Genomic DNA, 55,608 nt, shown 5'->3' on the forward strand with positions numbered 1-55,608 from the left:
GGCACGGGCAGTATTGGCTACTGGCTGGGAGAGCGCTTTGGCGGGCAGGGCATCATGACCCGCGCGGTTCAGCAACTGGTGGCGGAGGGCTTCGAGACGTGGGGAATGCGCCGTATTGAGATCGCCTGTGCCGTGGAGAATTACAAAAGTCGCGCGATTCCGGAGCGGCTGGGCTTCATGTATGAAGGGGTCATACCCGAGCGCGAATGGCTTAATGGCCGGTACGTGGATCACGCAATGTACTCGCTGCTGGCGTCTGAGTCACAACCCGATCATAAGGTGTACAGCCATGATGGTTAAAACAGGGTCTCAATGTTCTGCGTTGAGAGCGGCAGGTTTGGGCTGGATGTTGTCACTGGCGGCGTGCGTGATGCCAGAGAACGATACACATTCGTTGTCACCGTTGGTGGTGGCCGATTTGTTTGATAAAGCGCAGCCAGACACCATGGGTTTATCGCCCGCACCACGCGCGGAGACGTTCACGGTGTTTCAGCCTGGCGAGCAGGATTACGCCTACAACCATGGCGCGGTAGTGATAGGCTTCAAAGGACAATTGTACGCCCAGTGGCAGAGTTCCTATCGTGATGAAGATGCACCCGAAACGGAAGTGCGTTTCGCCGTCAGCACGGACGAGGGCGAATCCTGGGGACCGGTTAAGACTCTGGTCCCGAAGCGGGAAGGTACGGTGGTCACCAATGGTGGCTGGTGGACAGACGGTGATACGCTGGTGGCGTATGTCAATGTGTGGCCCGAAACACTGGAGCCGCGAGGTGGTTATGCCGAGTACGTCACCTCTACGGATGGTCGGCATTGGAGCGAGCCGAAGCCGGTGCTTAACGCACACGATGAGCCATTGAAGGGCGTGCTGGAGCAAGACGTGCGTGAGCTTCCGGACGGTCGTCTGTTGACAGCGGTGCATCGTCAGCCGGGTCTGATCGCCAAACCTTATTACACGGATGACCCCTTGGGCGTTCGTGGCTGGACCGAGGGCACGATGGACAACCTGGACTACAAAGAGGAAATCAGTCGTGAACTGGAGCCCTCCTGGTATACGCGCGCTGATGGTTCCATCGTGATGATTTTTCGTGATCAGGGCGGCAGTCATCGCATTATCGCGGCGAGTAGTACTGATAACGGGGAGTCCTGGAGCCGTCCGGTGTTGACCAACTTTCCCGATTCCAGAGCCAAGCAAAGTGCGGGCAATCTTCCCGATGGAACGGCCTTTGTCGTTAATAACCCCAGCGGCAACAAAACCCGGATTCCGCTCACGCTAACGCTCAGCGATAACGGTCATTACTTTGATCAGGCGTACTGGTTGCGTTCCGGGGGCAACAATTTGCAGAAGCAGCGTTTTGAAGGACGTTACAAGCGCGCCGGGTACAGCTATCCAAAAAGCTATCGCGATGACAAATACCTGTACGTTGCCTACGCCACCAACAAAGAGGATATCGAAATCACTCGGGTGCCACTGTCGGCTCTGAGAGCTGATTGATACCCGGGCAAACCCTACCTTGGAGTAAAACAATGGATCAACAGACACAAACCGAAGTGGAAGCGGCGGCGTTTCGCCGGCTTCTTGCACATCTGGATTCGCGCAAGGATGTACAAAACATTGACCTGATGGAGCTGGCCGGTTTTTGCCGCAACTGTTTGAGTCGCTGGTACCAGGAGGCGGCAGAAGAGCGGGGCGTCGCCATGGACAAAATGACCGCCCGCGAAGTGGTTTACAAAATGCCCTACGAGGAATGGAAAACTCACTACCAGACGGAGCGATAATTAATGCCTCAGTAAAAACGCCCGAAGAGCACTCCGGGCGTTTTTACGGCAAAGCGTTTCGAGTGAAAACAACAGCTTAGTTATTCCACAGCCGCTGCAACAAATTCCACTTCTCTTGCTCGAAACCCTCCCAGGTGCCCCAGCCGCTTTCGTTGGAGACCGGATCGTAGGAGTGTTCATACAGTCCACCAGTATCCTCGGACTCGGGGTTTGTGGACCAGTAGCAACCTTGGATGTCATTGTCGATCATATAATCGACCAACGCATCCTGCCACTCCAGATCAATACCCGGTTGAATATGGTCCCAGATCTCACGGTGCCGCGGCGGTCCGTCAGCAGGCCAGTTTGCATGGCCACCGAACTCGCCGATAATCATGGCGTAACCCTGATCCCGCAAATAACCGAAGTGCTCGTCCCAACCGGCTTCCAACACCGCTGGGCGAATCACAATATTACAATCCTGCTCAGCTGCTTCAGTGTCTTCCAGCCCCTGGCACTCGGGTTGATTCGGGTCCATGAACTGTTGCTGAACGAAAACGGAAGGGCCATAGGTGTGCGGTGACAGAATCAGCCGCTCCTTGGGAATATCCAGAGGCGCATTGGCGAACGGATAAAAGTTCTCGCCCCAGTTAGGGTTGGAATCCAGGCTGCCGTGTGGAATCTGGGTGTCATCCGACGTCACTGAACCAATACCCTCCACCATAATGAGCACATCGTCGTTCACCGCACTGATCGCCTGATACGCATTTTCGGACAGACGTTTCCACTCGGCCCAAGTATAGTCCCAGGGTTCGTTGAAAATATCGATGGCCATAATATTATCCACGCCAAGCTGCGCAGACAAACCCGCGATCTCTGCGAGATCATCGAGCCACAACTGCTCGTTGTAAGCATGGACGGTCACACTCGGGTCTCCCACCGGGCCGCAGGAATAGCCCTCGCGGGTAAACTCGTAATTCTCCCGGGTGGCATCCACATAAGGCGGAGTCGCATCGAGGCGACCGGCACGCCAGCCCACGTAATTGGAGCAGGAATGAATGTCGATAATGACATTAATGCCATTCTGATCTGCCTGGACAATAAAGTCCTCCAGCGCCTGCCGCGCATTCTGCTGGCGAACCGACGCATGGTTTTTAAGCACACCACCCTGGCGGATATCGCCGATGCCCTGCGGATCGGTAGCGTCCAGTGTTTGGGGCGCAATGGGTAACCGAATGGTATTGATGCCCTGCGCCGTAATCTCATCCATGGTCTGTTGAATGGTGCGGCCTGTGTCAGCCCACCACATATTGCCCACGTAAAGCTCCATTGGCGCGCCGTCGGCATTGTTTTCCGCATCCGATGGTTCGTGCTGGCCTTCCAGCCCGAACCAGGCCGAGCACTGCACCGGATACACATCGCCGTTCTGGGTGATGTTGCCGGACTCGTCCACGCGGAAGCGACCGCCAGCACCCGGATTACTGGAAGAACTTGAAGAGCTGGAAGAACTGGATGAAGAAGAGCTTTCGCTGGACGACGAACTGGAAGAAGAGGATGAGCTCGAGGAGCTGGCCCCCTCACAGACGTCGCCCGTTACGGCGGGCGTCTCAATACTGCCGCCGTTGGCGTCTAACTGCATGCCAAACTCTACCGTGTCGCCGGGCTGTATCGTACCGTTCCAACCGAGATTACTTGCCGAGTACGGATTGCTGCCAGACAGCGTGGCATTCCACAGGTTGGTAACGCGATTGGCGGTGTACTGCCAATCCACATTCCACCCCGTGATGGCACTGCTGCCGGTATTCGTAATCCGAATAGCGGCCGTCGCGCCGCTGCCCCACTGATTGGTCACCACATAATCGCAGTTGGCAGACTGCGCCGTGGCGGATTGTCCCGCAGCGATCAGCCCAAGGCCGAGCATTGCCGCGTACAAGCCATTGCCTTTGAATGTTCCAATCCTCATTTTGATTATCTCCTGGCATTTCTGAACATGAAGGCGGGCGATTCCTGTGTTATTAGGATGGATTTCCCGCCATCGTTTACGCCGCCACGGGTTATCTAGCGGCGACAATAAGCGTAGTTCAGAGAGATAAGGTTAAAAGGACTGTATGGTAAAAATTTGATCTGCTACTTTTTTTAATGCGTTAGCGAAGTTAACGGGTTATTGTTTTATTCTGAAAAATAAAAATTGTCATTGAATGCTTCACGCTGGCGGTGCCAGAATGAAATTTCCTCTACGGCTTGTTAATCTTAGTTTTGACTTACCGTTGACTGGACTTCCCAGATACTAAGAACACTTCGACTAAAGCTCTGCCTAGCCCTTATACAAGCTCCAAGGCGCTAGAAATTGTCCGGCTTGCACGGATTCAGTGTTTGAAATTGCTAATGAGATGTACAAACAATAGAGGGACAAAAGAACAATGTTGGAATTTATCAGGATACTTCTCTTTGGGTCCTCAGTGCTTCTAACTCCAGATCCTATAGAGATCGTTAATGAGCCCTTTGAACTCCAGTTCGAAGAGCCCATTTCAGCAGTGACGGCTGGAGCGGCGTTCTATATTGATGTTACCGCCATGGTCCCTTACGAGGTGCAAAACATCTTTCAAGCAAGAGCATGGGCAGAGAAGGCGTTTGGCAAGGAGTCAATATCAATTGTTCTGATTAACGATGCGACGGAAAGAGAGTTGACTTTGTTGTATAAAGGCGGTTTTGGTTGGTCGGAGACGACGGCTGATCTCACTATTGGGGCGGAGGGTGGTTTTCCAAAGACGGTGGAGTACGATCGGTTGGTTCTAACGAGCGACACAGATTTATATGGCGTTCGAATAGTGTGGAAGAATTATAGATACTAATTTGATGAGTGCGATCTATGAACAAGGTCCAGAGCAAGGCAGCGCCCCTGGACTTGGTGTCGCAGCCCGCGCGTAGCGTATAATACTGCCTCTTGGTGTAGTGCAATGGGTGTATGCCGATCAGCGGGATGCGCTACGTGTACCGAACCGCTGTTTAAGTGAGGCGAAAGAGCGTTAATGAGTGATCTACCGAATTGTCCGAGTTGTGATTCCGGCTACACCTATGAAGACGGCGCCATGCTGGTGTGCCCGGAGTGTGGATTTGAGTGGAACAAGAACGAGCCTGCGCAGCAGGAGAGCGATAGTGGTGTTAAAGACGCTCACGGCAACCCGTTGAGCGATGGTGACTCGGTGGTGGTGATTAAGGACTTGAAGGTGAAAGGTTCGTCGTCGGTGGTGAAGGTCGGCACGAAAGTGAAGAACATTCGCCTCGTGGATGGGGATCACGATATTGACTGTAAAATCGATGGTATCGGCGCCATGAAGCTGAAATCGGAGTTTGTTAAAAAGGCTTAGCGTCGATCCCGTTTCGGGCGTGTTGATCGCCTTGCGGGTTTGTTGGCAGCTTTTGATGCCATTCGGAGCTTCGATTCAATGAAACGCGGCTATTTTTCAATGCCTGCTTGAAAACTTTCGGTGCACCCTCCTACACTGATTAAACGAGCGTGCTTCGCGCGGCGGCAGCCGTTTCTGTGCACGCTCGCTTAATCCGTTACTAAGGAGAAGCCCCGTGACTGTCAATGATGATCGAATCCTTCAAAGAAGGCTGCACCCGCTTCATGCGGTGTTGCTGGCCGGCACCCTTCCCTTGTTTTTAGGGGGACTATTAAGTGATTTTGCTTACTCGTCCAGTTATCACATACAGTGGAGCAACTTCGCTTCCTGGTTGATCGCCGGTGGCCTCGTTTTCGGCGGTTTTGCGTTGTTGTGGGCCATTGTTGATCTGGTTCGCGCGAGTCGTCGTGTCGGATGTTCCTTACTTTATGTCTTTCTCCTGTTTGTGATGTGGATCCTGGGCTTTATCAATTCGTTGATCCACGCGAAGGATGCCTGGGCCAGTATGCCTATGGGCCTTATTCTCTCAGTGATTGTTTTTGTGCTCGCTTGTGCGGCCACATGGATCGGTTTCGCCAGGGGTGAACGGGGAGGTGAACGATGAACGTTGCACGCCTAGGAGTAACCGTTGCTTTGACGGCCTTGCTGGTGGCTTGTGGCAACAAAGCGCCAGACCAGGAGCAGTATGGACCCGACCCGGTGCTCCCGGAGCCGCAACGCGGGTTGCTACCGGATATGAGTGTGGCAGAGCCCGCGCCTTGGGGGGATACGCTGCCAACGGTGCCGCCCGGTTATACCATTTCGGCGATCGCCACGGACCTTAAAATTCCGCGCCAAACGTTGCTTCTCCCGAACGGTGACATTCTGGTCGCTGAGGGGCGGGGAGGCAGCGCACCGGCATTGAAACCGAAAGATGTGATCGCCGGTTATATTAAAGGAAAAGGTACCACTTCCGTTGAGAGCGGCAACCGGTTGACCTTGCTTAGGGATGCGGACGGCGACGGCACTTATGAGTTACAAACGGTCTTTGCCAACGACCTTAACGCTCCTTACGGACTCGCACTGGTGAATAACACGTTGTATGTCGCCAACCAGGACGCGCTGGTGCGTTTCGATTATCGCGAAGGGCAGACGCAGGCGAATGGCGCACCGGAGAAAGTGACCGATTTACCCTCGGCGATCAATCATCACTGGACCAAATCCCTGGCCGCGAGTCCCGACGGACGTTTTCTCTACGTGGGCATTGGCTCGAACAGCAATATTACCGAGCGCGGCATGAGCGCTGAGGTTGACCGGGCGATGGTGTGGGAAATCGATGCGGAAACGGGCGCTCACCGCCCTTACGCCACAGGGTTGAGAAATCCTACGGCATTAACTTTCCAGCCGGGAACGGATCAGTTGTGGACCGCTGTGAACGAGCGTGACGAACTCGGCCCCAACCTTGTTCCCGACTATATTACGGCTGTACAAGAAGGCGGGTTTTACGGTTGGCCCTACAGTTACTGGGGCCAACATGTGGATGACCGTGTACGGCCCCAGGACCCGGATAAAGTCGCGTCGGCGATTACGCCGGATTATGCGTTGGGCTCGCATGTGGCGGCACTGGGCATTGATTTTTCAGGGCCCGCCATGGGGATGGCGTTCGCGGAGGGTATGTTTGTCGGTGAGCACGGTAGTTGGAACCGCAGTACTCCCGTCGGCTACAAAGTGATTTTCGTGCCTTTCGAGGGGGGGCGTCCTGCTGGCCCGCCGGTGGATTTTATGACGGGCTTTCTCTCGGAGGACGGTAAAACACGCGGGCGTCCCGTAGGGGTCACCGTCGATCCGAACGGTGCCCTCATCGTGGCCGATGATCTTTCTAACGTCATTTGGCGGGTGACTCCAAATGACGAGGGGTAACCACTAAGGGTTAACGGGCGCCTAATTGCTGCATCAATCGCTCTGTCGCCAGCGCCCGGTGACTGATGGCGGCTTTTTCCTGTTTGCTCAGTTCGGCGGCGCTGCATTCGCGCTCGGGCACTTGAAACAGCGGGTCGTAGCCGAAGCCACCATGACCGGCGGGAGCGGTTCGAATCCGGCCGCGCCATTCACCCTGGGCAATTAACGGCGTTGGGTCGTCGGCGTGCCGCACCAGAACCAGTACGCAGTGATAACAGGCGCCGCGCTCTGCATCGGGAATGCCTTCGAGTTCGCGTAGAAGCTTGGTGTTGTTGTCCGCATCGCTGGCGTCGGGGCCCGCGTAACGGGCGGAATAAATGCCGGGGCGACCATCCAGTGCATCGACGGCCAATCCGGAATCGTCGGCGAGGGCGGGGTAACCGGTGGCGGCACTGGCGTGACGGGCTTTGAGTATGGCGTTTTCCACAAAGGTCAGCCCGGTTTCTTCGGCACTGGTTACGTCGAAATCGCTCTGGGCTTGCACGTTAAAACCGCAGTCAACCAGCAGTTGTTGAAATTCCCGAAGCTTGCCGGCATTGCCGCTGGCGAGTACCAGAGTTTGCATAAAAAACCTCTTGCGTGGCCGCTCATCGTTCCTGATACAGCGTTTGGGTAAATTGCAGCGTAAAGGCCTGCTCGCTGTCTTCGGGCTGTAGGCTGATGCGAAAGTGGTATCGCTCTTCGTTGAGGTGTCGCATGGGTGCGATGTAGTAGGTGGTATCACCTTCACTGATTTCCTGGAATTCCAGGGTTTGAGCCTGCTGTAACAGGTTGGTGGCTGTGCCGGTAAGGGTCGCGGGCACGCCCAGTCCGCCGTCGACGCGGGAGACGCTGATATTGACCAGGGCACGGTCATTGCCCCGCACCAGCCCATGAATACTGGCGACGTCCGGCAGAACGAACGTGCTGTTGAACACGCTGTAGTACACCTGATAGTCACCGAAACGCTCGGATCCGGTCTGGGCCTGGCCGGGTGAGGCCATAAAGAGGGCCAGAAGGGTGAACAAGGGCAGTAAACGTGTCATCGCTGTCTCCGTCCGTCATCAAGTGCGCCGCGTGGCACGGAAGTGTATCGCATTCGAAACGGCTTGGGCAGGAGGCTTCGGTATAGTAGCTGGGGAGAGCGAAAAACGGGAAACTGGCTGAATGAGACTGGCAGAGTAAAACAGTCACCTCGTCCTTGAGGTGTGGATCGTGTGATCCAGTGAAAGTCCGGTTGAGAGTCCGTTCGCTTAAGAGTCTTGGCTTTCGATGCGCTCGGTCAGAGCCGATTCGATTTGATTGCGAAGCTCTTCATCCTGACCAGCCTGGTTGGCGATCTGCTGATACTCGGAGATGGACAAGCCTGAGTTGCTGACCGCTTCCTGCATTTCGGTCTGCGCTTCCTGTTGCAACTCAGTGGCCTCTTCGGGGTCTTCGACCGCCTGAAGTTTCTGGGTGTATTCCTGATTAATACCCTGAACGGCCATATAGGCGTCCACAAAGCTTTCAACCTGCTCTTCACTCACATCCATCTGGGCGGCTTCGGTCTGGGGTGCTGCAGGCTGCTGAGGCTGCCCTTGCGGTGTGCTTTGTGCCGATACGGCGCCAGCACCAAACATCAGAACAGAACCTGCAATCAGGGCCAGTACGGGGTTGTGATTCTTACGCATAATGTCTCTCCTTACTGTGAGTCGGAATCGGACCGGAGCCCGGTTACTTGCGTATTGAAACTTGCACAGTAGATATTGCAGAGGTCGTGCCAGCTTTTAAAATTTTTATAACTCATTGATAAGTAAGGAGAAAATATTTTTCTCGGCTGTAAGGTGTGGCGGCGATCACTGTGCGTTTTCGCTCATGTGCCAATATGACTCACTCATCGGTGTGCCGTATTGACAATCAGTCGTCAGTTTCCAGCCAGCGGTAGAGCGTACGTCGCCCGATATTGAGAATATCCGCAGCCTGTTTTTTGTTGCCTTCCACCTGGTTGAGCACGTATTGGATATAGCTGCGCTCTACGGCTTCCAGTGACACCAGGGTGTCGTCTTCGGTGGGTGGTTGCCAGCGGTTTCCCGAAGCGGCCGGTGGCGAGACGGGTAGCTGGTGGACCCGGTCGGGCAGGTGTTCCGGGCCGATCAGGCGCCCGGTGCAAAATGTTACGGCGCGTTCGACGATGTTTCCGAGTTCGCGCACATTACCGGGAAAGGGGTAGCGTTTGAGCAGGTTGAGCGCTTCGGTGCTCAGCCCGTCGACCGGCTGCTGGCGGCGGCCATTGAACTGATGGATCAGGTGGGCGATCAGCCGCTCGATATCGTCGCCCCGCTGGCGCAGCGGTGGCACGTCCAGCGCAAAGGTTTCCAGTCGATAAAAAAGGTCTTCGCGGAAGCGGCCCTCGGCGACCTCGTCGGGCAGTTCGCGGTGCGTGGCGGCAATGATGCGCACATCGAGGCTTTGCTCGGCGTTGCTGCCGACGGGGCGAACCTTGCCGTCCTGCAGGATGCGCAACAGGCTGGACTGCATTTCCATCGGCATTTCACCGATTTCATCCAGCATCAGTGTGCCCCCGTCGGCGGCGGCGAACAGGCCGCGCCGGGCCTTGGTCGCGCCTGTGAATGCGCCAGCGGCGTGCCCGAACAGCTCACTCTCCAACAGGTTGGCGGCGATGCCCCCACAGTTCAGGGCGATAAACGGGCCGTTGCGGCGGTCGCTTTCGCGATGAATGGCCCGCGCCACCAGTTCCTTGCCGACGCCACTTTCGCCGGTGACCAGCACGGGGCCGTCCGCCTGGGCCACTTGCCGAATTTGAGTGAACAGCTGGCGCATCGCCGGGCTGCGCCCGATCATGCCGTGAAATTCACCCTGGTCGAGCAAACGCCGGTAGTAACCCAGCTCCTGCTCCAGCTGTTGGCGCTGAAGGGTACGGGTGACCGAAAGGGAAAAGTGGTCCAGATCCAGCGGTTTGGTAAGAAAGTCGTCCGCTCCGCGCTTGAGGGCATCCACTGCCTGGTCAATGGTGCCGAAGGCGGTGATGGCGATAAAGGCTGGGCGCACGGGCAGGCGATGCAGCTCTTCCAGTAAATCCAGGCCATTGCCATCGGGCAGGTGCAGGTCACTGATCACCAGTTGTGGCGCTTCCTCGGCCAGCCACTGCCGCGCCGAACTCAGATCGCCTTTGCCTGCACAGCGATGGTCGGCGTCGGTCAGCTCATCCAGCAGGAGTTGGCGCAGGTCGGGATCGTCTTCGATGACCAGAATGTCGATGGGGCCGCTGGGCGCCGAATCAGTCATTGGGGTTGTCCTCGCGCAAGGGTGTGGCGGTGGGCGCGTCTGCGGGTGGCTGGAAAGGGATGGTTAGCTCGAAACGGGCTCCGCCGAGTTCGCTATCGCCGATTTCGATATGGCCGCCGTGTTCGGTCACTACTGCGTTGACGACCGCCAGGCCGAGGCCAGTGCCGACACCGACCGGCTTGGTGGTCACGAAAGGTTCAAGCAATCGGGGTTGAATGGCTGGATCGATACCGGGGCCATCGTCTTCGACCGTAAGGTGCAACTGCCCTGAGCCGCAGTGCCAGCTCAGTTGCACCTGGCCGTTCGGGGTAGCCTGAATGGCGTTGCGCAGCAGGTTGATAATGGCTTGTTCCAACCGCAAACGATCTGCCACCAGCGGTGGGCAAGATGTTTCCGGCGGTTGCACCGAAAGGGTGACCTGCTGGCGTTCGCGCTCGCCCTCCACCTGTTGCACGGAGGATTGCACCAGCTCCTGAAAGCGCAGTGAACGGCGCTCCGGTTTGACCGGGCGGGCAAAGTCCATCAATTGCCGGATGATGCGTTCCATGCGTTGCAGTTGTTGGCGGATATCGTGCAGAGGCTCCGCATTTTCCGCCGCCACTTTGCGCAACGCGCGCTGGGCTTTGCCGTCCGCCACGCTGAGCGGTGTACCCAGCTCGTGAGCCACACCCGCGGCAAAACGGCCAATAGCGGCCAGTTTTTCAGCCTGATGCAATTGGTGCTTGAGTTGGTATTCGCGTTCGCGCCGGGTGCTGATTTCCCGCTCCGAGTCGGCAATGCTGTCCAGCATGCGATTGATGCTGCCGGACAAAAACCGCAATTCCATCGGGCCTGCGGTGGCCAGTCGATGCTCGCGATCGCCACCCGCCACCGTAGTCAGGCTATCGCCCATAAACTGAATATGGCGACCGATGGCGCGCCGGTAACCCACCCAGACCAGCACCAGAACGAGCAGTGCAAAGCCGGCCAGCAAACCAATGGCCCGCGCCCGAAAAGCGTGGATTTGCTGCACAAAATCACTGCCTCGGCGGGTAACCTGAAGCAGGCCGTTGATGCGGCCGCCGCTGTCGGTCAAGGGCATAAAATAGGAAAATACGGCTTCGCCACCGACTTGCTCGAAGGCGCTTTGTTCACTGCCCCGGGTGGCGAGGCTGGCGGCTTCGATATCCTGGACCTGCACATTGCTGGGGCCTTGTGCGGTAATGCGTTGGCCTTCTCGGTCATAGACGTACACCCCGTATACCCGCCCGATGTCGCCGGCGGAGGTGACGGTGCGACGCAGCGTTTCTTCGTGACCGTTTTCCAGGGCGTAGCTCAGGGGGCGACGAATGGAGCGGGCAATCAGCTCGATTTCCTCTTCCATGCCTTCTTCGGCGGCCTGTTCCAACTGGCGCAGACTGAAGCCTGCCGTAATGATCATGACCAGTAAAAACGGAGCGAGCACGAACGCCAGCAGTGCCGTGCGAATATTGTAAAGGCCGAAAGGTTGTCGCCGTCCCATCAGCGTGGCTCCGGTGGGCCGCTGGTGCGTTTGCTCAGCAAGCACTACCGCGGCATAAATGATAAATAGCGGTTTCCCCGAACAGGTTGGGCGAGAAATCCTTCAAAAAGTTCGGTGACTGTTCGTTCACCACCAGCCGATGCAGCACGGTAATGTTTTTTTCCCGGCACAGCACCTCGAAGTCGCGAAAGGTACAGAAGTGAATATTGGGTGTGTTGTACCACTCATAGGGCAGCAGGTCGGAAACCGGCATGCGGCCACGCACGGCCAGGTGCCACCGCGCTTTCCAGTGCGCGAAGTTGGGGAAGGTGACGATGCACTCTTTACCCACGCGCAGCATCTCGTCCAGCACTTTGTGGGGATAGTGCATGGTCTGAATAGCCTGTGCCATGACCACGGTATCGAAGCTGCCGTCGGCAAAGTTGCCGAGGCCGTCATCCAGATTCTGTTCGAGAACGCTGAGCCCTTTGTCGATACAGGCATTGATCTGGTCCGGGTCAATCTCCAGCCCGTACCCAGTCGCCTGCTTGGTGTCGCGCAGGTATTGCAGCAGAGTGCCATCGCCGCAACCCAGGTCCAGAACCCGGCTGCCGTTGGCAATCCAGCTTTGAATTTCGGTTTGATCCAGGCGCATGGGTTGTCCGTTCATGAGTGTACCTCCCCGGCCACACCCGCCATGTAGCGGGTGAACACCTGCCGATAACGTTCGTTGGGCAGCAGGAACGCATCGTGTCCGTAAGGAGAATCGATGTTGGTGTAGCTCACGGCCCGCCCGGCGCCGGTCAGTGCGTCCACGATTTCCCGCGAGCGCTGTGGAGAGAATCGCCAGTCCGAACTGAACGACACGACGAGGAACTTGCAGCGTGCCAGCCGAAACGCTTCTACGGCATCGTCGTTGTATTCGCGGGCGAGATCAAAATAATCCAATGCGCGGGTGATTAAAATATAGCTATTGGCATCGAAGTTGTTCGCGAAGCTGTCCCCTTGATAATGCAGATAGCTTTCCACCTGAAACTCCACGGGGTCATACTGGCCGCGCAGGAAGCTGCCGCTGCGCAGTTCTCGGCCAAATTTCTCTCCCATGGCGTGATCGGACAGATAGGTGATGTGTCCGATCATGCGGGCCACGGCCAAGCCGTCTCGCGGCACGGTGTCGTGCTCAAGGTAGTGACCGTTGTGGAAATTCGGGTCCGACATGATCGCCTGCCGGGCGGTTTCGTTGAACGCAATGTTCTGGGCGCTGAGTTTCATCGCCGCGGCGATTACTACGGCATGGCGCAGCTTGTCCGGGTATTCCAGTGCCCAGCGCATGACCTGCATACCGCCCAGGCTGCCCCCGACAATCGCGGCCCAGCAGTCAATACCCAAGGCTTCGCCCAGGCGCTTCTGACTCTCTACCCAGTCGCGTACTCGCAACATGGGAAAATCCGCACCCCACGGCTTGCCGGTGGCTGGGTTGGTGGAACGCGGACCGGTAGAGCCACTGCATCCGCCCAGGTTGTTGGGGCACACGACGAAAAAGCGATTGGTGTCGATGGCTTTACCCGGGCCGATGTAGTTATCCCACCAGCCGGGTTTGCGGTCTTCCAGGCTGTGGTAGCCGGCAGCGTGATGGTTGCCGGACAGGGCGTGGCAAATAAGCACCGCGTTGGAGCGATCCGCATTCAGGGTGCCATAGGTCTCATACACCAGCTCGTAATGATCGAGCGTAGTGCCGCAGGCCAGCGTGAGCGGCTCGGTGAAGACGTGAGTCTGGGGGGTGACCAGACCGACGGAGTCGTCGGGCAGAGTGTCGGGCATGGGTGATCTCGGTCTCGGGCTTGGCGTAAGCTCGCCAGTCTAAGGGGGCCTCAGAGGGCCTGCAAGTGTCTGGGGCGGCCCGGCTCAATGTCGGGCCTGTCATCGGGTCTGTCATCGGGTCTGGGCGGTAGCGGCGCGCCCGATGCCTACATTCCCAGCACCAGCCCACCGGGCATTCCCACGCTTTGTCCCAGGGCGGGCACCAGGTAGCGGTTGAGAATGTGCAGCACCATAAAGGCGAAAATGGGGGTGATGTCGATTCCGCCCATCGGTGGGATCAGTTTTTGGAAAGGTGCCATCACGGGCGCCACGAGCTGGCGCACCAGCAATAATGCCGGATGCTGGCTGAACGGCGCCACCCAACTGGCGATGATGGAAATAATCAGGCACCAGAAGTAGATGGACAGGATGACCGACAGCAAACCGATGGCGGACCAGGCAATAGCCACCAACGGGTTTAGGATGCCGAGCCCGGCAATTAATAGCACCAGTTGGATCAATAACCATTGAATGATCAAGGCCAGTACCAGCGCCGCCATATCCACTCCGAACACGCCCGGAATCACTTTGCGCAAAGGCAGCAGCAATGGGTTGGTGGCCTTGGCAACAAACTGTGAAATGGGGTTGTAGAAATCCGCCCGCACCAGTTGGAACAAAAAGCGCAGTAATACCAGCAGCAGGTACAGTGAACCCAGGGTGCGGATGACATAAATGGCAATTTCAGCCGAAGTGGACATGCGTGTTCCTCTCGTTGAACAATCTGGTTGGGCCGTCGTAGTGAGCGGTCATCAGCCCGTCTTTATTGGTCCAGCGCCCGGGCCAGTTCGCCAGCACGGGCGGCACAGGCTTTCATGGCCCGCTCGAATACGGCGCGCAACTGGTCGTGCTCGAAGGACTTGATGGCCGCTTCGGTGGTGCCGCCGGGTGACATGACCCGCCGCCTCAGTTCAGCGACATCCACATCACTTTGGCGGGCGAGTGTCGCTGCGCCCAGTGCCGTTTGCAGGGTCAGCTCAGTGGCGGCCTCGCGGTCCAGTCCGAGCCTCTGACCGGCATCGATCATCGCTTCCATTACCAGGAAAAAGTACGCAGGCCCGGAACCCGAGACGGCGGTTACCGCATCGATGAGTGCCTCGTCGTCCAGCCATTGTACCGTACCGACGGCGGACAGGATCTGTTCGGCCTGCTGACGCCGGGTATCACTTGTGTTGCGATTGGCGTAAAGGCCGCTGGCTCCGGTTTTGACCAGCGATGGTGTGTTCGGCATGCAACGGACAATGGCGTGGTGTTCTCCCAGCCAGCGTTCCAGCGCATCGACGTTGATGCCCGCCGCAATGGAAATGAGCAGGGGGTTGTGGTTCAGCGCGGGTCGCAGGTCTTCGGCCACTGCCTTGAGACCCTGGGGTTTCACCGCCAGGACGACCACATCCGCCTGTTCGGCCACATCGTGGTTGCTGCCGGTAGTGATCCCGAAGTCAGTCGCTAATGCAGTGAGTTTGTCCTTACTTCGGCCGCTGGCTAGGATACGGTCAGCTGGGTAGCCTTCCTGTACCAGGCCGCCAAGAATGCTGCGTGCCATATTGCCAGCGCCGACAAAGGCGAGGGTGGGGTAGGGGGTATTGCTCATAATGTGTCCTGTCCGGTTTCTCGGGCACCGAAAATATCCGTGCCGACTCGCACCATTGTAGCGCCTTCGGCGATGGCTGCCTCCAGATCGGCCGACATCCCCATCGACAGCGTGTCCAGCGGGGGCGGTTGCCCTTGATCGTCGGCCAGCTTGAGAGCCTTCAATTCCGAGAGTGCTTGTCGCAGCCGGGCCAATACGGCCCGTTGGTCGTTAACATTCTCCCGTGGAGCGGGAATCGCCATCAGCCCGCGCAGGGTGAGATGAGGCAAAGCGGCCACGGCGCGGGCCAGCGATGGCAGATCACCCAGGGCCACCCCGGATTTGCTGATTTCGCCGTCGAGGTTCACCTGCAGGCAAACCTGGAGCGGACCCCGGTCAGCCGGGCGCTGCTCGCTCAGGCGTCTGGCGATCTTCTCCCGGTCAATACTGTGAACCCAGTCAAACTGTTCGGCGATGGCGCGGGTTTTATTCGATTGAATAGGACCGATAAAATGCCATTCTATGTCGGCCAGTTCGCGCAGAGCCGCTTGTTTGTCCAGCGCTTCCTGCAGATAGTTCTCGCCGAATCGCCGTTGCCCTGCCCGGTAGGCGTCGGCGAGTGCCGAGGCGGGGCGGGTTTTGCTGACGGCGACCAGCGCCACCGTTTCCGGTGAGCGGCCTGCCGTCTCAGCGGCCCGTTTCAGTCGGGCGGTGACATCGTGGAGCATCTCGTCTATCTTTGGCATAACATCTCTAAGCGATAGCAACCCCAACGTAAGGTAGTAGCATGGATATTACGGAACTTCTGGCGTTCAGCGCCAAACAGGGCGCTTCGGACCTGCACTTGTCGGCGGGGCTGCCGCCTATGATTCGCGTGGACGGCGACGTGCGCCGCATCAACCTGCCGCCGATGGAGCACAAGCAGGTGCATAGTTTGATCTACGAGATAATGAATGACAAGCAACGCAAGGACTTCGAGGAGTTTCTGGAGACGGACTTTTCGTTTGAGGTGCCGGGCGTTGCGCGCTTCCGGGTGAACGCCTTTAACCAGAATCGCGGCGCGGGTGCTGTATTCCGGACCATTCCCTCGAAGGTGCTCACCATGGAAGAGTTGGGGATGGGGAATGTGTTCCGCGATATTTGTGCGGTGCCGCGCGGGCTGGTATTGGTCACCGGGCCGACGGGTTCCGGTAAGTCCACCACGCTGGCGGCCATGATGGACTACATCAACGACAATAAATACGAACACATCCTGACCATTGAGGACCCCATCGAATTTGTGCACGAGAGCAAAAAGTGTCTCGTCAACCAGCGGGAAGTTCACCGCGACACCCACGGCTTTGCCGAAGCACTGCGCTCGGCTCTGCGCGAAGACCCGGACATCATTCTGGTGGGTGAGATGCGCGACCTGGAGACGATTCGCCTGGCGCTGACGGCGGCGGAAACCGGTCACCTGGTGTTCGGTACCTTGCACACCACCTCGGCGGCAAAAACCATTGACCGGGTGGTGGATGTGTTCCCGGCGAACGAAAAGGCCATGGTGCGTTCGATGCTGTCCGAATCCCTGCAAGCGGTTGTTTCGCAGACGCTGCTTAAGAAAAACGGCGGCGGTCGGGTGGCCGCGCACGAAATCATGCGAGGCACCTCGGCCATTCGGAACCTGATTCGTGAAGATAAAGTGGCGCAAATGTATTCGGCAATTCAGACTGGCGCGTCGCTCGGGATGCAGACGATGGACCAGTGCCTGGCCGATCTGGTGGCACGGCGCATTGTCACCCGGGAAGTGGCCCGTGAAAAAGCCAAAATGCCGGACAACTTTTGATGATTCAAGCTCCGGCTCTTATTCATTGTATGCTTACGGGAACCCGTTATGGATTTTGATCGCTTGTTGTCGCTGATGGTTGAAAAGGGCGCGTCGGATTTGTTTATTACGGCGGGCGTACCGCCGTCGATCAAGGTCAATGGCAAGATTGTTCCCGCCATGGCCTCGCCCTTACCGCCGGAAAAAGTACGCGAAGTTGTGCTTCGGGTGATGAACGAAAAGCAGCGCCAGGAGTTTCTGGAAGAAAAGGAGCTGAACTTCGCGATCAGCGCCCGGGGGATTGGTCGTTTCCGGGCCAGCGCCTTCTATCAGCGCAATCTGGCGGGGATGGTGCTGCGGCGTATTGAAACAAAAATTCCCGAGATTGATGACCTGGGGCTTCCCGAGATCATCAAGGAACTGGCCATGACCCGTCGTGGCCTGATTCTGTTTGTGGGGGCCACCGGCACGGGTAAGTCGACGTCGCTGGCGGCGATGATTGGCCATCGCAACCGCAACAGCAAAGGGCATATTATTTCCATTGAGGACCCGATTGAATTTATTCACCAGCATCAGGGTTGCATTATTACTCAGCGTGAAGTCGGTATCGATACAGACTCGTTCGAGACCGCACTGAAAAATACCCTGCGGCAGGCGCCGGATGTGATTCTCATTGGTGAGGTCCGTACCCGCGAAACGATGGAGCACGCCATCGCGTTTGCCGAAACTGGCCACTTATGTTTGGCGACGCTGCACGCTAACAATGCCAACCAGGCGCTGGATCGCATCATCCATTTCTTCCCGGCGGATCGTCATCGCCAGCTGTGGATGGACCTGTCACTGAACCTCAAAGGTATCGTGGCCCAACAACTGATCCCCACGCCGGACGGCCAGGGGCGTCGCGCCTGCCTGGAAGTGTTGCTCAATACACCGCTGGCCTCGGACCTGATTCGCAAGGGCGAAGTGAGTGAACTCAAGGAGTTGATGAAAAAGTCGACGGAATTGGGAATGCAAACATTCGATCAGGCGCTGTATGAGTTATACGATGCGGGGGAAATTACCTACGAGGATGCGCTGTCTCATGCGGATTCGCCCAACGACCTGCGCTTGCTGATCAAGTTGGGCTCCGAAACCGATGCGGCCTACCTGTCTCATGCGGCGGACGAGTTATCCATTCAAGGGGACGGGGAAGATCGGGGGCGTACCTTTTAGTTAAGGCGGCGTCGCAAGTAGTAAAAAGAGGTAGAGAGTGAGGGATGCCAACCGGGCATGAGTTTTATGTGGGCGGTTGGCCTTTCGAATCTGATTCCGCTGTCTGTAAAAATGTTTCAGCAATAATACGTGCGGCAATGGAGTCTACAGGGTGGCGACCGTAATCCCGTGATCCGCCACGCGCCATGACTTCACCTTTGGCTTCGAAACTGGACAGCCGTTCGTCCACCAAGGTCACTGCAACGCCGAAGCGTCCGTGAATGCGGTTGGCAAATTTTCGGGCACGTGCCGACAGTTCACTTTCAGAGCCATCCATATTGAGCGGCAAACCGACCAATACTGTGTCGGGTTTCCACTCATTGAGCAGATGCTCGATCTCCGGCCAGTTTGGAATGCCGTCTTTCGCTCGTAAGGGCTTCTGTGGTGTGGCCGTGCCAGTCTGCGTATGAGCGGAGGCCACACCGATATTTTTCAAGCCGTAATCGAATGCCAGAAGCTGCACGTCACGCGTGGCCTGCGGTAGAGGAAATCAGATTGAGGTCGAAGCCAAGTTGGCGTGCGGCGGCAGCCCAGCGTTGCTCTGCCGGGGTATGAAACAATACGTGTCGATCGGCGGGCACCGTCAGCCATGAGTTGGCGGCAATCTCTTTCTCCAGCTGTCCAGCTTCCCAACCTGCATAGCCCAGAGCCGTTACGAAGTGAGTGGGGCCAGCGCCTTTGGCGAGGGCTTCGAGAATATCACGGGAAGCGCTCAGGCTGACATCCTCGGCAATACGCAGTGTGGACTGCCATTCCTGGCGATCATTGTGGATCACAAAGCCGCGCTCAACCTGTACGGGGCCACCCGCCATGACGGGCTGGCCTCCCAAGTCTGACTCGTCCTCCAAGTCCATCTGCTGGAAAATCTCGCCGAGTGTAATGGGCATGGTGTTGTTGAGTACCAGCCCCATGGCTCCGGACTCACTGTGGTCACAGATATAAGTCACGCTGTGAGCAAAGTTCTGGTCCTGCATACCGGGCATGGCGATCAAAAAGTGATCGCTCAAGCTGCCCGTAGTCAGCGTCCGGTCAGCGTTTGAAGATTCAGTGTGTGAAACCATAATCTCAGTCATATAGGGATTGTTGGGTGGATAGCCCTAAAAAACAAGTGTCAGTGTCAAATTTGCTGACAATGACCTGCATGAGGGTATACGGCTCGGCTGGCTCTGCAGATCACTGGAAACCGCGTGTTGGGGCGAGTTCATGCTGGCTGTTAATCTGGCGTGATAGCTAGTCAGCCGTGGTGGAAAGCCCGGCAATCTCAAAATTCCAGGTGCGGATGATCTCCAGGCGGTCGTACTCCTTGCGGATTTCGGACGGGAAGCGATCAAAAGGCGCGGCCAAATGCACAATCTGCACGGCGGCCTGGTCCAGTATCCGGTGACCGGATGATTGAAGAATCTCCACCTCGTGGATGGTCCCGTCCGGGTTGATCGCGACCGACAGCCGTAAGCTGCCGGTGAGTTGCTGCCTCAGCGCTTCGGCAGGGTAATGGCGGTTGCCGGTGCGCTCGATTTTCTGGCCCCATTCATGCAAATACTGAGCGTCAGAGGCCGCCTGGGTGGCAACGGAGGTCAGTCGGCGTATGCGCGGTCGCTTGGCATATTCCTGCCGCTGGCGGTCCAGCTTGGCTTGCAGGCTGGCAATCTCCTGGCTGATCACGGGCTGTTCATTGGCCTGACCGTCCCGCTCCTCCTGATGTTCCTGGGATTCCGTCGATTCTGTGTCGAGCGTTTGCCGCTGGCTCTCACCGGTGGTGGTGACCACCGTGGAGTCTTGTCGCTGACGGGCAGACATGGCCTGGGTTTGAGGCGTGGGATTCACATCGCGGACGCGGGTATCGGCGAACTCGGCTTCTCGCTCTGTGGTCAGCTGCCGGGCCTTCTCTTCCGTGCCGCTGGCCTGTTGATTGTGCTGGGCGAGAAAGTCGGCCTGTTCGGGGGCGCTGCGGTCGCGGTGGTTGGCCAGGGTGACATCCAGCGTCGGAGCGGCACGACCGGCCTCCGGCAGCGTAAAGGAAACACCGAAAATCAGCAGGGCGTGCGCCGCCAGCGCCATGAACAGGGTGAAGCTGAGGCGGTCGCCAGTGTCGACCGTATGCTCGGGAGTTGCGTTATCGGAGGGTGCCGCAGCCATGGGACAGGAGTCGCTCTTCTTAAGTCAGGAAGCGGAGGGCTGCGGCTGCAGGCGTTGCTCAATGGCGTCCATCAGCCTTGCGCCAATCCGGGTGTCGTAAGCGCGATCAATTTCCCGCACACACGTCGGGCTGGTCACGTTGATTTCGGTCAGGTAGTCGCCGATCACGTCCAGTCCTACGAAGATCAGTCCCTTCTCTTTTAATATGGGAGCCACCTGCTCCACAATCCAGCGGTCCCGGTCGGTCAACGGCTTGGCAACACCGCGGCCTCCGGCAGCCAGGTTGCCACGGGTTTCGCCATCGGCCGGAATTCGCGCCAGGCTGTAGGGCACCGCTTCGCCATCGACCACTAGAATGCGCTTGTCACCTTCGGTAATGGCCGGGATGTAGCGTTGTGCCATGACCATCTGAGAGCCAAACTCGCTGAGCGTCTCCAGAATGACACTGACATTGGGGTCATCCTCCTTACAGCGGAAAATACGGCTGCCGCCCATTCCGTCCAGCGGTTTGAAAATGACATCGCCCTGTTTGCGGTGAAAGGCTCGCAGCCGCGCGGGATCGCGGCTCACGATAAGCGGCGGGCAGCACTGGGGAAAACGCGTGGCAAAGATTTTCTCGTTGCAGTCGCGCAGGCTGCGCGGGTCATTGACCACCAGGCAGCCTTCGTCCTGAGCGGCCTCCAGAATATAAGTGCTGTAGGTGAATTCGTTGTCAAAGGGCGGATCCTTGCGCATCAGCAACACATTGAGTTCTGCCAGAGGGCGCTCCTGGCGGGGCCCGAGCTCAAACCAGTGATTCTCATCGTCCATCACCAGCAAGGAGCGCGTACTGGCCCGGGGCTGCCCGTTTTCCAGGTAGAGGTCGGACTGTTCCATATAGTAGAGGTCCCAGCCCCGCTCCTGAGCGGCCAGCAACAACGCCAGCGTTGTGTCCTTATAGAAGGTAATGCTGGCGATGGGGTCCATGATTACACCGAGGGAAATGCTCATACAATCGTTTTCCACATATCTGGGAGGGGCGGGTTTGTTGCCGCGGGTTCATTTGCGCGATAAAGTTAAGCGTTGGGGCGCGATAACGCAAGCACAAAGCCTGGATTGGCTCGAGCCGGGGCCGGATTCAGGCGTGTGTGAAGTGTGGCGTTGAAATAAGCGTAATGAATAATAACGAAAGGGAACTAACGATAATCTTATATATTCAGTTCGTTATAGATATACCTTAAAAACTGTGTTAAAAGTTTCGGTCTGCTACCGCCTGAATCAACAAATATTTTCGGTGTTATAGCTCTTTTTGTGAAGCTCGTCACATTTTGGTGGCCGCCGTCACATAACATTGCGGTATTGGCACTTTATAATCGCTGGGCGATGTCGCTGCTCCCCATCGTCACAAAAGTCAGGGTCATAAGGTCAGGGTCACAAGGTATGGACGTTAGTTTGGAAAGCCTGAAAGTCATGGTGATTGACGATAGCAAAACCATTCGTCGCACTGCGGAAACGTTATTGAAAAAAGCCGGATGCACGGTCGTCACGGCTACCGATGGATTTGATGCACTGGCCAAGATTGCCGATACCCGCCCGGATATTATCTTCGTCGATATTATGATGCCGCGCCTTGATGGCTATCAGACCTGCGCACTGATCAAAAATAACAGTGATTTCAAGCGGACACCCGTCATTATGCTGTCGAGCAAGGACGGATTGTTTGATAAGGCCAAGGGCCGAATAGTGGGATCCGACCAATATTTGACCAAGCCGTTCAGCAAAAGTGAACTGCTCAATGCCATCGAGCAACACGTCAAACAGACGGAAGCGTCGTAAAGCGCAATAAGAAAGTCAAAGCCTGTCCGGAGCGCGTGTGCCGGAGAGGTTTGAAAACCACACAGCCACTATGACTGATTCAGCAATCTTGGGGATACTATGGCCAGAGTACTGATTATCGATGATTCTCCCACCGAGATTTATAAACTGAGCTCCATGCTGGAAAAGCAGGGCCACGAGGCATTGACGGCGGAAACCGGTGAAGATGGCATTGCGCTGGCCAAACAGGCGTTGCCCGATGTGGTGCTCATGGATATCGTGATGCCTGGTCTGAACGGTTTTCAGGCCACTCGCCAGCTGACCAAGTCGCCGGAAACGGCCAATATCCCGGTGATTATTGTCACCACCAAAGATCAGCAAACTGATCGCGTGTGGGGAATGCGTCAGGGTGCCAAAGATTTCCTGGTGAAACCTGTGACCGCCGAAACCCTGAATGCCGCTATCGTAAAAGTTACCCAGTAAATGACCATGCGTGTGCGTTATCGAGGTGGGCCTCATGGCTGATGCTCAAGCGGCATTTGCGTCTTTGGTTGATCTGGCGCAACGCAGCCGGAAGGCTGCGCGTGGATTGCCTGCCCAGGTGGATATTCGACCGCATTGGAGCGGTATCGGCTTTATGCTGATGGGGCAGCGTTTTGCCGTGCCGATGGGTGAAGTGTCGGAAATGCTGGAAATACCGTCCTTTACTCATCTGCCCGGTGTGCAGACCTGGGTTAAAGGCGTGGCCAATGTGCGGGGCCGTCTGTTACCCCTGTTTGATATGGCGGCCTTTTTCGGTGGACAGCTCACGGGTGGCCGCAAGCAGCGCCGGGTACTTATCCTGGAAACGGACGCATTGTACAGCGGGCTGATGGTGGATCAGGTGTTTGGCATGCAGCATTTTCCCACTGATCAGTACCGGGTTGATCCCGGCGAGGTGGAGGACGCCATACTGCCTTGTACCGACGGCAGTTACGACCATGAGGGCCAGCGCTGGACGGTGTTTCGTCCGGCCCTTTTGGCGCAGGATCCGCGGTTTATCAACGCCGCTCGGAGCTAAGCCGCGACTCAGTTAAAGAGCTACACAGTTAAAGAGCTAAGCCGTGTCGGGACAGGGTGCCCGAACATTTACCGTTCTCATTCTTCAGGAACAACAATAAGGCGTCACGTCACCTTCAGGAGTTATTGACATGCAAACCGAATCCAGAAACCTGTTTGTCAACGTCCGGGCCAATCCGGCGATGGTTGTTCTGGTGGTGCTGCTGATCGGCTTTCTGGTGCTGATCCCCGTTACGTACCTTATGGTGCAAGAAGGGGTGGAGCGCGACCAGGAGTATTTGCAGCAGGCCGCTGAACTGCGGGCTCAGGCCTACCGCCTTACCGCGTTATCACGGGAAGCTATTGAGGGTGATGAACAGGCCTTCGATGAATTGAACCAGGTGGTTGCGACCATGACGTCCACCTGGGACTCCTTGCGCAGCAGCGATCCGCGCACGCGAGCCCAACTCAGCCGCGAGTTCAACAACTATGCCCAGGTGTGGAACGGTATGCGCTCGAGCGCCAACACGATTCTCACCAACCGCGACACCATTATCTTCCTGAACGAAGTGGGTCGCACCTTGAATGACTCGCTGCCCGAGCTGCAGGCAGAGCACAACAACATCGTGGAAATCCTGCTGGAAAACGATGCGCCGGCGGAGCAGGTCTCTCAGGCTCAGATGCAAAGCTGGCGTGCGGAACGTATTGGACGGAACGTGGACCGTATGTTGCGGGGTGATGCGGGCGCCTCTCGGGCAGCGGATCAGTTCAACCTGGACGCCAACATTTATGGACGGGTGCTGACGGCGATGCAGGAAGGGGATGTGGCGATGCGCATTAGTCAGATTACTGACGAGGAAGCGCAGGAATCCCTGACTGAAATTGCCGCATTGTTTGATTTTGTAAACAGCTCCATTCAAGAGATCTTCGAAGGCTCTCCGGCACTGCTGGATGCCTTGCAGGCCAACGATTCGCTGTTGGATAACAGCCCCGCTTTGCTGGAAGCGGTTTCCGCTATTTCCGACCGCATTGCCGAGCAGGCGCCCTTGCGACAGCCCAATAACCTGACCATTCTGGCGCTGGCTATCGCAGCGGCGTTGAGTTTGGCTTTGATTGGTGCTTTGCTGCTGCGCAGCACCCGCCGGCGCCTTGAGGAAACGGCGGAAACCAATGAGCGTAACCAGGCTGCCATTTTGCGTCTGCTCGATGAGCTGGCGGATCTGGCCGACGGTGATTTGACCACCACCGCCACGGTGACGGAAGACTTTACTGGCGCTATTGCGGACTCTATCAACTTCACGATTGACCAGCTGCGTATCCTGGTAACCCGAATTAATGAAACGGCAGTAAACGTATCGGCGGCGGCTCAGGAAACCCAGCAGACGGCCCTGCATCTTGCCGAAGCCTCCGACCACCAGGCCCAGGAAATTGCCGGTGCCTCGGCGGCGGTGAACGAAATGGCGGTAACGATTGACCAGGTATCGGCCAACGCCGCGGAATCCGCCGCCGTAGCGGAGCGGGCGGTATCGATTGCCTCCAATGGTGCCAAAGTGGTGCAGAACACCATCAACGGCATGGACACCATTCGTGAACAGATTCAGGACACCTCGAAGCGGATCAAGCGTCTGGGTGAATCGTCCCAGGAAATTGGTGACATCGTGAGCCTGATTAACGACATTGCCGACCAGACGAATATTCTGGCTCTGAATGCGGCGATCCAGGCGTCGATGGCCGGTGATGCCGGGCGTGGCTTCGCGGTGGTTGCGGATGAGGTGCAGCGGCTGGCAGAACGGTCGGCCGCGGCGACCAAGCAGATTGAAGCGCTGGTAAAAACGATTCAGAACGATACCAACGAAGCCGTTATCTCGATGGAACAAACCACCTCCGAAGTGGTACGCGGTGCTCGCCTGGCGCAGGACGCCGGTGTGGCCCTGGAAGAGATCGAAACGGTATCCAACAGTCTGGCGGAATTGATTCAGAATATTTCCAATGCGGCGCGTCAGCAGGCATCGTCCGCCGGTCACATTTCCAACACGATGAACGTGATTCAGGAAATCACCACGCAAACGTCGGCCGGTACCAGTGCCACAGCGCAGTCGATTGGTAACCTGGCAGAAATGGCGATGGACTTGCGAGAGTCTGTTGCGGGCTTCAAATTGCCGGAAGACGCGGAGGGTCGGCAACCACATCAGCCCCTGCCTTCCTCTTCGGATGACGATGAGCTGTTTGCCGGGTTGGAAGAGTATGACGAAGCCGGGGAAGATTCGTTTTCTGAGGTGGAAACACTGGAAGAAGTGGATTTGTCCGATGTGGATGACCCAACGTTTCCTGAAGGCGAGGAAGAAGACCTGTCTGACGATGAGCGGGCTCGCAAACGTTCGGATCATGAGTTGGTGTAACCTGGGCTCTCGGCGACGCTTACGGGAAGTGAGTATTTATGGTGTGGTCTCTGCAGTCGACGGAGGAGTTTACCGAAAGCCAGTTTGTGCAGTGGAGCAAGCTGGTGGAGGAGCGCACGGGGATTCAACTGTCTGTGCAAAAAAAGGCGCTATTGCAGTCACAGGTTTCCATTCGCATGCGCGAAGTTGGCTGCACTGACTATAACCAGTATTTTCAACGGGTCACCAGCGGCCTGGCGGGGTTAATGGAGTGGTCGATCCTGGTGGATCGGCTGACGGTGAAAGAAACCAGTTTTTTCCGCCACAGACCATCCGTGGAATACGTGCGCCGCACATTGCAGAACCGCATCAATAACCGGCAGCTGGATAACAGCTTTGATATATGGAGTGTCGGTTGCGCCAGTGGCGAGGAACCTTACTCGTTGGCCATGGTGGTGAACGATTGTTTCGAGCTGGCCAAGCTGGAGCCGTACTATGGCATCACGGCGACCGACATCAGTTCATCAGCGCTGTCGAAAGCTCGAGAGGGGTACTATCCCGCACGCCGGCTTTCGCCGCTTCAGCCGGACGAGGTGCAGCGGTATATGATTCCCGACGAATCCGGCCAGTACCGGGTGGCCGATAAATTGCGGGAGCGGGTTTGTTTCAGTCAGGGCAACATCACGCAAATACGAGCCATGCCGGTGATCAAAATGGACGTTATCTTTTGCCAGAATCTTCTGGTGTATTTTCGGCGCTGGCTGCGTCGGGACATTCTCAATGCCTTCGCCGAGCGTCTCAAGCCCGGCGGTGTGTTGATGATTGGCCTTGGGGAAGCCGTGGACTGGGAGCACCCGGGTCTACGCCGTGTGGTAGGCGATCAAGTGCAAGCCTACGTTCGCGACGAGCGACAAAAACAATGAGGAAGGCTCTGCATGTCTGACAGCCGAAATTTCGTTGCGCTGGACTGGGTGGTCCACGAAATCGTGGAAACCCTGACAGAGGCGCGCGATGCGCTTGAGTCATACGTGGCAAATCCACGGGACCAGGCGCGTCTGCGCTTTTGTTTGACCCACATCCATCAGGTGCACGGTAGCCTGCAAATGGTGGAGTTTCATGGCGCGGCCATGATGGCCGAAGAAATGGAATACCTGGCGCAGGCGATGCTGGAAGACCGCACCGCTAACAGCGCCGAAGCGCAGGAAGTATTGATGCGCGCTATCGTGCAATTCCCGGTGTACCTCGAAAACGTCAAAGTATCGCGGCGCGACAATCCCCTCTCCCTTTTGCCATTACTGAACGATTTGCGGGCTGTGCGGGGAGAGAATTTACTCACCGAGACTCGTCTGTTCAGCCCTCACCTGGCGCCGGCTCAGGAAGCTCACGGAGAGCCATTGCCGATGCTGAGTAACCCGAAACAATTTCGGGACACGGCACGAAAGCTGCGCCAGATGTATCAGTACGCCGCCGCCGGGTTTATGCGGGGTGTCAATCAGAGTGACAATCTGGGCTACCTGAAGAAAGTCTTTGAGCGGCTTTACAAGCTTACCCGCGGAACTCGCCGGCAGGCGCAATGGCATATTTGTCTGGCGCTGGCTGAAGCGCTGGAGCAAGGGACGCTGGACGCCAACGTCTCGATCAAAAACCTGCTTCGTCAACTGGATCAGGAACTCAAAGCCCTGATTGCCGAGGGGCCGCAACGGCTTTCGACGGCCTGCGACGAGCAGTTTCTGAAGAACCTTCTGTATTACGTGGCTCGCGCCGTAAAGCAGGTGGATGACCTGCCTGACGACTCCTATTTGAAATCGGTTTACCAGCGTTACGAGCTGGAAAACGCATTGCCCGAAAGTGAAAGCAGCGCCCAGGATGAGGATGGGCAGGTGCTGCTGGGTGTGCCAGATCCGGAAGCGTTAAAGTCGGTTGTCTCGGCATTGAAGGCGGAACTCGATACGATCAAGCAAGCACTGGATGTCTCTCTGCCCGATGAAGAGCGCAAGCAAACGCTTATCGAAACGTTGCCCACACTCAAGCGCATGGCAGACACGATGGCGGTGCTGGGGGCAGGGCAGCTGCGCAAGCAGCTACTGGAACAAACCGAGGAGCTGGAGCGCGCAACGACCTTGGAGGGCGTTCTGGATGAAGCGGCGCTGTTGGCGTTTGCAGGTCGAATGCTCGAGATTGAAAGCGGACTTGAAGCCTGGTCGGCGACATCGGGTCGCTCCAGCGATTCGGAGACGGTGCAGGCAGAATTGAATTTGTCCCGAGCTCAGGAATCGGTGCTGCGAGAGTCCCGCAGCGGTTTGGAGCAGGCCAAAGATGCGGTGGTGGAATACATCGCTTCGCAATGGGACGCCACCCACTTGCAAACGGTGCCGGGCACGTTGCGGGAAATTCGCGGCGGGCTGGATATTGTGCCGATGTCTCGTCCCGCTCGAGTGATCGGGGCGTGCGCACGGTTTGTGGAAGAGCAGCTGCTGGCCTCAGAAACACCGCCAGACTGGTCGCACCTCGATACTCTCGCGGATGCCATCACCAGCGTGGAATATTATCTGGAGCGCTTTAACAGTGAGCACGCCAATGATAACGAGCTATTGCTGCATGTGGCCGAAGAGCGCGTTGCGCAACTGGGTTACGCGGTAGCACCGAGTAAGGTGGCGCCCGTGCCTGAGGTTCCGGAAGCCGCCACCGGGCATGAGGACGAACTCGAAGACAGCGAAGCGATGGCGGCATTCAATGCGGCCTATCAATCGGCAACGGAATCAGCAGCAGATGGCGCTGGCGATGCATCGCTGGATGCTTTGGAGCAAGACGTTCTGGAGCAAAACGTTCTGGAGCAGGAAGCGTCGGGAGAGGCGCTTGCGGATTCAGAGGCCGAACACGACTCGGAGAGCGAGACGGGCTACTCTCTGGAGGCGTTGACCCGGGAGGCGGAAGCGCTCGACGCTTTGCCGCAGACAGCCGGGTCGCCGGAACAGAGCCTGCTGACTGACACGGACAAGGCCGCTGAGTCTCAGGATACCGAAGAGACGTCGGAGCAAGAGGACGTCGACGCTGAAATTCTGGATATCTTTATCGAAGAAGCTGGCGAGGTTTGCGAGGCGATCGATGAACATTTCCCCCGCTGGGCCGCAGACTTTGGTGATACAGACGCGCTGACGGAATTCCGCCGCGCGTTCCATACGCTAAAAGGCAGTGGGCGCATGGTGGGTGCGACCGATATCGGGGAACTGGCCTGGTCGATTGAGAATATGCTCAATCGTGTGCTTGATGGCACCGTCGGGCCGGATGACCGCCATGTAAAAGTCATCAATGCCGTACGCGAACTGTTGCCCGATATGATTGCGGCTTTTCGGGATGCGCTCCCCAACCCACACCCACAACGTACCGACGCCTGTGCCCGCTATGCGGACGCGCTTTCAAAAGGCGAGGAGCCCCAGGATCTGGAGTTGGTCGCCGCACAGGACACCGCTTCCACGGCCTCCCGCGATGCCGATGAGACGCACCAAGCGGCAGGCACTGAAAAGCCGGAAGAGGAAGATCGCGACTCCCAGCTGTGGGAAATCTTCGGTGTAGAGGCGCTCGCGCATTTGCAAGTGGTCGAGCAATATATTCGTGAAATGGAAGGCGTGGCACCGCTGTTTACCCCGCCCAGTGATGCCACCCAGAGAGCGCTGCATACGCTGAAAGGCAGCGCTCATATGGCGAGTATCAATCCGGTTGCCGAACTGGCGACGCCGCTGGAGCGCTTCGTCAAAGAACTGCGCACCTATCAGGTTAATATTAACGAAGACATCCTGCAGTTATTGCGGGATGCGGTGGAGTACACCACGAGCGCTTTGTCAGATATCGAACGGGGTGAGCCGGTTGAGATCCCCCGTCTGGGACAGTTTCAGGCGAGAGTAGCCGAACTCAGGGAAATATTTATCGCACCGCTGGTGCGTCAGCAGGAAGCCGAAACGCAAGGGCAAAAGACCATTGACCCAGAGTTGCTCGCCATCTTTATGGCCGAGGAAATGAACCTCTTGCTGGATGCCGATGAGATCATTGAGCGCTGGCGCCAGCACCCGGAAGATCAATCGCCACTGGTGCCGCTTCAAGAGGAACTCGCCACTCTGACCAAAGGTGCGCTTCACGCTAATTTACCGCCGATGGCCGAGTTGGGTGACAAGCTCTACCGCATTCATGGGGGTGTGCTGCATGGGCAAATCCCTTGCAGCGATGATCTGTGCCGGGATCTGACGGCGGCCCATATGGCGCTATTGGATCTGGTGGACCAGGTGGCGGTCGGACAAAACCTGGAATTCGCACCGGAAGCGGTGCAGGCGCCTTTGGACCAGTGGTTGTCGGCTCTACAGGAAACGCAAAGCGATGAGCAGCAGGGGGCTTCGGAAGATTCGGAGCAAAGCCCGGAAGAAGGTCCGCAGGAAGGTCTGCAAGACGGCCCGCAACAAGAAGGCCCGGGACAAGAAGACCCGCCACAAGAAAGCCCGCCACAAGAAGGTTTGGAAGCAGACGAGGACGATATTGACGAAGAAATCGTCGACATTTTCCTGGAAGAAGCCTCCGATCTGCTGGAAGACATCGACCGGGCGCTGACGGAATGGCAAGAGGACTGGAGCAATCCGGAGTATGCCGAAGATCTCAAGCGATCCCTGCACACATTGAAAGGCGGTGCACGCCTGGCGGGCATAACCGACGTCGGAGACCTGGCTCACGACTTTGAAACCCTGCTGATCGGGATGCGTGAACGAGATTCCATCGATCAGGCGTTCTTCCAGCGCCTGACGGATCTTCAGGACAAAATTCATGCGGGTGTGAGTCGAGTCGAGACACCACACGAAGGCGGAAACGGTGAAGCCGTGGCCCCCGAGCGTGTGAATTCCCTGGAGCGCATGTCGTCGCCCGAGGTGGATAACATATTGCCGTTCACCGCAAAAGCCAAACCGGGCACGACCGCCACTACGGCTCCCGACATGCCGCCGGGTGGAGCACTGAGTGCCACGGCTGGTGCGGGTGGTGGGGCCCCGTTGCAGCAGTTGGCTGCCCGTCGCAGCGGTCCGCAAGAGGTGGTGCGAGTCTCTGCCGAGTTGTTGGAAGATCTGGTGAACCTGGCGGGCGAGACATCCATTACGCGCGGGCGTATTGAAGAGCAGGTGGGCGACCTCGGTTTAGCCATTGATGAGATGGACTCAACGATCTCGCGCCTGCAGGAGCAATTGCGACGGCTCGATATTGAAACGGAGGCACAGGTACTGTTCCGGCAGGAACAAATGGAGGCCCACGAAGAGTTCGATCCGCTGGAAATGGATCGCTACTCCCAGTTGCAGCAGTTGTCCCGCTCTCTGATGGAGTCGGCCTCGGACCTGCTGGACCTGAAGAATACCCTGGCGGACAAAAACCGTGACACCGAAACCCTGCTGTTGCAGCAGTCCCGCATCAATACCGATTTGCAGGAAGGGCTGATGCGTTCGCGCATGGTGCCGTTCTCCCGGCTGGTGCCCCGTTTGCGCCGCATCGTTCGGCAGGCCGCCACAGAACTGGGCAAGGACGTGAACTTCGAGCTGGATAATGTCGAGGGCGAACTGGATCGCTCAGTTCTGGAGCGTATGGTAGCGCCGCTCGAACACATGCTGCGCAACGCCGTTGACCACGGTATTGAACCACCGGCTGACCGGGAGGCGGCCGGTAAACCTCGAACCGGTCGTATTATGCTTGGCCTGTCCCGGGAGGGGGGCGAAGTGATTTTGCGCCTGGCCGATGATGGTCGTGGTATCAATCTCGAACGGGTGCGCGCCAAGGCTGTTGAGCGTGGCCTGATGACCGAAGACGCGCAACTGAGTGACCGCGATATCATGCAGTTTATTCTGCACGCAGGCTTTAGCACCGCCGATAAAGTCACCCAGATTTCCGGTCGCGGCGTTGGCATGGATGTGGTGCACTCCGAGATCAAGCAACTCGGCGGTTCCATGTTCATCAACTCTGTATCCGGCAGTGGGTCGGAGTTTATCGTGCGCCTGCCGTTCACGGTGTCCGTCAACCGTGCGCTGATGATTCAGATTGGTAACGATTACTACGCAGTGCCGCTCAACACCATTGAGGGGATTGTCCGGGTCAGTCCGTTCGAGCTGGAGCATTACTACTCGGACGAAAACGCGCGTTTCGAATATGCGGGTGAACAGTACCGCATGCGGTATCTGGGCACCATGCTGGATAGCGATACCCGGCCAAAGCTCGACGGCCAGTCACTGCCTCTACCCGTGGTGTTGGTGCGCAGCGCCGAACACACCGTGGCGTTGCAAGTGGATCGGCTGCTGGGCAGCAGTGAGATCGTGGTGAAAACCCTGGGAGTGCAGTTCAGTGCCGTGAGCGGCGTCTCTGGCGCCACGGTGATGGGCGATGGCAGCGTCGTGGTCATTCTCGATCCGCATGCGTTGATCCGGGAAAAGCTGGCGCTGGGTATGCCCAATGCCACGCTGCTTGAAGCGCCTGAAGCCGCACCGGAAGTCCCCGAGGAGCGCGAACGTGTGGTGATGGTGGTGGATGATTCGGTGACGGTGCGCAAGGTGACGGGTCGCTTCCTTGAGCGCGAGGGCTTCCGGGTGATCACCGCCAAAGATGGTGCCGAAGCGTTACTGATGCTGCAGGATCAAGTGCCGGATGTCATGCTGCTGGATATTGAAATGCCGCGCATGGACGGCTTCGAGGTGGCCAGTAATATTCGCAGCAGTTCCCGGCTGAGCGATCTGCCTATCATCATGATTACCTCCCGGACGGGAGACAAGCATCGCGAGCGGGCGTTCGGGATCGGTGTGAATAAGTACATGGGCAAGCCCTACCAGGAAGAGCGGTTGCTCAACAATATTCATGAGCTGCTAGAGATCGAGCGAGTGTAGCGACGGTGAAAACGCTGCGCGTTGGTCTGATGGTTGACAGCCCCCACAAGCGCCAGTATTTGGTGCTGAGTGTTCGGGAAGCTGGGCATCAGCCATTGCCCCAGTTGACGGGGCCGGTTGACCCGGTCGATGCGGATGCCTGGATTGTGGATATGGCCTTCTCCCCCGAGCAGGACATGCCCGCCGAGGTGCAAGCCTTGCTGGAGCAGAGCCGCATTCCGGTAATTGTCAGTGACAGCAGCGACTATCGGCCCGGTGGGGAGCCCCATCGAGCCTGGTTGAAACGAACGCTGAGCAAACTCAAGCAGCTGGCGGGTGATATTAACCTGCATCGGGCGCCCTGTGCGCCCCGGCTCTGGGTGTTGGCCGCCTCTACGGGAGGTCCGGCAGCGGTGCAGCGGTTTATGGAAGCGTTGCCCTCGGGACTTGGGGTTGCTTTCCTTTACGTGCAGCATATCGATCACAGCTATGCAGACACCCTCGTCCGCATGATGAGCCGTTCGGGGTATTCGGCGGCCTCCGTCGCGCAAGGCGCGGTGCTGGCGGCAAACCGGTTACTGATCGTCAGTGGCGAACCGCGCGTAGAACTTATGGAGAATGGGACCCTGGCGCTTTCATCGAAGCCCTGGCAAACCCCTTACGTGCCATCGGTGGACTGTTTGGTCGCTCAGGCGGCGCGCCTTTATGGCGATCGTCTGGGATTAATCATTTTTACCGGCATGGGCGACGATGGTGCCTCGGCGGCCCGCCTGGTGAAGCGTTATGGTGGCCGTGTCTGGGCTCAAAGCCCCGAGGATTGCATCAGTGCCTCAATGCCTGAAGCCGTTATCGCCACCGGGGCGGTAACGGTCATCGACACTCCCGAGGGGCTGGCCCGGCAGCTAAGTGTCGAGGTGGCCGGCTCAGATCCGTCCAGCGCCGATCCATCTAGCGCAGATCAATCAATTGAGGAAAGACAGAGCTATGAGCGTCCCGCAGCCTACTGACGCACCGGATACTCGGGAAGTCGCCAGCCTTCTGATCCCCATACAGGGGCAGACGTTGCTAGTGCCCAATGTTTCGGTGGCGGAAATTGTCCCCCTGGGGCAAATTGATACGGTGTCCGGAGCTCCTGGCTGGTACCTGGGGGACTACCACTGGCGGGACCTGACGATCCCGTTGGTCTCGTTCGAAGTGTTGTGCGGGGGCGACCAGGCAGCCATTGGGAACTCCGCCCGGGTCGCCGTGTTCAATACTACTGGGGTCAGTGAGCACATTCATTTTGTGGCCCTGATGGCGCAAGGGCTTCCCCGTCTGGTGCGAGTGACGCCCGATGAGTTACAGGTGAGAAACGAAGCGGCCGGTCCGTTTGAGCGGATGCCGGTACGGTGGGCGGGCGAAAGTGCGGTGATCCCGGATATCCCCGAAGTTGAGCAGCGGGTATTGGATTACCTCAAAACCCGTGTCGAGTAGTCATCAGTTCTGAATGATTAACGAGCCCAGATGTCATGCGGATGAATAGAGAAATGATCAAGCGCGTATCAATGGCCCCCGCTGCAGGTTTACTGGTCGGCCTTGTCCTGACCGCCTGCGGCGGAGAGCGTGAAGAGCCGTTTGATCCCGGTGAGTCCGACGAGGAAGAGGTGCGCGATCCGGTCAATTCACGGCTGTTGACCAGCGGTAGTTTCAGCGACGAATTTGGCAGTTACCCTGCGACCACGGGCCATGGTCGCCGCCTGCTGATCATTGATAACATGGACGATTACGCCGATGTGATGTCTGAATACGAAACGCAGTTCGTCTCAGAGCCCGATTTCGAGGAGGGACAGGTTTTTCTCTACGATAGCGGCTGGGTTGACGACAGTGGTTGCACACAACAAGTGCTGCTGGATCGAGTGCAGGCGTACAGCATCACTGACGACGACACCGTCGGCGAAATCGAGCTGACCTATGATCGTCGCCGGGTGAGGGATGGCGACGTGTGCGACGGTGAGATCCCGTATCGTGAATACGAAGTTCATTATATTGAGAGCCAGGCTGATTTGTTGATGGTGGAAACCATTCCAAACGTGAATGACGGCCTCGGGTCATCGTCCGCTAGCTCGAGTTTATTCAGTTCGAGTTCGTCCAGCCAATCTTCCTCAATGAGTTCTCTCAGCAGTTCATCGATTTCTTCGTCCAGCGACAGTGGAGCCTTCTGAATCGTTTAATCACAGTTGACCCAGGGAGGAGCGTTTGGAGTACTTATCCACGTTCAGCAATGTAGTTATGGCGATCGTTTGGGTCGCCTATTTCCAGTTTTTCTTTTGGCAGTATCGACGGTCCCGTCGTCCCTATTTGGTTATCCATCACGCGCAGAACGAAGATCCTGAAGCACTGTGTCTGCTGGTTAATATGAGCGAATCCCCGGTGCATATCCAGTGTGTGCAAGTGGTCGTAACGGATCAGCAGGGCGAAATTAGTGTGTTGGGCGTCACCCAGTATGAGCGTGTGGACGGCGACGACCATAACGTTCAGCGCAGTCTGCGCCAGGGTCCGCTACGGTCCGGCGATTTCCTGGTGCTGGGAGCCTTTGCGGATATTGTCCGAGGGCGAAACAGCACCGGGCAGATTTTGCAAAAGTTTGACGATATTCGAGCACTGGAAATTCGGGCGGCCGCCATCCACGGCCCCAGCCCATTTCCGGTGGGTGTTCGGCGAACCTTCACTGTTCAACACGAAGAGGATGGCGCGTCCATTACCCCCTGTAATGTCCATACCGAACAGCTGACTCGGCGCAAGGATCGAGCTCAGGTGCGGCGCTGGCTTGAGGAAGAGCTACAGCCGCAGCGGAAGGGGAAGGCGCAGTCTGACCGCTCGGACCAGCGCCCCAGGGCGCTGAAAGCGTCTAGCTAGCGCCCGAGCATTGCTACTTGGAGAAGTCTCCCCACAGGTACTGGGCGAGACTGATGGCGGCCAGCGGTGCAGTTTCCGTACGCATAACGCGAGGCCCGAGTGTTAATGGCTGACAACCGCGCTGCAGCGCTCGATCAATTTCGTCATCCGACAAACCGCCTTCCGGCCCGACCAGTAGGGATACCTCGCCGAGAGGCTTTTCGGTGGGCAGGCCCCGGCTGTCACGGTGGTGTAGGACAAATAGGGCGCGGTCGGGTGTGTTGCCGGGCGCCTGGTCGAACCAGTCATCGAGCGTGAGCGGTGAGCGGATGATCGGCAGCCGATTGCGTTGGCATTGTTCGCAGGCGCTGATCATGACCTGTTGCCAGTGCTCCAGCTTTTTCTCCAGCCGCTCCCCTTTGAGTTTGACTTCAGAGCGCTCTGTGAACAGTGGCGTGATACGGGTGGCCCCCAGTTCTGTGGCCTTCTGGAAAATCCAGTCCATCCGGTCGCCACGCGATAGGCCGATGGCCAACTCCAAATCCAGCGGCGATTCCCGGTCTGCGGGGTGAAAATCGCCGATGTGAACACTCACCGCTTTCTTTCCCGTCTCAAGGATCTCCCCCTCAAACTCGCCGCCCTGACCATTGAACAGGACCAGTGGCCGACCCGCCGTCATGCGCAAAACCTTGCTCAAATGATGGGAGGGGGCGGCCTCCAGCGTGACCACTTGACCGGAAGCGAGAGGTTGGGCGGTGTAGACCCGGGGTACGCGCATGAGCGCCTCCTGTGCAGTAATGAGTAGAAAGTCGGTGACTGGGGGCCCTGTCCTCCCAAACAGACCTGTGGAGCGGATTATGCTAAAATCCCGCCCCTAAGTCAGTCCCCGTTTCTGGAGAACCCATGGCCAACCGCCGCGCCCAAGTCGATCGTAACACCCTGGAAACCAAAATCCGCGTCAGTCTGGACCTCGATGGTGAGGGAAAAGGCACGTTTGACACCGGGGTGCCATTTCTTGAGCACATGATGGACCAGATTGCCCGGCATGGGATGATCGATCTGGACGTGACCTGCGATGGGGACACCCACATCGACGATCACCACTCCGTGGAGGATATCGGCATCACCATTGGTCAGGCGATGGCCAAGGCCGTGGGTGATAAAAAAGGCCTGCGCCGCTACGGCCACGCCTATGTGCCGCTGGATGAGGCGTTGTCTCGCGTGGTCATCGATTTTTCCGGTCGTCCGGGGCTGATGATGGACATTCCGTTTACGCAAAAGCGCATCGGTGCCTTCGATACCGAATTGTTCTCCGAGTTTTTCCACGGTTTTGTCAATCACGCCCAGGTGACGCTGCACATCGATAACCTGCGGGGGCACAACGCTCACCACCAGGCGGAAACCGTGTTCAAGGCGTTCGGTCGGGCGCTGCGTATGGCGCTGGAAGAAGATCCGCGTATGGCGGGCAAGATGCCGTCTACCAAAGGCAGCCTGTAAAACCGGAGTCAGCGCGCTATGAGTAACCCGCAAATTGCCGTTATCGACTATGGCATGGGCAACCTGCATTCGGTGGCCAGTGCCCTGAACCATGTCGCTCCGGAAGCCGATGTGCTGGTCACCAGCGATCCTCAGCAAGTGCGGGACGCCGACCGGGTGCTGTTCCCGGGTGTGGGGGCGATTCGTGACTGCATGGCTGAAATCCGCCGCCTGGAATTCGATGTCTTGTTGCGCGAACAAGTGGCAACAGGCAAGCCGGTGCTGGGCGTTTGTGTGGGCATGCAGGCACTGATGACCCACAGTGAAGAAAACGGCGGGGTGGACTGTATCGATTTACTGCCCGGCCAGGTGCGCTTTTTTGGCCAGGGCCTGACCGATGGTGAAGGGCATAAGCTCAAAGTGCCTCACATGGGTTGGAACCAGGTGCATCAAAACGAGCACGTTTTGTGGGCGGGCATCGAGCAGGACACCCGATTCTATTTTGTGCACAGTTTTTACGTGGAAGCCGGTGATGCCTCCCAAGTGGCTGGCACTTGCGAGTACGGACAAACGTTCTCCGCCGCGCTGATGCAGGACAACCTGTTTGCCGTGCAATTTCACCCGGAAAAAAGCCATACCGCCGGCCTGCAACTGCTGCGCAACTTCGTAGGTTGGGACGGCACGTCATAACATTGAACGTTAACCCCTCTTAAACCGTAACCAAAACCGGACCCGAAACCGAATGTTGATTATTCCCGCCATCGATTTAAAAGACGGTCAATGCGTGCGCTTGCGCCAGGGCCTGATGGACGATTCCACTGTATTCTCCGACGACCCGGTCGCCATGGCCAAACGCTGGGTAGACGCCGGCTGTCGCCGATTGCATCTGGTCGATCTTAACGGCGCGTTTGAGGGCAAGCCGGTAAACGGTGAGGTGGTAACCGCCATTGCCAAAGCCTACCCTGACTTGCCCATCCAGATCGGCGGCGGTATACGCAGTGCCGAGACCATCGAATACTATCTCCAGGCCGGTGTGCAATACGTGATTATTGGCACCAAGGCGGTCAAGGAGCCGGAATTCGTCACGGATATGTGCCGCCGGTTTCCGGGCCATATTATCGTAGGGCTGGATGCGAAAGACGGGCTGGTCGCCACCGATGGCTGGGCGGAAGTCTCCGAAGTGAAAGCGACGGACCTGGCTAAACGGTTTGAAAAAGATGGGGTCAGCGCCATTGTTTACACCGACATTGCCCGCGACGGTATGATGCAGGGTGTGAACGTTGAGCAGACGCTGAGCATGGCCAATGCCTCAAGCATTCCGGTAATCGCCTCGGGCGGTATTACCAATATGGACGACATCAAAGCGCTGCGAGCGGTTTCCGAGCAAGGTATTACCGGTGCCATTACCGGTCGCGCCATCTACGAAGGTTCACTGGATGTCGCCGAAGCCCAGGCTTACTGTGACTCCATGTCCCACTAACCCAACAAAAGTCTGACCTATGGCACTCGCAAAACGCATCATCCCCTGCCTCGACGTCGACAATGGCCGCGTGGTCAAAGGCGTGCAATTCGTCGATATTCGCGATGCCGGTGACCCCGTAGAGGTGGCCAAGCGCTACAACGAGCAGGGGGCTGATGAAGTCACCTTTCTGGATATTACCGCCAGTCATCAGGGGCGAGACACCACCGTGCACACGGTGGAGCGCATGGCGTCTGAAGTGTTTATCCCGCTCACCGTCGGCGGTGGTATTCGCAAAATCGAGGATATCCGCCGCATGCTCAACGCCGGGGCCGACAAGGTGGGCATTAACTCCGCCGCGGTCTCCAACCCCGATTTTGTCAAAGCCGCCGCGGATCGGTTTGGTGCCCAATGCATCGTCGTTGCCATTGATGCCAAACAGGTCAATGCGCAAGGCGAAACGCCCCGTTGGGAAATCTTCACTCACGGTGGCCGCAAGCCCACCGGCATCGATGCCATCGAATGGGCTGAGCGCATGACGGCCAATGGTGCGGGAGAAATACTGCTGACCAGCATGGACCGCGATGGCACCAAAAACGGTTTCGACCTGCCGTTAACCCGCGCTATTAGCAACGCCGTTTCCGTGCCCGTTATCGCCTCCGGTGGCGTCGGCAACCTCCAGCACATGGCTGATGGAGTGATCGAAGGCGGCGCCGACGCCGTGCTCGCCGCCAGCATCTTCCACTTCGGCGAATACACCATCCCCGAGGCGAAAGCCTATATGCGCGAGCGCGGTATCGAGATGCGCTGAACGGCATTGAGGCGGCATTTCTGTCTTCAGTAATGCCGCCGTCTTTGGCGTCCCGTTCTCCCTGACCGCAAGGTGCCCCCTGTCCATTCCTGGTCCTCACTATGAATTTCGCTCATGGCTCTCTGAAATAATATCATTTTTACTCATGCTGTGATTCAGGTATAAAACACACCTGTTTCTAACCACGGCCATAATCGGGTTACAAGATCACGATGAGTAAAGATTTTACCTTTGCGATTAAGCGCATTCGTTTCGATGAACATTATCGCCCCGCAGACAATACGCGCATTACCACCAACTTTGCCAACTTGGCCAGGGGGGAAAGCCGCCAGGAGAATCTGCGCAAAGCCTTAAGGATGATCGACAATCGTTTCAACGCCCTGGCCCACTGGGATAACCCCAGGGGGAATCGTTATTCTGTTGAGCTTGATATCATTTCCGTTGAAATGGATGTTGAGAATAACGGCGAGGGGGATGGATTTCCTGCCATTGAAATACTAAAAACGAGTGTGATTGATCACAAAACGAACAAACGCATTGAAGGCATCGTTGGGAATAACTTTTCCTCCTATGTGCGAGATTACGACTTTAGCGTATTACTGCTGGAGCACAACAAACACCAAGACCAATTTAGCATTCCGGATAATTTTGGTGACTTGCACGGCAAGCTCTTCAAATGCTTTGTGAACTCCAGTGCTTACAAAGAGCATTTCAGTAAAGCCCCGGTGATATGCCTGAGTGTATCCGACAGCAAAACCTATCATCGTACGGCGAATCAGCATCCCGTATTGGGGGTTGAATACCTGCCCAATGAATCCTCATTGACGGAGCAGTATTTCAAAAAGATGGGGCTTCAGGTGCGCTATTTTATGCCGGCCAACAGTACTGCTCCGTTGGCATTCTATTTCTTTGGTGACTTGCTGAGTGATTACACCAATATTGAACTCATCAGCACCATTAGCACGATGGAGACTTTCCAGAAAATCTATCGCCCAGAGATTTACAATGCTAATGCTGTGGCCGGGTCAGAGTACCAGCCAAGCTTGAAGCATCAGGATTATTCATTGACGAACATTGTTTACGATCGGGAAGAACGTGGTCGCCTGGCGGTCGAACAGGGGCGGTTTGCTGAGGAGCACTTTATCAAGCCTCACCGGGCCACGCTTGACCAGTGGTCTGCTGGCTACGCGCTTTAACTCAAGAAACGATCACCAAACGATTGCCAAACTCTACAAGATTATTGACTATGAAAAAGTTATTGCCCGCATCCACAGCAGGAAGTTTACCCAAGCCCTCCTGGCTTGCCCAGCCCGAGACGCTCTGGTCTCCCTGGAAGCTGAGCGGTGATGAACTCGTCGCTGGCAAGCAGGATGCTTTGCGCTTGTCGTTGCAAGAGCAGCAACACGCTGGCATTGATATTGTCAGCGACGGCGAGCAATCGCGCCAACACTTCGTCACGACATTTATCGAAAAGCTCAACGGCGTTGACTTTGAGCAACGCAAAACCGTTAAGATTCGTGATCGCTATGACGCGGCGGTACCGACGGTTGTGGGCCCAGTATCTCGCCCCGACCCCGTTTTCGTTGACGATGCCAGGTTCTTGCGTCAGCAAACCAGTCAGCCCATAAAGTGGGCGTTGCCGGGCCCCATGACGATGGTGGATACGCTGTATGATGCCCATTACAAAAGCCGTGAAAAACTCGCGTGGGAATTCGCCAAAATTCTCAATCAAGAAGCCAGAGAGTTGGAAGCGGCAGGCGTTGATATTATTCAGTTTGACGAGCCCGCCTTCAATGTCTTTTTTGACGAAGTCAATGAATGGGGAATTGCCACTCTGGAAAAAGCCATTGAAGGGCTTAAATGCGAAACGGCGGTACACATTTGCTACGGCTATGGCATCAAAGCCAATACAGACTGGAAGAAAACCCTGGGCTCTGAATGGCGGCAATATGAAGAAATTTTCCCAAAGCTAAAAGCATCCAATATCGACATCATTTCCCTGGAATGCCATAACTCCCATGTTCCCATCGAACTATTGGAGCTTATTCGAGGCAAAAAAGTCATGGTGGGAGCCATTGATGTGGCAAGCAATGCGATTGAGACACCCGAAGAAGTCGCCAATACGTTGCGCAAAGCACTTCAGTTTGTCGATGCCGATAAGCTCTACCCTTGCACCAACTGCGGCATGGCGCCTTTGTCTCGTCAGGTGGCAAGAGATAAGCTGGGTGCCTTAAGTGCGGGTGCGGAAATTATTCGGAAAGAGCTGTCGAGTTAGTTTGAGCAGACAGTGGAAATTGGTTGCACCAATGAGCTCGTCAGACCTTGGGGGCGACATCAGAGGGCTTGGCGCCGAGGCCGTTTCGGGCTTGTTGATCGCGTTGCCGCAGGCGCCAAGTCGCTCAGTTTTCATTGCCGGTGTCAGCGGTAGCCAAATGTTCATCCAGGAAGGAAAGAATACGGGTAAATAGCGTTGTGCGAACCGCTTCATCACCATAGGAGTGGCCTGTGTCTTTCAGCTCCATAAACTCGACGGATTTATTGGCGGCTTTGAGGCGGTCGCGCATTAACTCGGACTGTTCGATAGGAACAACCTCATCGGTTTCGCCATGGATCAGGAGCACTGGTGCCTGAACGCCGTTGGCAAAGTTGGCGGGCGAATGCGCGGCGAGCCGCTCTGGGGTGAAGTAGTCCCGAGCCATGGATCGGGAAAAGTAGTCTACCACCCAGGCATCCTCGCCGTGCTCTTTACGCTCATATTCGATTATTTTATTCAGGTCGCTGACGCCGTGGATGGAGATAACGCAGCGATACTGTCCAGGAGTGAACGCGGCCCCTGCGAGCGCCGCGTAGCCTCCGTAGCTGGCCCCGACAATACAGACCCGGTCGGCGTCCACCAGCCCGCCTTTGCCCAGCGCGGTTAAGGCATCGTCCAGGTCGTCCTGCATGGCACGACCCCACTCTCCCTGACCCGCCTCCCAATGGGCTTGGCCGAAGCCCGTGGAACCACGGAACTGTGGCTGGATAACGGCATAGCCGTGAGAAGCCATCGCCTGTGCCAGTTTATCGAACCCCTGCTCATCATTGGTTTCGGGGCCGCCGTGAGGGTAGATAATGGCTGGCAGATTCTCCGGCGCTTGAGCGTGTTCCCGGGGAATGGTCAGCAGAGCCGGAATCGTCAGGCCATCCCGTGCCTTGTAATTAAATTGCACGATGGGGTGCACCTGAGTTTCGGTGATGCCTGGTCGGGCACTGGTCAAAAACCGAAGCGGTTGGTCCTTCGAGGCAATATAGTAATCACCCGAGCTGGAGGAGCCCTCCAGATAAATGACGATATGTTCCTGGTCTTCACTGATGTCCACTACGTGTACTACATGCTCGGGCAATTGCCCTTGCAGGTCGGCAATGCGTTTATTCAGCGCTTCGTCAAAGAAATGGTATCCGGGCGTAAATCCAGCATAGCGAACCCCCATGGCAACACGCCCAGCGCCGGTGAAGGCGGCACTGATATCTGTGTCGTCCCGACTGATGTCTAGGGGGGTAAGCTCACCGTTGTTGAAGTCGAGTCTGTGGTAGGTGGCACTGCCATCCTCCTTATCTTCTATCAACATCAAGAGGGATTGTCGGTCTTCGGTCACACCGAGGAATGTTGGCTGCCGCGTTTGGTGGGTATGCGAAAAGATCTCTTCCCAGCGCTTGCCATCGGGAATCCAGATAGACAGACGTTTGGATTTCTCGTCATAGCGCGTCTGGGCCTTCAGCTCCCCGACACCATCTACAAAATAATCAACGGTGTCAGCGTGTCCTGAGGCCACGAGTTTCGGGCGACGAGGGTTTTTGATGTCCACCGCCATGAGTGCCAGGTCCGGATTTTGATCCGTGGAGGAACGGCCCACAAAGGCGGGCATAAAGAGCGTCTGGTGGTCTTCAGAGATACCTACAATATCTCCCAGTCCCGTTTGCCCTTTGAAGATGACATCGCCGGGACGCAGCAGTTGTTTCACTTCGCCGGTTTTGATCTCCAGCGCGTAACCTGTGCTGATGTCGTGTCGCCCGCGAAACCCCATGATCCGGCGCTCTTGCGATGCGACAAGCACCAGATACTCGTCATTAATAAAATGCAGATACCACGGGTCGATGTCAGAGACATCCAGTCCGGTTACGGTTTCATTTTGACTGAGGGAATAGACAAGAACGATGTCCTGGTCGTCATTTTTTGTGCGAAAGGCCACCATATCTCCACCCGGGGACAGTGCAACCAGCGAGCGTGCTGGCGACTGTGCGTACAGCGCTGCGGTTTCTTCTGGAGCGGGTTTGGCGTGAAGGTACGCGGAGAAGACAGCGGAGAAAAAAATGAGCGTTGAGGTAAACTGGATCTTACGGACCAGCCGTCGAGCTGTAGTTATCATATCTATCCCGTCTATTATTTTGTTATCTTTCCATAACGCGCGCGGCGGAAATAACAGCATCCTGCCGGGGCGGTGAAAGACAGCCCTGACGTTATTTACGTGGATACTGATTACGCCATAAGAGAAGAGAGGTTGCAACTGTTCAAGGTTGGGGGGAGGTTGCTTGAACGATCAACAGCTCTGGCCTGATGGACTGATCAAGCCGCCCGATATTGTTCGAGGGCTTCCCGGATTTTCGGATCGGCGGCGCAGATGAAGTCAATGAACTCACCCACGCCGATTTCGGCTTCTTCGCGGCTGTCGAAGGGGCCGATGTCCACGCCCTCGCGGGTACTGTAGTACCAGTAACCATTTTGCTTCAGGAAGCGACCGTTGCGTTCGGGAATGGGGCCGGCTTCGCCTGTTCGATGCTGTTGGGTGGCCATGTTTTTACCTGTGGTTGGTGCTTGTGGAGAGGGGGCAGCCTGGAAAGAGCGGCTACGCGCTCCTTTCATGGAGTCTCTGGGTAATCCTGAGTTCCGCATTGGACGTTTTAATGGATCAGTTTATAGATCAGTCTCGATTTAATAGCAAATGTTGATTTTGATGCAGAGGCGTTGGGTTGTCCAGTGCCGGGTGAAGGGCCTGGCGCAGCCAGGTTTGCTGGCTGACGATCAGAGGGCGGTCAACGCCCGGCAGGGTATCGGGTCGTTTCCAGAGGCTGATCGGCGGCGCGAGGCACAGGGCGGTGTAGTGTCGGGGCGCGGCTTCAGGACGCTGGAGCAGGGTTGACACGGGTACCAGAGCCACTCCGGACGCTTCCAGGGCCGGACCGAGTTGTTCCAGAACGGCCAGTGTCTCGGGATGAGGGTGGCCAATGGCGAGGGCGTACCCCCGGCTTTTGGCCAGCTGAATGGCTTGATCGACTTGCCGGGCGATTTGCAGAATGTCTTGGTCGTGATCGAGGAAAACGTCCCGCTTGAGCGTGGGGACCCGGTAGTGGCGGGCGGTCTCCCAGGCCTGACTGTCGGCGGTGGTTCGGCTGTCGATGAAGTAGTAGCCCTGGTCGCCGAGTCGTTTCATCAGCCAGCCCATGGCTTGTGGGTCCTGGGTGAGTCGGCTGCCCATGTGGTTGTTCAGGCCCCGAGCCTGCGGGATAGCGACGAGGTTTTGAGTCAGTGTGTGCTGGAATTCCGGATAGCTCATCTGTTCGGTCAAGGCACCGGCGTCCAGGGGGCGAGGCTTCAGGGTGCTCATGGGGTTGTGTACCATGATTTCCTTGCCCAGTTCTGCGCCTAAACGTGCGAGACGCGCCCCCTGGGGGGCTTGGGGCAGAATGGCGTAGGTGAAGTCGCCTTTCAGTCGCAAGCTGCGCTCGCCCAAGGGGGCGCTGTAGCCAATGTCATCGATGATGATGGCAAGCTGAGGCGGTGCGCTGAATGCTGCGGCTCCCCAGAAAATGAGCAGCCCCCACAATGCGATAGGCAGTTTACGCGGCATCGGGGTCCTGATCGGTGTCCGGTTCCTGCTCTTCAGCGTCCAGTTTGGGTAATTGGGTTTGCTGGCGCTGTTGGAAAATATACAGGCCTTTCAGCATATTGAGCGCTTCGTCCAGTTGGTTATCGCCAACCTCTTCGGTGCGCTGACGGCGTTCGGTATTGCGACGGGTCGTGTTGCTTTCTTCACCACCATTGGCGTTGCCAAGGTGGCCCGCCAGGTCGGCCTCGGTGGTGTGCAGGCCGGAGCGAATGGCGGTGACGCGAGCGCGTTCTACCATCACATCGGGGACAATGCCCTGAGCCTGAATGGAGCGGCCGTTCGGGGTGTAATAAAGGGCGGTGGTCAGTTTTACCGCCTTGGTATCGGTCACCGGCACAACCGTCTGCACCGAGCCTTTGCCAAAGCTGCGGGTTCCGAGAATGACGGCGCGACCGTGGTCCTGCAAAGCGCCGGCAACAATTTCGGAGGCGGAGGCGGAGCCGTCGTTGATCAGCACGACCAGCGGCAATTCCTCGGCGGTCTGGCCGTCGTGGGCGTAGTAACGCATATCGCTGTTCTCGGTGCGGCCTTTGGTGTAAACCACCAGTCCTTCTTCCAGAAAGGCGTCGGCGACTTCCACTGAGGTTTGCAGTACACCGCCGGGGTTGTTGCGCAAGTCCAGCACAATGCCGCGCAAGTCATCACGCTCTTCGCGTAGTTTTTCAATGGCCTCGACCATATCCTTGCCGGTGTTGAGTTGGAACTGGGCGATGCGGATGTACAGGTAGTGGTCATCCATCACACGGGTGCGAACACTTTTGACGCGGATCACATCGCGAGTCAGCGTCAGCTCAAAGGGCTGGTCGACGCCTTCGCGGACGATGGTAAGCGTCAGCTCGCTGTCTTTGGGGCCGCGCATTTTCTCCACGGCTTCGTTGAGTGACAGGCCTTTAACCGGCTCGTCGTTGAGGCGGATAATCAGGTCTCCGGCTTCGACACCAGCGCGTTGGGCCGGCGTATCGTCGATGGGGGAAATCACTTTGACGAAGCCGTCTTCCATACCGACTTCAATACCGATGCCTCCAAATTCGCCGGACGTGCTCTCCTGGAGGTCTTCAAAGGACTTTTCGTCAAGGTACGCCGAGTGTGGGTCCAGTTCCGCCATCATGCCCTTAATGGCGTACTCCAGCAGCTCGGCATCGGTCAGCTCTTCCACATAGCTGTTTCGAATATGGTCGTATACGCGAGTGAAGGTGCGCAGCTCCTCCAGCGGAAGCAGTTCCTGAGGCTCCTGGCGATCAGTCGCGGTTTGCTCGGCCGGTTCGTCGGGTTGGGCCAGAACCAGTGCTGGTACTGTGCACAGCAGCAGAGTCAAAGCGCCGCGTTTAACGTCAAAATACCGCATCCGGTTCTCCTGAAAACTCGCAGTAAGGCCGGAATAGCACCGGCACCGGCCGCCGGGGGGCCGCTTCGTTTAGGTGGCTGTCATGGGTGTGACAGTGGGGCTGACGCATAATTCACCTCGAGCCGTTCACGCCTGGGCCAGCCAGGGGGCCGGGTTGGTGGGCTTGCCGCGATAGCGCAGCTCAAAATACAGGCCAGCCTCGGTTTGCCCGCCGGTACTGCCGACACTGGCAATGGTTTCACCGGGAGCAACCCACTCTCCGGTTTCTTTATAAAGCGCCTGATTGTGGGCGTAGAGGGTCATGTACCCTTCGCCGTGATCCACAATCAATAACAGCCCGTGGCCACGGAAGTAGTCGGAAAATACCACGCGCCCATGGTGTACGGCCAGCACGGGCGTGCCTTCGGAGGCGGAAATAACAATGCCCTGACGAGTGATCTGCCCGTGCAGCTGGGTGCTGCCGAAGCGGTACCGCAGTTTGCCGCTGGCGGGCCAGGGTAGTTGTCCCTTGCTTTGGCTGAAAGGGACGTCTCCACCGGGCATTTCCAAATCGGCGACCGCCGCTACCATTTCGTCCAATAACGCTTGCAGTCGCTCGCGGTCCTTTTGCAGATCGTTCAGCTCCTGATCGGTGGAGCGAATGCGCTGGTTGAGAGCGGCCAGTGTTTCGCGGCGCTCGCTCTGGCGACTGCTGAGCCGGTTGTGCTGCTGTTTAAGCTGATCGCGGCTGGAGGCCAGCTCGGTGGTTTTTTGCACAATTCTGGGCTCGATATCGTCCAACTCGGCCAGTGTGTCGAGGTATTGATGAATAAGATCGGTACGCGCTTCCAGCCAGTAATCGTGGTAACGCAACAGGCGTGATACGCGCTGGGGACTTTCCTGATTCAGCAGCAGCTTCAGTTGACTCTGGCGTCCGAGCTGGTAGGCGGAGCGCACTTGTTCAGCCACGGCGGTTTGCTGGGCCTGACGGGATTGATCCAGTTCCTGACGGCGTTGACGAAGACTTTGCAGGTCGTTGTCCTGTTGCTTCATCTCCGATTCCAGATTCTGGATACGTTTGAGCAACTCGCCGATGTCGGATTCAGATTCCTCCAACTGGTCTTTGAGTTTATCGCGGGAGCCCTGGGTTTTTTTCAGTTCGGTTTGCAGCTGCTCAATATTGCGCTGCAATTGCTGCATGCGCGCTTCGTATTCAGCCTGCTCGTCGGCTGAAACAGCCAGCACCGTGCTGCCCAGCGCGCCGCACAGGCAGAGCGGGAGCAGTTTTTTATACAGATGTTTGGCTCGCAGAACGCTCATGGGGTAAACCCGGATTGAGCAAGGCGACCGATGAAAGGCCGCCTTGCAATGCGGTTACTGGCTGAGATCGACCAGATTCTTGCCGGTCATTTCTTTCGGCTGTTCCAGGTCCATCAGATGCAGCATGGTCGGCGCCAGGTCGGCCAGAGAGCCGCCATCAATCACCTGGCCCTTGCGGTCACTGACGTAGACCAGAGGAACTGGCAGCGTGGAATGCTGGGTGCTTACCTGGCCGGTGTCCGCGTCGTACATCTCTTCGCAGTTGCCGTGGTCAGCGGTGATCAAAGCTTCGCCGCCAGCCTTCAAGGTGGCGTCAAGCACACGGCCCACGCACTCATCCACCGCTTCCACCGCTTTGACCGCCGCATCGAAAATGCCGGAGTGACCGACCATGTCGCCGTTGGCGTAGTTGCAGATAATGGCGTCGTACTTTCCGGACTCAATGGCCGCCACCAGTTTGTCAGTGACCTCGGGCGCACTCATCTCGGGTTTCAGATCGTAGGTGGCGACATCGGGGGAGGGCACCAGAATACGGTCTTCGCCTTCGAATTCGGATTCGGTGCCACCGTTAAAGAAGAAGGTGACGTGCGCGTATTTCTCGGTCTCGGCGATGCGCAGCTGGGTTTTGCCCAGTTTGGCAATATAGTCGCCAAAGGAGTTGACCAGTTCCTGGGGTGGGAATGCACAGCTGGCTTTAATGTCTGCCGCGTATTCGGTGGTCATCACAAAATCGGCAAGCGTGGGGTGGCATTGGCGTTTGAAACCGTCAAATTCCGGCTCGATCATGGCACGAGTAATCTGGCGGGCGCGATCCGGGCGGAAGTTCATGAAAATGGCCACGTCGCCGTCTTCCATTTTTACGGCGGACTCGCCGTCGCCTGCGATCACGGTGGCTTTGACGAATTCGTCGTTTTCGTCCCGCTCATAGGCGGCTTCAAGACCTTCCACGGCGGAGGAGGCCGTTTGTTCGGCCGTGCCGCACACCATGGCATTGTAGGCCTGCTCGACACGGTCCCAGCGGTTGTCGCGGTCCATGGCAAAGTAGCGGCCCACGATGCTGGCCACCCGGCCCACGCCGAGGTCGGCGAACTGTTTCTCGGCTTTTTCCAGCGACGGCTTGGCACTGCGCGGAGCGGTGTCGCGGCCATCGAGAAACGCGTGCAGGTAAACTTTTTTCGCACCGCGTTTGGCGGCGGCGTCGATCATGGCGTAAATGTGGTCCTGATGGCTGTGTACGCCCCCTTCGGAGAGAAGCCCCAGGATGTGAACAGCCTTGTCGGCTTCAATCGCCTTGTCGATCGCAGCGGTGTAGCTCGGGTTTTTGGCGAACTCGCCATCGGCGATCGCTTTGTTGATGCGGGTGAAGTTTTGATAAACCACACGACCGGCGCCAATCGTGGTATGCCCCACTTCGCTGTTGCCCATTTGGCCCTCCGGCAGGCCGACGGCCATGCCGGATGTGGCGATCAGGTTATGAGGGCGATGATTCCAGAGGTCGTCCCACACGGGCGTGTTGGCGCTGTAAACGGCATTGTGCTCGGTGTTTTCCGAGTAGCCGAATCCGTCCAGAATGATCAGAACGAGGGGCTTTTTAGTGGCGGTCATAGATGCTGTCACTTCTCTGCTTCGCTAAATGAAGGTCCGTATCCGGGCCGTAAGTGGCGCTCGGCGGGCGCAAAACGCCTATTCTAACGCGTTACCGTGGGTAACTCTATGCCAATGCGCGGTCGGCTCGTGCCCCTTTATGACAGGGGGCGCTAAATGGGTGGCCCTCAACCGCTGAGAAAACGGTGCTTGATGGTGTATACTGCGGCGCGCTCCGCCCCTGTTCAGGAGGTGGTTTCCCGGTTCCGAGTGTGAGGAAGGCGACGACGTGGAATTTTTTGTCTTTATCAGTCAGGAGTGGCTCCTGATCGCAACGCTGGCGCTGCTGATGGTGGTTTACGCCTTGCGGGAGCGAATCAAGAACGGCCGTCCTATCCCGGCCCATGAGGTCACCCGCTTGCTCAACAGCGAGTCGGCGGTGCTGGTGGATGTGCGCGAAGCGTCGGATTTTAAGGCCGGACACATTTCCGGTGCGCTCAATCTTCCTTATCGCAAGGTCGCCACCGAAGGTGAAGCCTTTTTGCAGCCTTATAAGGAAAAGGTCATCGTGGTGGCAGACAAGTACGGTCAGCACGCCGGTGCGGCTGGTCGCACGTTGGGCCAAAAAGGGTTTGATGTGCGTCGCTTGGCCGGGGGGATCACTGAGTGGCAAAACCAGGGGCTGCCCCTGGTAAAAAAAGGCTGAAGCCCGGGAGCGCACAATGGCCGGTTCCAAAGTTGTAATGTATACCACGGCGGTCTGTCCGTTTTGCATCAACGCCAAGCATTTGCTCGATAGCAAGGGCGTGGTGTACGAAGAAATCCGAGTGGACCGCAACCCGCCGCTTCGTGAAAAAATGATGGCTGACAGTGGGCAGCGCACTGTGCCGCAGATCTGGATCGGCGATCGCCATGTGGGCGGGTTTACCGACCTGTGGGCACTGGACAAGAGCGGCAAGCTGGACGACCTGCTGGGTTGATTCAGTGCTGATGCCGGTAAACGCCGGACGGCAATCAAACAGAAACCAAACAGACATAACGGGTACTGAACCATGGCAGATGAGAATAATCCCACGGTAAACGGCTCAGCCGAGCCCCAGGGAGCACCGCGCGGACTGCAAATCAAGCGTATTTACCTGAAAGACCTGTCTTTCGAGACCCCTCTGGGCGTCGAGTCCTTCAGTCAGTCGTGGAAGCCGAAGATTGATCAGGAGCTGAACGTTCAAGTGAATAATGTGGACGACAGCCACTACGAAGTGGTGCTGCTGATGACCGTGACCGCGACCATGGAAGACAAAGTGGTGTTCCTGATCGAGGTCAAACAGGCGGGGTTGTTCGCTATCCAGGGGCTGGAGAAGGCGCAGTTGAGCCAGGTGATCAATACCACTTGCCCGCAGATTCTTTTCCCCTATGCACGCGAAGTGATTGACTCCACTTTGTCTCGTGGTTCATTCCCTCCACTGATGTTGCCGCCGATCAATTTTGACGCTGTGTTTGCGCAAGCCGTACAACAGGCGACCAAGAAGAATGAATCGGCACCCGCTACGGATGCCTGAGCCGGGTCGGAGTTAATACTCCCGGTGCCAGGAATATTCCGCTGTTGCGGAGTGTTCCTGGCCAGGTGTCACCGCCAAGTGCTCACCGTGCAGCGTTACATCTCCCTCCAAACGTACCAGGCTGTAGGCCGGGTGCACCTCTTCGACGATGAGCCGCACACCGCTGTCCAGCATGTGGGCTCGGTATTCCCGGTAGCGCCCTGGCAGCTCGCGGTAGGTGAGTTGTTGCAGCGGTAGTCGGTCGCCCGGCGCGAGCCCCTGCTGAAAACCGGCTTCCAAGACTTGATGGGCACCCATGCGGTGGGGCTTCAGGCGGGCAATGAGAGGCTGGCAACGAATGGTTTCTCCCATCTCTTCGCCAGCCGTCGCTACGATGCCCCGGATTTTTTGTCCGTAATCGCTCTCCCAAAATCCCGGCGTGCCGAATTGGGTATTGGCTGGTCGGCTGGGGTTCCAGGCGCCTCGCAAGCGATAGTCCCGGTAGGCCACTGGCGTGCCGGTGATGCCATTAAACAGGGTCAAACGCAGCGCAAAATCCCGCTGTCGACTGTCCCAGGCGGGGTTCAGGCGTAACGTGCTTACGGTGGCATTGCGAGCACGGTTGATCAGGTTTGGGTTCAGGGCCTCGGCGGGACGCGCCATAGCCAGGTCCAGTAATTCACCGGACAGTACCAGTTGAGTATCGGCGCCTCGCGCCAGTTCCCGGACCTGCTGCGCCGTGGCGTTTGCCGGAAGGCTGCCTTGGCTGAGTTGATAGTGGAACAGACTGTTGTGCTCACTGAGAGACTGACCCATCAGGGCGGGCAGGTTTTGGCCGATACTCCACAGGCTTTCAGCATTCTGGCTGGCAGCACCACGCCGTGCAAACGTCGTGATTAGCAGCGATTTTCGGTACAGACGTTGGTCCGAAGGGCACACAGCGCTGCGTTCTGCAGCGCTTTCAGCCGCGGAGGGCAGAGCTGCAGGCTCGCTGGGTGCTCGACTGAACTGGCCCTGGGGTGAGCTGCCAAAATGCGGTTGGCTCGGCCCGGCCAGCGCGGGCATCGACAGAAGGCATAGCAGCGACCACCACGTGAGCGTTGCGAATGGCCGACGCGATAGGTGTGCGCTGTGATCGAAAGTCTGTGCCGTCATGGTTTCACTGGTGGTCATTGGCTGGGAAATGTTTTAGGGTTTCTCTGGTCTTATATCGGCTATCGGCTCAATTGCTGAGGGCTTGAGCCCTGAGGGTAATCATTACCATGAGAAGGTTAAAACGTTTGACGGCATCAGTGTGCGGTGTGGGCGCCGCCTCTGCAGCGTTGATGCTGACTCTGCCGGGATGTAGCAGTGGTGGTCGTCACTTCGACGGCTGGGAGGAGGCGCTGGAAATTGATGTGCGCGCCAATGACAGCAAGCTGTTTATCTACCGGTTAGCGTCACCGCACGGGGGGCGGCCTCTGGTGGAGGTCTACCGCTCCACGCGTGCTCAGGATCGCACGCCGCGCCACGAGCCGATGGATACCCGTGCGCTCGAAGGGCTTCGCAAGGATGCCGGCACGGCCGTATCGGCTACTGGCTATTGTCGGGAAGGGTTTTTGATGCTGGATTATCGACTGTCACACGTAGAGTCGTGGCTCCGAGGCGAATGCCGGGAAGGGGCCACCGAGGCTGATCGCAAACGCTTTGCCGATAAAACGCAACTGGTCATCCCGGAACCCGAGTCATAAGCCCTCTCTGGCGTAAAACCCGATAGAATATCGGCCGCCGCCGCTGGGGCGGCTCGCGCCATTGTCTGGAGAAATTTGTGTCCCTGCCCGTACTGTCTCTAAAGAAAAACACCGACCGCCGTCTCAAGCGCGGCCACCTCTGGATTTACAGCAACGAAGTCGATATCGCCAAAACCCCGCTTAAAACCTTTACTGCCGGTGACCAAGTGCTGATTCAGGCGGATAACGGCAAGGCGCTGGGTGTTGCGGTGGTGAACCCCGCCGGTTTGATTTGTGCGCGATTAATCAGCCGGGACCCGTCTCAGACGTTGGGGAAATCTCTGCTCAAGCATCGTATCAATCAGGCACTCGCCCTGCGTGAATGCTGCTTCGAGCAGCCATACTACCGGTTGATCTACGGTGATTCGGATGGATTGCCGGGGCTGGTGGTGGATCGGTTCGGGGATGTGCTGGTCGTTCAGATTGCCAGCGCGGGTATGGAGCGCGTGCGCGACGAGGTCGTGTCGGCGCTGGTTGACGTGCTTGCGCCGACCGGCGTACTGCTCGATAACGGCCACGGTGCCCGGGCAATGGAGGGTTTGCCCGCCTATCAGGAGGTAGCGTACGGGGAGGTACCCGGTACGGTGGAACTGGTGGAAAACAACACGCGATTTCAGTTCGAGGCCGGCCAGGGACAAAAAACCGGCTGGTTTTACGATCACCGGGATAATCGCGCGCGGCTTCAGGATTGGTGTAAAGGGCGCCGTGTGCTCGATGTATTTTCCTACTTGGGCGGCTGGGGGCTGGCGGCGGCCAACGCCGGTGCCTCTGAGGTGGTGTGTGTGGACGCCTCGGCGGCGGCGTTGGATGGTGTGGAACGCAATGCCGAATTGAACGGCGTAGCCGAGCGTGTCAGCACGATTCAGGGCAAGGCGCTGGACGTGCTCAAAACGCTCATTGCTCAAGGTGAGACGTTCGATGTCGTGGTGTTGGACCCACCCGCGTTTATCAAACGCCGAAAAGACCAGAAATCCGGAGAAGCGGCCTATCGGCATATTAATGAACTGGCGATCCGCCTGCTGGGGCGTGACGGCCTGCTGGTGTCGGCGTCCTGCTCCATGCATCTGGAGCGAGAGACGTTGGTGGATATTGTGCGTGGTGCGGGGCGGCACCTGGATCGACAGGTGCAGATTCTGGCCCAGGGTGGGCAAGGCGCGGACCATCCCGTCCATCCGGCCATTCCGGAAACCGATTATCTCAAGGCGGTTTTTGCGCGGGTGTTCCTGGCCTGAGTGGGTGTTGAACGTTTCACTCTCCGCGGTGGTCTGTGAACCGGGCGGCCTGTGAAAAGGGTCCGGGACCTTTGGTCCCGCATGGTCTATGATCCGTAGGTGGTTTGTATCAGTACCATAACGTTGAAGTAGGACGTTTCTGTTAATTGCTTTCTATCCTCTCATTGAAGGAGTCGCGTTATGAAATCCATTAAGACCCCCCTGATAGCTTCTGCTGGTGCCGCGATGTTGCTGGGCCTGGGCGCTCAGGCCGCTGTTGCCGAGAACCCGTTTTCCGCCGAACCACTCGCGGGTGGTTACACGCAACTGGCTGAACACCACGGTGACAAGAAAGACGGTGAAGGCAAGTGTGGGGAAGGTAAGTGCGGCGAGAAAAAAGAGAAAAAGGACAAAAAAGAGCGCTCGCATGAGCATAAGGATGGCGAAGGCAAGTGTGGCGAGGGCAAGTGCGGCGGTTAAAGCGCTTTGCGGCGGGCCTTCGAAAACGGGGCCCGTTGCTTTTGAGCCCGACGTGCAGTCGGGCCTCCTCTGGTTTGAAGGTGAGCGATCATGACCGACTTGCAACCCCCACGCCGAGGCGTTGGTCTGGGGTTACGGCGTGAACTGCTGGATGCATTGATAGACGCGCCCGACGGACAGGTAGATTTTTTGGAGGTGGCTCCAGAGAACTGGATGGCCATGGGCGGGCGTCTGGGTGAAAAGTTTCGCGAACTGACCGAGCGTTATCCCTTTACGACCCACGGATTATCTCTCTCGATTGGCAGCCCCGCACCGCTGGACGAAGTGTTTGTGCATGATGTTAAGCGCTTCCTGGATGAACACCGCATTGCCTTTTACTCGGAGCACCTCAGTGCCAGCGGGGATGAGGGGCACCTCTACGACTTGCTGCCCGTGCCCTTTACCGAAAGCGGTGTTCACTGGATTGCCGGGCGTATTCGTCGTGTGCAGGATATTCTGGAGCGACGCATCGCCCTGGAAAATGTTTCTTACTACACGCCGGTACTAACCCCTGAAATGCCCGTGCCGGAGCTGGACGAAGCGACATTCATTCGCGCCGTGCTGGATGAAGCCGACTGTGATTTGCTGCTGGACGTCAATAACGTTTACGTCAACAGTGTGAACCACCGCTACGATCCCGCCGCTTTTATTCACGCCATGCCGACCGAGCGCATTTCCTACCTGCACATTGCAGGGCATTATCGGGAAGCGGAGGATCTGCTGGTGGATACCCATGGCTCGGCGGTGTCCGACCCGGTCTGGGATCTCCTTGATGTGGCTTACCGTCATGCCGGGGCTTGTCCCACGCTGCTGGAGCGGGATTTTAATATTCCGCCGATGCCTCAACTGCTGGATGAAGTGGCGCGTGTGCGCCAGCGTCAGTGCTCCCAGGAAAGTGTAGTTGGGACGCATGGCGACAGGCCTGGGATCGCCCAGGGGGCAGGGCTCCATGTCGGCGCCTGAAGACTATCGTCGTGCTCTGACTCGCTTTGCCGGTGCGATTCGCGATCCGGAGCATACGGCACAAGTCAGTGCTGACCCGCGCCGGATGAAGGTGTATCAGGAGCTCTTTTTCAGTAATTTGAATACCTTCCTGAGCAACAACTTCCCGGTTTTCAAGTCGCTCGTCCCGGAAGACTGGTGGCACAATGAGGTGCGCGGCTTCCTCAAATATCACCGCAGCCGCAGTCCATTGTTCTCCGATATAGGTCGGGAATACCTCGACTACGTTGGCTCCTCCGGCAGTCGCCCGGTAACG

Annotated in this window: 56 protein-coding genes (2 of these 56 only partly in view); 33 read left to right on the plus strand and 23 right to left on the minus strand. The window is 57.3% G+C overall.

The genetic code is table 11. The features are described from left to right. The 3 genes in view from ACQCLF_RS07730 to ACQCLF_RS07740 are tightly spaced (at most 32 nt apart) and all read left to right on the plus strand, a layout consistent with a single transcriptional unit that may run on beyond the window. On the plus strand, window positions 1-300 hold the 3' portion of the coding sequence (locus ACQCLF_RS07730; protein WP_426985931.1) for a GNAT family N-acetyltransferase. Its footprint begins 261 nt before the window's first position; 300 of the gene's 561 nt are visible here — the last part of the coding sequence; the start codon falls outside the window, past its left edge; the stop codon is at window positions 298-300. Continuing rightward, window positions 290-1,492 (plus strand): sialidase family protein, encoded by a 1,203-nt coding sequence (locus ACQCLF_RS07735; protein WP_426985933.1) that lies wholly within the window; start codon window positions 290-292, stop codon window positions 1,490-1,492. Before ACQCLF_RS07730 ends, ACQCLF_RS07735 begins: the two co-directional genes overlap by 11 nt. 32 nt (window positions 1,493-1,524) lie before the next feature. Beyond that, entirely contained in the window at window positions 1,525-1,776 is a 252-nt protein-coding gene (locus ACQCLF_RS07740; RefSeq protein WP_426985935.1) for a DUF1244 domain-containing protein, read from the plus strand. 76 nt (window positions 1,777-1,852) lie between these two features. On the opposite strand, the gene ACQCLF_RS07745 is transcribed toward ACQCLF_RS07740, so the two are convergent. Continuing rightward, window positions 1,853-3,718, minus strand: coding sequence for a cellulase family glycosylhydrolase (locus ACQCLF_RS07745; protein ID WP_426985937.1), 1,866 nt, complete (start codon window positions 3,716-3,718; stop codon window positions 1,853-1,855). 457 nt (window positions 3,719-4,175) lie between these two features. On the opposite strand from ACQCLF_RS07745, the gene ACQCLF_RS07750 reads away from it, so the two are divergent. The 4 genes from ACQCLF_RS07750 to ACQCLF_RS07765 all read left to right on the plus strand — a co-directional run bounded on the left by ACQCLF_RS07750 (window position 4,176) and on the right by ACQCLF_RS07765 (window position 7,061). Further along, entirely contained in the window at window positions 4,176-4,607 is a 432-nt protein-coding gene (locus tag ACQCLF_RS07750) for a hypothetical protein (RefSeq protein WP_426985939.1), read from the plus strand. Between the two features lie 177 nt (window positions 4,608-4,784). Continuing rightward, window positions 4,785-5,123 carry a zinc ribbon domain-containing protein YjdM gene (locus tag ACQCLF_RS07755; RefSeq protein WP_426985941.1) on the plus strand — a complete coding sequence of 113 codons (339 nt, stop codon included), beginning with the start codon at window positions 4,785-4,787 and terminating at the stop codon, window positions 5,121-5,123. A 214-nt stretch (window positions 5,124-5,337) separates the two neighbouring features. Further along, window positions 5,338-5,766, plus strand: a complete 429-nt coding sequence (locus ACQCLF_RS07760; protein ID WP_426985943.1) for a DUF2231 domain-containing protein — start codon at window positions 5,338-5,340, stop codon at window positions 5,764-5,766. After that, window positions 5,763-7,061 (plus strand): PQQ-dependent sugar dehydrogenase, encoded by a 1,299-nt coding sequence (locus ACQCLF_RS07765; protein ID WP_426985944.1) that lies wholly within the window; start codon window positions 5,763-5,765, stop codon window positions 7,059-7,061. Before ACQCLF_RS07760 ends, ACQCLF_RS07765 begins: the two co-directional genes overlap by 4 nt. 10 nt (window positions 7,062-7,071) lie before the next feature. On the opposite strand, the gene rdgB is transcribed toward ACQCLF_RS07765, so the two are convergent. The 10 genes from rdgB to ACQCLF_RS07815 all read right to left on the minus strand — a co-directional run bounded on the left by rdgB (window position 7,072) and on the right by ACQCLF_RS07815 (window position 16,020). Beyond that, window positions 7,072-7,665, minus strand: coding sequence for an RdgB/HAM1 family non-canonical purine NTP pyrophosphatase (rdgB, locus tag ACQCLF_RS07770; RefSeq protein WP_426985946.1), 594 nt, complete (start codon window positions 7,663-7,665; stop codon window positions 7,072-7,074). Between the two features lie 22 nt (window positions 7,666-7,687). Continuing rightward, window positions 7,688-8,125 (minus strand): DUF4426 domain-containing protein, encoded by a 438-nt coding sequence (locus tag ACQCLF_RS07775; protein WP_426985948.1) that lies wholly within the window; start codon window positions 8,123-8,125, stop codon window positions 7,688-7,690. A 207-nt stretch (window positions 8,126-8,332) separates the two neighbouring features. Then, window positions 8,333-8,752, minus strand: a complete 420-nt coding sequence (locus ACQCLF_RS07780; protein WP_426985950.1) for a DUF4168 domain-containing protein — start codon at window positions 8,750-8,752, stop codon at window positions 8,333-8,335. Between the two features lie 226 nt (window positions 8,753-8,978). Beyond that, window positions 8,979-10,367 carry a sigma-54-dependent transcriptional regulator gene (locus ACQCLF_RS07785; RefSeq protein ID WP_426985952.1) on the minus strand — a complete coding sequence of 463 codons (1,389 nt, stop codon included), beginning with the start codon at window positions 10,365-10,367 and terminating at the stop codon, window positions 8,979-8,981. Further along, window positions 10,360-11,868 carry an ATP-binding protein gene (locus tag ACQCLF_RS07790; RefSeq protein ID WP_426985953.1) on the minus strand — a complete coding sequence of 503 codons (1,509 nt, stop codon included), beginning with the start codon at window positions 11,866-11,868 and terminating at the stop codon, window positions 10,360-10,362. Before ACQCLF_RS07790 ends, ACQCLF_RS07785 begins: the two co-directional genes overlap by 8 nt. Before the next feature lie 34 nt (window positions 11,869-11,902). Next, complete coding sequence (metW, locus tag ACQCLF_RS07795; RefSeq protein ID WP_426986477.1) at window positions 11,903-12,502, minus strand: methionine biosynthesis protein MetW; 600 nt, start codon at window positions 12,500-12,502, stop codon at window positions 11,903-11,905. A gap of 11 nt (window positions 12,503-12,513) precedes the next feature. After that, window positions 12,514-13,668 carry a homoserine O-succinyltransferase MetX gene (metX, locus tag ACQCLF_RS07800; protein ID WP_426985955.1) on the minus strand — a complete coding sequence of 385 codons (1,155 nt, stop codon included), beginning with the start codon at window positions 13,666-13,668 and terminating at the stop codon, window positions 12,514-12,516. Between the two features lie 146 nt (window positions 13,669-13,814). Next, window positions 13,815-14,405, minus strand: coding sequence for a YggT family protein (locus ACQCLF_RS07805; RefSeq protein ID WP_426985957.1), 591 nt, complete (start codon window positions 14,403-14,405; stop codon window positions 13,815-13,817). 62 nt (window positions 14,406-14,467) lie between these two features. Further along, on the minus strand, window positions 14,468-15,295 hold the full coding sequence (gene proC / locus ACQCLF_RS07810; protein ID WP_426985959.1) for a pyrroline-5-carboxylate reductase: 828 nt from the start codon (window positions 15,293-15,295) through the stop codon (window positions 14,468-14,470). Then, window positions 15,292-16,020 (minus strand): YggS family pyridoxal phosphate-dependent enzyme, encoded by a 729-nt coding sequence (locus tag ACQCLF_RS07815; RefSeq protein ID WP_426985961.1) that lies wholly within the window; start codon window positions 16,018-16,020, stop codon window positions 15,292-15,294. The genes proC and ACQCLF_RS07815 overlap by 4 nt, the downstream gene beginning before the upstream one ends. A gap of 41 nt (window positions 16,021-16,061) precedes the next feature. On the opposite strand from ACQCLF_RS07815, the gene ACQCLF_RS07820 reads away from it, so the two are divergent. Then, window positions 16,062-17,096, plus strand: coding sequence for a type IV pilus twitching motility protein PilT (locus ACQCLF_RS07820; protein WP_426985963.1), 1,035 nt, complete (start codon window positions 16,062-16,064; stop codon window positions 17,094-17,096). Between the two features lie 48 nt (window positions 17,097-17,144). Then, window positions 17,145-18,287, plus strand: a complete 1,143-nt coding sequence (locus tag ACQCLF_RS07825) for a PilT/PilU family type 4a pilus ATPase (RefSeq protein ID WP_426985965.1) — start codon at window positions 17,145-17,147, stop codon at window positions 18,285-18,287. A 64-nt stretch (window positions 18,288-18,351) separates the two neighbouring features. On the opposite strand, the gene ruvX is transcribed toward ACQCLF_RS07825, so the two are convergent. The 4 genes from ruvX to gshB all read right to left on the minus strand — a co-directional run bounded on the left by ruvX (window position 18,352) and on the right by gshB (window position 21,452). After that, the gene (ruvX, locus tag ACQCLF_RS07830) at window positions 18,352-18,789 is read right to left on the minus strand and encodes a Holliday junction resolvase RuvX (RefSeq protein ID WP_426985967.1); all 438 of its coding nucleotides are present in this window, start codon (window positions 18,787-18,789) and stop codon (window positions 18,352-18,354) included. A gap of 1 nt (window position 18,790) precedes the next feature. Continuing rightward, the gene (locus tag ACQCLF_RS07835; protein ID WP_426985969.1) at window positions 18,791-19,387 is read right to left on the minus strand and encodes a YqgE/AlgH family protein; all 597 of its coding nucleotides are present in this window, start codon (window positions 19,385-19,387) and stop codon (window positions 18,791-18,793) included. 169 nt (window positions 19,388-19,556) lie between these two features. Continuing rightward, the gene (locus ACQCLF_RS07840) at window positions 19,557-20,462 is read right to left on the minus strand and encodes an energy transducer TonB (protein ID WP_426985971.1); all 906 of its coding nucleotides are present in this window, start codon (window positions 20,460-20,462) and stop codon (window positions 19,557-19,559) included. A 24-nt stretch (window positions 20,463-20,486) separates the two neighbouring features. Then, window positions 20,487-21,452 carry a glutathione synthase gene (gene gshB / locus ACQCLF_RS07845; protein ID WP_426985973.1) on the minus strand — a complete coding sequence of 322 codons (966 nt, stop codon included), beginning with the start codon at window positions 21,450-21,452 and terminating at the stop codon, window positions 20,487-20,489. A 429-nt stretch (window positions 21,453-21,881) separates the two neighbouring features. On the opposite strand from gshB, the gene pilG reads away from it, so the two are divergent. The 10 genes from pilG to ACQCLF_RS07895 all read left to right on the plus strand — a co-directional run bounded on the left by pilG (window position 21,882) and on the right by ACQCLF_RS07895 (window position 35,439). Continuing rightward, a complete protein-coding gene (pilG, locus tag ACQCLF_RS07850) occupies window positions 21,882-22,277 on the plus strand; it encodes a twitching motility response regulator PilG (protein ID WP_426985974.1) in 396 nt (131 codons plus the stop codon). 99 nt (window positions 22,278-22,376) lie between these two features. Beyond that, window positions 22,377-22,739, plus strand: coding sequence for a twitching motility response regulator PilH (pilH, locus tag ACQCLF_RS07855; protein ID WP_426985976.1), 363 nt, complete (start codon window positions 22,377-22,379; stop codon window positions 22,737-22,739). 34 nt (window positions 22,740-22,773) lie between these two features. Then, a complete protein-coding gene (locus tag ACQCLF_RS07860) occupies window positions 22,774-23,316 on the plus strand; it encodes a chemotaxis protein CheW (protein ID WP_426985978.1) in 543 nt (180 codons plus the stop codon). A 130-nt stretch (window positions 23,317-23,446) separates the two neighbouring features. Then, the gene (locus ACQCLF_RS07865) at window positions 23,447-25,693 is read left to right on the plus strand and encodes a methyl-accepting chemotaxis protein (protein ID WP_426985980.1); all 2,247 of its coding nucleotides are present in this window, start codon (window positions 23,447-23,449) and stop codon (window positions 25,691-25,693) included. A gap of 38 nt (window positions 25,694-25,731) precedes the next feature. Further along, window positions 25,732-26,595: a CheR family methyltransferase gene (locus ACQCLF_RS07870; RefSeq protein ID WP_426985982.1), complete on the plus strand. Its 864-nt coding sequence runs from the start codon at window positions 25,732-25,734 to the stop codon at window positions 26,593-26,595. Between the two features lie 12 nt (window positions 26,596-26,607). Next, complete coding sequence (locus ACQCLF_RS07875) at window positions 26,608-32,565, plus strand: Hpt domain-containing protein (protein WP_426985984.1); 5,958 nt, start codon at window positions 26,608-26,610, stop codon at window positions 32,563-32,565. Window positions 32,566-32,594: 29 nt separating this feature from the next. Further along, window positions 32,595-33,551: a chemotaxis protein CheB gene (locus ACQCLF_RS07880; RefSeq protein ID WP_426985986.1), complete on the plus strand. Its 957-nt coding sequence runs from the start codon at window positions 32,595-32,597 to the stop codon at window positions 33,549-33,551. Continuing rightward, window positions 33,529-34,017 (plus strand): chemotaxis protein CheW, encoded by a 489-nt coding sequence (locus ACQCLF_RS07885; RefSeq protein WP_426985988.1) that lies wholly within the window; start codon window positions 33,529-33,531, stop codon window positions 34,015-34,017. Before ACQCLF_RS07880 ends, ACQCLF_RS07885 begins: the two co-directional genes overlap by 23 nt. 35 nt (window positions 34,018-34,052) lie before the next feature. Continuing rightward, window positions 34,053-34,745 carry a hypothetical protein gene (locus ACQCLF_RS07890; RefSeq protein WP_426985990.1) on the plus strand — a complete coding sequence of 231 codons (693 nt, stop codon included), beginning with the start codon at window positions 34,053-34,055 and terminating at the stop codon, window positions 34,743-34,745. Window positions 34,746-34,812: 67 nt separating this feature from the next. After that, complete coding sequence (locus tag ACQCLF_RS07895; protein WP_426985992.1) at window positions 34,813-35,439, plus strand: hypothetical protein; 627 nt, start codon at window positions 34,813-34,815, stop codon at window positions 35,437-35,439. Between the two features lie 13 nt (window positions 35,440-35,452). Here ACQCLF_RS07895 and ACQCLF_RS07900 read toward each other — a convergent pair whose 3' ends face one another. Continuing rightward, window positions 35,453-36,196 carry a 16S rRNA (uracil(1498)-N(3))-methyltransferase gene (locus ACQCLF_RS07900; protein ID WP_426985994.1) on the minus strand — a complete coding sequence of 248 codons (744 nt, stop codon included), beginning with the start codon at window positions 36,194-36,196 and terminating at the stop codon, window positions 35,453-35,455. A gap of 125 nt (window positions 36,197-36,321) precedes the next feature. Between ACQCLF_RS07900 and hisB the strand changes: the two genes are divergently transcribed. The 6 genes from hisB (at window position 36,322) to ACQCLF_RS07930 (ending at window position 41,439) form a co-directional block, all read left to right on the plus strand. Next, window positions 36,322-36,915: an imidazoleglycerol-phosphate dehydratase HisB gene (gene hisB, locus ACQCLF_RS07905; protein WP_426985996.1), complete on the plus strand. Its 594-nt coding sequence runs from the start codon at window positions 36,322-36,324 to the stop codon at window positions 36,913-36,915. An 18-nt stretch (window positions 36,916-36,933) separates the two neighbouring features. After that, entirely contained in the window at window positions 36,934-37,584 is a 651-nt protein-coding gene (gene hisH, locus ACQCLF_RS07910; RefSeq protein ID WP_426985998.1) for an imidazole glycerol phosphate synthase subunit HisH, read from the plus strand. A gap of 52 nt (window positions 37,585-37,636) precedes the next feature. Continuing rightward, entirely contained in the window at window positions 37,637-38,374 is a 738-nt protein-coding gene (gene hisA, locus ACQCLF_RS07915) for a 1-(5-phosphoribosyl)-5-[(5-phosphoribosylamino)methylideneamino]imidazole-4-carboxamide isomerase (protein ID WP_426986000.1), read from the plus strand. Window positions 38,375-38,393: 19 nt separating this feature from the next. After that, window positions 38,394-39,164: an imidazole glycerol phosphate synthase subunit HisF gene (hisF, locus tag ACQCLF_RS07920; protein ID WP_426986002.1), complete on the plus strand. Its 771-nt coding sequence runs from the start codon at window positions 38,394-38,396 to the stop codon at window positions 39,162-39,164. Window positions 39,165-39,376: 212 nt separating this feature from the next. After that, window positions 39,377-40,360: a DUF1852 domain-containing protein gene (locus ACQCLF_RS07925; RefSeq protein ID WP_426986004.1), complete on the plus strand. Its 984-nt coding sequence runs from the start codon at window positions 39,377-39,379 to the stop codon at window positions 40,358-40,360. 50 nt (window positions 40,361-40,410) lie between these two features. Then, window positions 40,411-41,439 carry a methionine synthase gene (locus ACQCLF_RS07930; protein WP_426986006.1) on the plus strand — a complete coding sequence of 343 codons (1,029 nt, stop codon included), beginning with the start codon at window positions 40,411-40,413 and terminating at the stop codon, window positions 41,437-41,439. 124 nt (window positions 41,440-41,563) lie between these two features. On the opposite strand, the gene ACQCLF_RS07935 is transcribed toward ACQCLF_RS07930, so the two are convergent. The 6 genes from ACQCLF_RS07935 to gpmI form a co-directional block, all read right to left on the minus strand. Beyond that, window positions 41,564-43,570, minus strand: a complete 2,007-nt coding sequence (locus ACQCLF_RS07935) for an alpha/beta hydrolase family protein (protein ID WP_426986008.1) — start codon at window positions 43,568-43,570, stop codon at window positions 41,564-41,566. Window positions 43,571-43,767: 197 nt separating this feature from the next. Then, window positions 43,768-43,995 carry a DUF6316 family protein gene (locus ACQCLF_RS07940; RefSeq protein ID WP_426986010.1) on the minus strand — a complete coding sequence of 76 codons (228 nt, stop codon included), beginning with the start codon at window positions 43,993-43,995 and terminating at the stop codon, window positions 43,768-43,770. A 127-nt stretch (window positions 43,996-44,122) separates the two neighbouring features. Continuing rightward, entirely contained in the window at window positions 44,123-45,049 is a 927-nt protein-coding gene (locus ACQCLF_RS07945; protein ID WP_426986012.1) for a divergent polysaccharide deacetylase family protein, read from the minus strand. Continuing rightward, window positions 45,039-46,433 carry a S41 family peptidase gene (locus tag ACQCLF_RS07950; RefSeq protein WP_426986014.1) on the minus strand — a complete coding sequence of 465 codons (1,395 nt, stop codon included), beginning with the start codon at window positions 46,431-46,433 and terminating at the stop codon, window positions 45,039-45,041. The genes ACQCLF_RS07945 and ACQCLF_RS07950 overlap by 11 nt, the downstream gene beginning before the upstream one ends. Window positions 46,434-46,559: 126 nt before the next feature. Next, entirely contained in the window at window positions 46,560-47,732 is a 1,173-nt protein-coding gene (locus tag ACQCLF_RS07955; protein ID WP_426986016.1) for a murein hydrolase activator EnvC family protein, read from the minus strand. 54 nt (window positions 47,733-47,786) lie between these two features. Further along, a complete protein-coding gene (gpmI, locus tag ACQCLF_RS07960; RefSeq protein WP_426986018.1) occupies window positions 47,787-49,337 on the minus strand; it encodes a 2,3-bisphosphoglycerate-independent phosphoglycerate mutase in 1,551 nt (516 codons plus the stop codon). Window positions 49,338-49,605: 268 nt separating this feature from the next. On the opposite strand from gpmI, the gene ACQCLF_RS07965 reads away from it, so the two are divergent. The 3 genes from ACQCLF_RS07965 (at window position 49,606) to secB (ending at window position 50,872) form a co-directional block, all read left to right on the plus strand. Further along, on the plus strand, window positions 49,606-50,022 hold the full coding sequence (locus ACQCLF_RS07965) for a rhodanese-like domain-containing protein (RefSeq protein WP_426986020.1): 417 nt from the start codon (window positions 49,606-49,608) through the stop codon (window positions 50,020-50,022). 16 nt (window positions 50,023-50,038) lie between these two features. After that, entirely contained in the window at window positions 50,039-50,296 is a 258-nt protein-coding gene (gene grxC / locus ACQCLF_RS07970) for a glutaredoxin 3 (protein WP_426986022.1), read from the plus strand. A 72-nt stretch (window positions 50,297-50,368) separates the two neighbouring features. Next, entirely contained in the window at window positions 50,369-50,872 is a 504-nt protein-coding gene (gene secB, locus ACQCLF_RS07975) for a protein-export chaperone SecB (protein ID WP_426986024.1), read from the plus strand. Window positions 50,873-50,884: 12 nt separating this feature from the next. On the opposite strand, the gene ACQCLF_RS07980 is transcribed toward secB, so the two are convergent. After that, window positions 50,885-52,006: a flagella assembly protein FlgT middle domain-containing protein gene (locus tag ACQCLF_RS07980; RefSeq protein WP_426986026.1), complete on the minus strand. Its 1,122-nt coding sequence runs from the start codon at window positions 52,004-52,006 to the stop codon at window positions 50,885-50,887. 107 nt (window positions 52,007-52,113) lie between these two features. Here ACQCLF_RS07980 and ACQCLF_RS07985 point away from each other — a divergent pair, with 107 nt between their 5' ends. The 5 genes from ACQCLF_RS07985 to ACQCLF_RS08005 all read left to right on the plus strand — a co-directional run. Further along, window positions 52,114-52,581 (plus strand): hypothetical protein, encoded by a 468-nt coding sequence (locus ACQCLF_RS07985; RefSeq protein WP_426986028.1) that lies wholly within the window; start codon window positions 52,114-52,116, stop codon window positions 52,579-52,581. Between the two features lie 77 nt (window positions 52,582-52,658). After that, entirely contained in the window at window positions 52,659-53,852 is a 1,194-nt protein-coding gene (locus ACQCLF_RS07990; protein ID WP_426986030.1) for a class I SAM-dependent rRNA methyltransferase, read from the plus strand. 180 nt (window positions 53,853-54,032) lie between these two features. Next, complete coding sequence (locus ACQCLF_RS07995; protein WP_426986032.1) at window positions 54,033-54,311, plus strand: hypothetical protein; 279 nt, start codon at window positions 54,033-54,035, stop codon at window positions 54,309-54,311. A gap of 90 nt (window positions 54,312-54,401) precedes the next feature. Continuing rightward, the gene (locus tag ACQCLF_RS08000) at window positions 54,402-55,313 is read left to right on the plus strand and encodes a DUF692 domain-containing protein (protein ID WP_426986034.1); all 912 of its coding nucleotides are present in this window, start codon (window positions 54,402-54,404) and stop codon (window positions 55,311-55,313) included. Continuing rightward, window positions 55,300-55,608 carry the beginning of a DNA-binding domain-containing protein gene (locus tag ACQCLF_RS08005; RefSeq protein WP_426986036.1) on the plus strand. It continues 468 nt past the right edge of the window, so only the first 309 of its 777 coding nucleotides appear in the window; it begins with the start codon at window positions 55,300-55,302; its stop codon lies off the right edge, out of view. Before ACQCLF_RS08000 ends, ACQCLF_RS08005 begins: the two co-directional genes overlap by 14 nt.

It is taken from the genome of Marinimicrobium sp. ARAG 43.8, from assembly GCF_050113635.1.
Classification (GTDB): domain Bacteria; phylum Pseudomonadota; class Gammaproteobacteria; order Pseudomonadales; family Cellvibrionaceae; genus Marinimicrobium.

What these genes read in the sequence shown, in the direction of transcription:
- ACQCLF_RS07740 (WP_426985935.1), top strand. Translation starts at nt 1,525, where the DNA reads ATGGATCAACAGACACAAACCGAAGTGGAAGCGGCGGCGTTTCGCCGG.
- ACQCLF_RS07875 (WP_426985984.1), top strand. Translation starts at nt 26,608, where the DNA reads ATGTCTGACAGCCGAAATTTCGTTGCGCTGGACTGGGTGGTCCACGAA.
- ACQCLF_RS07775 (WP_426985948.1), bottom strand. Translation starts at nt 8,125, where the DNA reads ATGACACGTTTACTGCCCTTGTTCACCCTTCTGGCCCTCTTTATGGCC.
- grxC (WP_426986022.1), top strand. Translation starts at nt 50,039, where the DNA reads ATGGCCGGTTCCAAAGTTGTAATGTATACCACGGCGGTCTGTCCGTTT.
- ACQCLF_RS07980 (WP_426986026.1), bottom strand. Translation starts at nt 52,006, where the DNA reads ATGACGGCACAGACTTTCGATCACAGCGCACACCTATCGCGTCGGCCA.
- ACQCLF_RS07945 (WP_426986012.1), bottom strand. Translation starts at nt 45,049, where the DNA reads ATGCCGCGTAAACTGCCTATCGCATTGTGGGGGCTGCTCATTTTCTGG.
- ACQCLF_RS07820 (WP_426985963.1), top strand. Translation starts at nt 16,062, where the DNA reads ATGGATATTACGGAACTTCTGGCGTTCAGCGCCAAACAGGGCGCTTCG.
- ACQCLF_RS07955 (WP_426986016.1), bottom strand. Translation starts at nt 47,732, where the DNA reads ATGAGCGTTCTGCGAGCCAAACATCTGTATAAAAAACTGCTCCCGCTC.
- metW (WP_426986477.1), bottom strand. Translation starts at nt 12,502, where the DNA reads ATGCGCCTGGATCAAACCGAAATTCAAAGCTGGATTGCCAACGGCAGC.
- ACQCLF_RS07790 (WP_426985953.1), bottom strand. Translation starts at nt 11,868, where the DNA reads ATGGGACGGCGACAACCTTTCGGCCTTTACAATATTCGCACGGCACTG.
- ACQCLF_RS07815 (WP_426985961.1), bottom strand. Translation starts at nt 16,020, where the DNA reads ATGCCAAAGATAGACGAGATGCTCCACGATGTCACCGCCCGACTGAAA.
- pilH (WP_426985976.1), top strand. Translation starts at nt 22,377, where the DNA reads ATGGCCAGAGTACTGATTATCGATGATTCTCCCACCGAGATTTATAAA.
- ACQCLF_RS07995 (WP_426986032.1), top strand. Translation starts at nt 54,033, where the DNA reads ATGAAATCCATTAAGACCCCCCTGATAGCTTCTGCTGGTGCCGCGATG.
- ACQCLF_RS07835 (WP_426985969.1), bottom strand. Translation starts at nt 19,387, where the DNA reads ATGGTTTCACACACTGAATCTTCAAACGCTGACCGGACGCTGACTACG.
- ACQCLF_RS07870 (WP_426985982.1), top strand. Translation starts at nt 25,732, where the DNA reads ATGGTGTGGTCTCTGCAGTCGACGGAGGAGTTTACCGAAAGCCAGTTT.
- rdgB (WP_426985946.1), bottom strand. Translation starts at nt 7,665, where the DNA reads ATGCAAACTCTGGTACTCGCCAGCGGCAATGCCGGCAAGCTTCGGGAA.
- ACQCLF_RS07840 (WP_426985971.1), bottom strand. Translation starts at nt 20,462, where the DNA reads ATGGCTGCGGCACCCTCCGATAACGCAACTCCCGAGCATACGGTCGAC.
- metX (WP_426985955.1), bottom strand. Translation starts at nt 13,668, where the DNA reads ATGCCCGACACTCTGCCCGACGACTCCGTCGGTCTGGTCACCCCCCAG.
- ACQCLF_RS07860 (WP_426985978.1), top strand. Translation starts at nt 22,774, where the DNA reads ATGGCTGATGCTCAAGCGGCATTTGCGTCTTTGGTTGATCTGGCGCAA.
- ACQCLF_RS07925 (WP_426986004.1), top strand. Translation starts at nt 39,377, where the DNA reads ATGAGTAAAGATTTTACCTTTGCGATTAAGCGCATTCGTTTCGATGAA.
- ACQCLF_RS07930 (WP_426986006.1), top strand. Translation starts at nt 40,411, where the DNA reads ATGAAAAAGTTATTGCCCGCATCCACAGCAGGAAGTTTACCCAAGCCC.
- gpmI (WP_426986018.1), bottom strand. Translation starts at nt 49,337, where the DNA reads ATGACCGCCACTAAAAAGCCCCTCGTTCTGATCATTCTGGACGGATTC.
- hisA (WP_426986000.1), top strand. Translation starts at nt 37,637, where the DNA reads ATGTTGATTATTCCCGCCATCGATTTAAAAGACGGTCAATGCGTGCGC.
- ACQCLF_RS07780 (WP_426985950.1), bottom strand. Translation starts at nt 8,752, where the DNA reads ATGCGTAAGAATCACAACCCCGTACTGGCCCTGATTGCAGGTTCTGTT.
- ACQCLF_RS07865 (WP_426985980.1), top strand. Translation starts at nt 23,447, where the DNA reads ATGCAAACCGAATCCAGAAACCTGTTTGTCAACGTCCGGGCCAATCCG.
- hisF (WP_426986002.1), top strand. Translation starts at nt 38,394, where the DNA reads ATGGCACTCGCAAAACGCATCATCCCCTGCCTCGACGTCGACAATGGC.
- ACQCLF_RS07750 (WP_426985939.1), top strand. Translation starts at nt 4,176, where the DNA reads ATGTTGGAATTTATCAGGATACTTCTCTTTGGGTCCTCAGTGCTTCTA.
- ACQCLF_RS07890 (WP_426985990.1), top strand. Translation starts at nt 34,053, where the DNA reads ATGCGGATGAATAGAGAAATGATCAAGCGCGTATCAATGGCCCCCGCT.
- ACQCLF_RS07950 (WP_426986014.1), bottom strand. Translation starts at nt 46,433, where the DNA reads ATGCGGTATTTTGACGTTAAACGCGGCGCTTTGACTCTGCTGCTGTGC.
- ACQCLF_RS07900 (WP_426985994.1), bottom strand. Translation starts at nt 36,196, where the DNA reads ATGCGCGTACCCCGGGTCTACACCGCCCAACCTCTCGCTTCCGGTCAA.
- ACQCLF_RS07765 (WP_426985944.1), top strand. Translation starts at nt 5,763, where the DNA reads ATGAACGTTGCACGCCTAGGAGTAACCGTTGCTTTGACGGCCTTGCTG.
- proC (WP_426985959.1), bottom strand. Translation starts at nt 15,295, where the DNA reads ATGAGCAATACCCCCTACCCCACCCTCGCCTTTGTCGGCGCTGGCAAT.
- ACQCLF_RS07735 (WP_426985933.1), top strand. Translation starts at nt 290, where the DNA reads ATGATGGTTAAAACAGGGTCTCAATGTTCTGCGTTGAGAGCGGCAGGT.
- ACQCLF_RS07745 (WP_426985937.1), bottom strand. Translation starts at nt 3,718, where the DNA reads ATGAGGATTGGAACATTCAAAGGCAATGGCTTGTACGCGGCAATGCTC.
- ACQCLF_RS07895 (WP_426985992.1), top strand. Translation starts at nt 34,813, where the DNA reads ATGGCGATCGTTTGGGTCGCCTATTTCCAGTTTTTCTTTTGGCAGTAT.
- ACQCLF_RS07885 (WP_426985988.1), top strand. Translation starts at nt 33,529, where the DNA reads ATGAGCGTCCCGCAGCCTACTGACGCACCGGATACTCGGGAAGTCGCC.
- hisB (WP_426985996.1), top strand. Translation starts at nt 36,322, where the DNA reads ATGGCCAACCGCCGCGCCCAAGTCGATCGTAACACCCTGGAAACCAAA.
- ACQCLF_RS07755 (WP_426985941.1), top strand. Translation starts at nt 4,785, where the DNA reads ATGAGTGATCTACCGAATTGTCCGAGTTGTGATTCCGGCTACACCTAT.
- ACQCLF_RS08000 (WP_426986034.1), top strand. Translation starts at nt 54,402, where the DNA reads ATGACCGACTTGCAACCCCCACGCCGAGGCGTTGGTCTGGGGTTACGG.
- hisH (WP_426985998.1), top strand. Translation starts at nt 36,934, where the DNA reads ATGAGTAACCCGCAAATTGCCGTTATCGACTATGGCATGGGCAACCTG.
- ACQCLF_RS07935 (WP_426986008.1), bottom strand. Translation starts at nt 43,570, where the DNA reads ATGATAACTACAGCTCGACGGCTGGTCCGTAAGATCCAGTTTACCTCA.
- ACQCLF_RS07785 (WP_426985952.1), bottom strand. Translation starts at nt 10,367, where the DNA reads ATGACTGATTCGGCGCCCAGCGGCCCCATCGACATTCTGGTCATCGAA.
- ACQCLF_RS07985 (WP_426986028.1), top strand. Translation starts at nt 52,114, where the DNA reads ATGAGAAGGTTAAAACGTTTGACGGCATCAGTGTGCGGTGTGGGCGCC.
- ACQCLF_RS07880 (WP_426985986.1), top strand. Translation starts at nt 32,595, where the DNA reads ATGGTTGACAGCCCCCACAAGCGCCAGTATTTGGTGCTGAGTGTTCGG.
- ACQCLF_RS07940 (WP_426986010.1), bottom strand. Translation starts at nt 43,995, where the DNA reads ATGGCCACCCAACAGCATCGAACAGGCGAAGCCGGCCCCATTCCCGAA.
- ACQCLF_RS07825 (WP_426985965.1), top strand. Translation starts at nt 17,145, where the DNA reads ATGGATTTTGATCGCTTGTTGTCGCTGATGGTTGAAAAGGGCGCGTCG.
- ACQCLF_RS07805 (WP_426985957.1), bottom strand. Translation starts at nt 14,405, where the DNA reads ATGTCCACTTCGGCTGAAATTGCCATTTATGTCATCCGCACCCTGGGT.
- gshB (WP_426985973.1), bottom strand. Translation starts at nt 21,452, where the DNA reads ATGAGCATTTCCCTCGGTGTAATCATGGACCCCATCGCCAGCATTACC.
- pilG (WP_426985974.1), top strand. Translation starts at nt 21,882, where the DNA reads ATGGACGTTAGTTTGGAAAGCCTGAAAGTCATGGTGATTGACGATAGC.
- secB (WP_426986024.1), top strand. Translation starts at nt 50,369, where the DNA reads ATGGCAGATGAGAATAATCCCACGGTAAACGGCTCAGCCGAGCCCCAG.